This window comes from Staphylococcus simiae (assembly GCF_002902085.1).
Classification (GTDB): Bacteria; Bacillota; Bacilli; order Staphylococcales; family Staphylococcaceae; genus Staphylococcus; species Staphylococcus simiae.
Window position 1 is genome coordinate 1 of record NZ_PPQR01000025.1, and the last position, 57,671, is coordinate 57,671.

Annotated in this window: 54 protein-coding genes and 1 riboswitch; of the genes, 39 read left to right on the top strand and 15 right to left on the bottom strand. The window is 31.7% G+C overall.

What is annotated here, in order from left to right:
- Positions 1-703: 703 nt before the first annotated feature.
- On the bottom strand, positions 704-1,561 hold the full coding sequence (folD, locus tag CD113_RS04135; protein ID WP_002462683.1) for a bifunctional methylenetetrahydrofolate dehydrogenase/methenyltetrahydrofolate cyclohydrolase FolD: 858 nt from the start codon (positions 1,559-1,561) through the stop codon (positions 704-706).
- Between the two features lie 201 nt (positions 1,562-1,762).
- On the opposite strand from folD, the gene purE reads away from it, so the two are divergent.
- The 11 genes from purE to purD are packed head-to-tail and all read left to right on the top strand — an operon-like array spanning position 1,763 to position 12,989.
- Positions 1,763-2,245: a 5-(carboxyamino)imidazole ribonucleotide mutase gene (gene purE / locus CD113_RS04140; protein WP_002462684.1), complete on the top strand. Its 483-nt coding sequence runs from the start codon at positions 1,763-1,765 to the stop codon at positions 2,243-2,245.
- The gene (purK, locus tag CD113_RS04145) at positions 2,232-3,356 is read left to right on the top strand and encodes a 5-(carboxyamino)imidazole ribonucleotide synthase (RefSeq protein WP_002462685.1); all 1,125 of its coding nucleotides are present in this window, start codon (positions 2,232-2,234) and stop codon (positions 3,354-3,356) included. Before purE ends, purK begins: the two co-directional genes overlap by 14 nt.
- A gap of 3 nt (positions 3,357-3,359) precedes the next feature.
- Entirely contained in the window at positions 3,360-4,064 is a 705-nt protein-coding gene (purC, locus tag CD113_RS04150; RefSeq protein WP_002462686.1) for a phosphoribosylaminoimidazolesuccinocarboxamide synthase, read from the top strand.
- Entirely contained in the window at positions 4,064-4,324 is a 261-nt protein-coding gene (purS, locus tag CD113_RS04155) for a phosphoribosylformylglycinamidine synthase subunit PurS (protein WP_002462687.1), read from the top strand. Before purC ends, purS begins: the two co-directional genes overlap by 1 nt.
- Position 4,325: 1 nt before the next feature.
- The gene (gene purQ, locus CD113_RS04160) at positions 4,326-4,997 is read left to right on the top strand and encodes a phosphoribosylformylglycinamidine synthase subunit PurQ (RefSeq protein WP_002462688.1); all 672 of its coding nucleotides are present in this window, start codon (positions 4,326-4,328) and stop codon (positions 4,995-4,997) included.
- A complete protein-coding gene (gene purL / locus CD113_RS04165; protein WP_002462689.1) occupies positions 4,990-7,179 on the top strand; it encodes a phosphoribosylformylglycinamidine synthase subunit PurL in 2,190 nt (729 codons plus the stop codon). Before purQ ends, purL begins: the two co-directional genes overlap by 8 nt.
- Positions 7,158-8,642, top strand: coding sequence for an amidophosphoribosyltransferase (gene purF / locus CD113_RS04170; RefSeq protein ID WP_002462690.1), 1,485 nt, complete (start codon positions 7,158-7,160; stop codon positions 8,640-8,642). Before purL ends, purF begins: the two co-directional genes overlap by 22 nt.
- Positions 8,635-9,663 (top strand): phosphoribosylformylglycinamidine cyclo-ligase, encoded by a 1,029-nt coding sequence (purM, locus tag CD113_RS04175; protein WP_002462691.1) that lies wholly within the window; start codon positions 8,635-8,637, stop codon positions 9,661-9,663. The genes purF and purM overlap by 8 nt, the downstream gene beginning before the upstream one ends.
- A gap of 2 nt (positions 9,664-9,665) precedes the next feature.
- The gene (purN, locus tag CD113_RS04180; protein ID WP_002462692.1) at positions 9,666-10,232 is read left to right on the top strand and encodes a phosphoribosylglycinamide formyltransferase; all 567 of its coding nucleotides are present in this window, start codon (positions 9,666-9,668) and stop codon (positions 10,230-10,232) included.
- 15 nt (positions 10,233-10,247) lie between these two features.
- On the top strand, positions 10,248-11,726 hold the full coding sequence (purH, locus tag CD113_RS04185; RefSeq protein ID WP_002462693.1) for a bifunctional phosphoribosylaminoimidazolecarboxamide formyltransferase/IMP cyclohydrolase: 1,479 nt from the start codon (positions 10,248-10,250) through the stop codon (positions 11,724-11,726).
- Positions 11,727-11,747: 21 nt separating this feature from the next.
- On the top strand, positions 11,748-12,989 hold the full coding sequence (purD, locus tag CD113_RS04190) for a phosphoribosylamine--glycine ligase (protein ID WP_002462694.1): 1,242 nt from the start codon (positions 11,748-11,750) through the stop codon (positions 12,987-12,989).
- Positions 12,990-13,146: 157 nt separating this feature from the next.
- Here purD and CD113_RS04195 read toward each other — a convergent pair whose 3' ends face one another.
- From CD113_RS04195 to graF, 4 genes are all read right to left on the bottom strand, one after another.
- The gene (locus tag CD113_RS04195; protein WP_002462695.1) at positions 13,147-13,953 is read right to left on the bottom strand and encodes an energy-coupling factor transporter transmembrane component T family protein; all 807 of its coding nucleotides are present in this window, start codon (positions 13,951-13,953) and stop codon (positions 13,147-13,149) included.
- Positions 13,946-15,349 carry an ABC transporter ATP-binding protein gene (locus CD113_RS04200; protein WP_002462696.1) on the bottom strand — a complete coding sequence of 468 codons (1,404 nt, stop codon included), beginning with the start codon at positions 15,347-15,349 and terminating at the stop codon, positions 13,946-13,948. The genes CD113_RS04195 and CD113_RS04200 overlap by 8 nt, the downstream gene beginning before the upstream one ends.
- Before the next feature lie 14 nt (positions 15,350-15,363).
- Positions 15,364-15,939: an ECF transporter S component gene (locus CD113_RS04205; protein ID WP_002462697.1), complete on the bottom strand. Its 576-nt coding sequence runs from the start codon at positions 15,937-15,939 to the stop codon at positions 15,364-15,366.
- 69 nt (positions 15,940-16,008) lie between these two features.
- A riboswitch (TPP riboswitch) is annotated at positions 16,009-16,109 on the bottom strand.
- 82 nt (positions 16,110-16,191) lie between these two features.
- Positions 16,192-16,326, bottom strand: a complete 135-nt coding sequence (graF, locus tag CD113_RS04210; RefSeq protein WP_002462698.1) for a glycopeptide resistance-associated protein GraF — start codon at positions 16,324-16,326, stop codon at positions 16,192-16,194.
- 297 nt (positions 16,327-16,623) lie between these two features.
- Between graF and auxA the strand changes: the two genes are divergently transcribed.
- The 5 genes from auxA (at position 16,624) to ptsP (ending at position 22,103) form a co-directional block, all read left to right on the top strand.
- On the top strand, positions 16,624-17,934 hold the full coding sequence (gene auxA / locus CD113_RS04215) for a lipoteichoic acid stability factor AuxA (protein WP_002462699.1): 1,311 nt from the start codon (positions 16,624-16,626) through the stop codon (positions 17,932-17,934).
- A 260-nt stretch (positions 17,935-18,194) separates the two neighbouring features.
- Positions 18,195-19,367: a class I SAM-dependent rRNA methyltransferase gene (locus CD113_RS04220; RefSeq protein WP_095092641.1), complete on the top strand. Its 1,173-nt coding sequence runs from the start codon at positions 18,195-18,197 to the stop codon at positions 19,365-19,367.
- Positions 19,368-19,420: 53 nt separating this feature from the next.
- The gene (locus CD113_RS04225) at positions 19,421-19,963 is read left to right on the top strand and encodes a DUF697 domain-containing protein (RefSeq protein WP_002465253.1); all 543 of its coding nucleotides are present in this window, start codon (positions 19,421-19,423) and stop codon (positions 19,961-19,963) included.
- 152 nt (positions 19,964-20,115) lie between these two features.
- Positions 20,116-20,382, top strand: coding sequence for a phosphocarrier protein HPr (locus tag CD113_RS04230; RefSeq protein WP_002465252.1), 267 nt, complete (start codon positions 20,116-20,118; stop codon positions 20,380-20,382).
- Between the two features lie 2 nt (positions 20,383-20,384).
- Positions 20,385-22,103: a phosphoenolpyruvate--protein phosphotransferase gene (gene ptsP, locus CD113_RS04235; RefSeq protein ID WP_002465251.1), complete on the top strand. Its 1,719-nt coding sequence runs from the start codon at positions 20,385-20,387 to the stop codon at positions 22,101-22,103.
- A 265-nt stretch (positions 22,104-22,368) separates the two neighbouring features.
- Here the strand turns inward: ptsP and CD113_RS04240 are convergent, their stop codons facing one another.
- A complete protein-coding gene (locus tag CD113_RS04240; protein ID WP_002465250.1) occupies positions 22,369-22,602 on the bottom strand; it encodes a glutaredoxin family protein in 234 nt (77 codons plus the stop codon).
- Between the two features lie 198 nt (positions 22,603-22,800).
- Between CD113_RS04240 and CD113_RS04245 the strand changes: the two genes are divergently transcribed.
- The 3 genes from CD113_RS04245 (at position 22,801) to CD113_RS04255 (ending at position 25,949) form a co-directional block, all read left to right on the top strand.
- Positions 22,801-24,156, top strand: coding sequence for a cytochrome ubiquinol oxidase subunit I (locus tag CD113_RS04245; RefSeq protein WP_002465249.1), 1,356 nt, complete (start codon positions 22,801-22,803; stop codon positions 24,154-24,156).
- Entirely contained in the window at positions 24,153-25,169 is a 1,017-nt protein-coding gene (locus CD113_RS04250) for a cytochrome d ubiquinol oxidase subunit II (protein ID WP_002465248.1), read from the top strand. Before CD113_RS04245 ends, CD113_RS04250 begins: the two co-directional genes overlap by 4 nt.
- A 117-nt stretch (positions 25,170-25,286) precedes the next feature.
- A complete protein-coding gene (locus CD113_RS04255) occupies positions 25,287-25,949 on the top strand; it encodes a potassium channel family protein (RefSeq protein WP_095092643.1) in 663 nt (220 codons plus the stop codon).
- An 82-nt stretch (positions 25,950-26,031) separates the two neighbouring features.
- On the opposite strand, the gene rnjA is transcribed toward CD113_RS04255, so the two are convergent.
- The 3 genes from rnjA to def all read right to left on the bottom strand — a co-directional run bounded on the left by rnjA (position 26,032) and on the right by def (position 28,980).
- The gene (gene rnjA / locus CD113_RS04260; protein ID WP_002465246.1) at positions 26,032-27,714 is read right to left on the bottom strand and encodes a ribonuclease J1; all 1,683 of its coding nucleotides are present in this window, start codon (positions 27,712-27,714) and stop codon (positions 26,032-26,034) included.
- The gene (locus tag CD113_RS04265; protein WP_002465245.1) at positions 27,714-27,932 is read right to left on the bottom strand and encodes a DNA-dependent RNA polymerase subunit epsilon; all 219 of its coding nucleotides are present in this window, start codon (positions 27,930-27,932) and stop codon (positions 27,714-27,716) included. The genes rnjA and CD113_RS04265 overlap by 1 nt, the downstream gene beginning before the upstream one ends.
- A 496-nt stretch (positions 27,933-28,428) precedes the next feature.
- Entirely contained in the window at positions 28,429-28,980 is a 552-nt protein-coding gene (def, locus tag CD113_RS04270; protein WP_002465244.1) for a peptide deformylase, read from the bottom strand.
- Between the two features lie 359 nt (positions 28,981-29,339).
- Here def and CD113_RS04275 point away from each other — a divergent pair, with 359 nt between their 5' ends.
- From CD113_RS04275 to CD113_RS04335, 13 genes are all read left to right on the top strand, one after another.
- Positions 29,340-29,966, top strand: a complete 627-nt coding sequence (locus CD113_RS04275; RefSeq protein ID WP_002465243.1) for a YkyA family protein — start codon at positions 29,340-29,342, stop codon at positions 29,964-29,966.
- Positions 29,967-30,139: 173 nt separating this feature from the next.
- On the top strand, positions 30,140-31,252 hold the full coding sequence (pdhA, locus tag CD113_RS04280; RefSeq protein ID WP_002465242.1) for a pyruvate dehydrogenase (acetyl-transferring) E1 component subunit alpha: 1,113 nt from the start codon (positions 30,140-30,142) through the stop codon (positions 31,250-31,252).
- 3 nt (positions 31,253-31,255) lie between these two features.
- Positions 31,256-32,233, top strand: coding sequence for an alpha-ketoacid dehydrogenase subunit beta (locus CD113_RS04285; protein WP_002465241.1), 978 nt, complete (start codon positions 31,256-31,258; stop codon positions 32,231-32,233).
- Positions 32,234-32,323: 90 nt separating this feature from the next.
- A complete protein-coding gene (locus CD113_RS04290) occupies positions 32,324-33,613 on the top strand; it encodes a dihydrolipoamide acetyltransferase family protein (RefSeq protein WP_002465240.1) in 1,290 nt (429 codons plus the stop codon).
- Positions 33,614-33,617: 4 nt separating this feature from the next.
- Positions 33,618-35,024 (top strand): dihydrolipoyl dehydrogenase, encoded by a 1,407-nt coding sequence (gene lpdA / locus CD113_RS04295; RefSeq protein WP_002465239.1) that lies wholly within the window; start codon positions 33,618-33,620, stop codon positions 35,022-35,024.
- 344 nt (positions 35,025-35,368) lie between these two features.
- Positions 35,369-35,644 (top strand): UPF0223 family protein, encoded by a 276-nt coding sequence (locus CD113_RS04300; protein ID WP_002465238.1) that lies wholly within the window; start codon positions 35,369-35,371, stop codon positions 35,642-35,644.
- Positions 35,645-35,784: 140 nt separating this feature from the next.
- Complete coding sequence (locus CD113_RS04305; protein WP_002465237.1) at positions 35,785-36,324, top strand: helix-turn-helix domain-containing protein; 540 nt, start codon at positions 35,785-35,787, stop codon at positions 36,322-36,324.
- 12 nt (positions 36,325-36,336) lie between these two features.
- On the top strand, positions 36,337-37,431 hold the full coding sequence (locus tag CD113_RS04310) for an ABC transporter ATP-binding protein (RefSeq protein ID WP_002465236.1): 1,095 nt from the start codon (positions 36,337-36,339) through the stop codon (positions 37,429-37,431).
- Complete coding sequence (locus CD113_RS04315) at positions 37,424-38,221, top strand: ABC transporter permease (protein WP_002465235.1); 798 nt, start codon at positions 37,424-37,426, stop codon at positions 38,219-38,221. Before CD113_RS04310 ends, CD113_RS04315 begins: the two co-directional genes overlap by 8 nt.
- A 5-nt stretch (positions 38,222-38,226) precedes the next feature.
- Complete coding sequence (locus CD113_RS04320) at positions 38,227-39,036, top strand: ABC transporter permease (protein WP_002465234.1); 810 nt, start codon at positions 38,227-38,229, stop codon at positions 39,034-39,036.
- A complete protein-coding gene (locus tag CD113_RS04325; protein WP_002465233.1) occupies positions 39,036-40,109 on the top strand; it encodes an ABC transporter substrate-binding protein in 1,074 nt (357 codons plus the stop codon). The genes CD113_RS04320 and CD113_RS04325 overlap by 1 nt, the downstream gene beginning before the upstream one ends.
- Before the next feature lie 73 nt (positions 40,110-40,182).
- Positions 40,183-41,229 (top strand): lipoteichoic acid stability factor AuxB, encoded by a 1,047-nt coding sequence (auxB, locus tag CD113_RS04330; RefSeq protein ID WP_002465232.1) that lies wholly within the window; start codon positions 40,183-40,185, stop codon positions 41,227-41,229.
- 434 nt (positions 41,230-41,663) lie between these two features.
- Complete coding sequence (locus CD113_RS04335; RefSeq protein ID WP_095092645.1) at positions 41,664-42,086, top strand: DUF4064 domain-containing protein; 423 nt, start codon at positions 41,664-41,666, stop codon at positions 42,084-42,086.
- Between the two features lie 222 nt (positions 42,087-42,308).
- Here CD113_RS04335 and CD113_RS04340 read toward each other — a convergent pair whose 3' ends face one another.
- Both CD113_RS04340 and CD113_RS04345 read right to left on the bottom strand, forming a co-directional pair.
- Positions 42,309-43,658 carry an Nramp family divalent metal transporter gene (locus tag CD113_RS04340; RefSeq protein ID WP_002462252.1) on the bottom strand — a complete coding sequence of 450 codons (1,350 nt, stop codon included), beginning with the start codon at positions 43,656-43,658 and terminating at the stop codon, positions 42,309-42,311.
- A 250-nt stretch (positions 43,659-43,908) separates the two neighbouring features.
- On the bottom strand, positions 43,909-44,523 hold the full coding sequence (locus tag CD113_RS04345) for a YktB family protein (RefSeq protein WP_002462250.1): 615 nt from the start codon (positions 44,521-44,523) through the stop codon (positions 43,909-43,911).
- A gap of 148 nt (positions 44,524-44,671) precedes the next feature.
- Between CD113_RS04345 and CD113_RS04350 the strand changes: the two genes are divergently transcribed.
- A complete protein-coding gene (locus tag CD113_RS04350) occupies positions 44,672-45,496 on the top strand; it encodes an inositol monophosphatase family protein (protein WP_095092647.1) in 825 nt (274 codons plus the stop codon).
- Between the two features lie 62 nt (positions 45,497-45,558).
- Here the strand turns inward: CD113_RS04350 and CD113_RS04355 are convergent, their stop codons facing one another.
- A complete protein-coding gene (locus CD113_RS04355; RefSeq protein WP_002462701.1) occupies positions 45,559-45,750 on the bottom strand; it encodes a DUF5325 family protein in 192 nt (63 codons plus the stop codon).
- A gap of 101 nt (positions 45,751-45,851) precedes the next feature.
- Between CD113_RS04355 and typA the strand changes: the two genes are divergently transcribed.
- Positions 45,852-47,699: a translational GTPase TypA gene (gene typA / locus CD113_RS04360; protein WP_002462702.1), complete on the top strand. Its 1,848-nt coding sequence runs from the start codon at positions 45,852-45,854 to the stop codon at positions 47,697-47,699.
- Between the two features lie 49 nt (positions 47,700-47,748).
- On the opposite strand, the gene CD113_RS04365 is transcribed toward typA, so the two are convergent.
- Positions 47,749-47,916: a DUF2197 domain-containing protein gene (locus CD113_RS04365; protein ID WP_002462703.1), complete on the bottom strand. Its 168-nt coding sequence runs from the start codon at positions 47,914-47,916 to the stop codon at positions 47,749-47,751.
- A gap of 1 nt (position 47,917) precedes the next feature.
- Positions 47,918-48,400 carry a hypothetical protein gene (locus tag CD113_RS04370; protein WP_002462704.1) on the bottom strand — a complete coding sequence of 161 codons (483 nt, stop codon included), beginning with the start codon at positions 48,398-48,400 and terminating at the stop codon, positions 47,918-47,920.
- 140 nt (positions 48,401-48,540) lie between these two features.
- On the opposite strand from CD113_RS04370, the gene CD113_RS04375 reads away from it, so the two are divergent.
- From CD113_RS04375 to CD113_RS04385, 3 genes are all read left to right on the top strand, one after another.
- Entirely contained in the window at positions 48,541-48,816 is a 276-nt protein-coding gene (locus CD113_RS04375) for a YlaN family protein (RefSeq protein ID WP_002462705.1), read from the top strand.
- A gap of 307 nt (positions 48,817-49,123) precedes the next feature.
- Positions 49,124-50,350 (top strand): cell division peptidoglycan polymerase FtsW, encoded by a 1,227-nt coding sequence (gene ftsW, locus CD113_RS04380; protein WP_002462706.1) that lies wholly within the window; start codon positions 49,124-49,126, stop codon positions 50,348-50,350.
- A gap of 699 nt (positions 50,351-51,049) precedes the next feature.
- A complete protein-coding gene (locus CD113_RS04385; protein WP_002462707.1) occupies positions 51,050-54,496 on the top strand; it encodes a pyruvate carboxylase in 3,447 nt (1,148 codons plus the stop codon).
- An 84-nt stretch (positions 54,497-54,580) separates the two neighbouring features.
- Here CD113_RS04385 and CD113_RS04390 read toward each other — a convergent pair whose 3' ends face one another.
- Positions 54,581-55,498, bottom strand: coding sequence for a COX15/CtaA family protein (locus CD113_RS04390; protein ID WP_002462708.1), 918 nt, complete (start codon positions 55,496-55,498; stop codon positions 54,581-54,583).
- 247 nt (positions 55,499-55,745) lie between these two features.
- Here CD113_RS04390 and cyoE point away from each other — a divergent pair, with 247 nt between their 5' ends.
- Together cyoE and CD113_RS04400 are read left to right on the top strand one after the other, a co-directional pair.
- Positions 55,746-56,657 (top strand): heme o synthase, encoded by a 912-nt coding sequence (cyoE, locus tag CD113_RS04395; protein ID WP_002462709.1) that lies wholly within the window; start codon positions 55,746-55,748, stop codon positions 56,655-56,657.
- 25 nt (positions 56,658-56,682) lie between these two features.
- Positions 56,683-57,144 (top strand): DUF420 domain-containing protein, encoded by a 462-nt coding sequence (locus CD113_RS04400; RefSeq protein ID WP_002462710.1) that lies wholly within the window; start codon positions 56,683-56,685, stop codon positions 57,142-57,144.
- The last annotated feature ends 527 nt before the right edge of the window (positions 57,145-57,671 follow it).

A 57,671-nucleotide genomic window follows, 5' to 3' on the forward strand; every position in this document is an offset into this window, starting at 1 on the left:
CTGTTAACATTACTATACCTTAACTTGTTTTATTCATGCATCATACTATAGTCCTAATGTTACCTTATTAAAAGTAAAATTTAAATATTTATTTTAATTATTTTCTGATAAAAATTAATAATTTGTAAATTATGTGACTTTTATTAAAATGCCAACATTTTAAAATGCACTATCATACGTTAAATATTGTTAGCTTTTATATTTAGTAATAATAATTAAATAAAGTAATGTTTAATCAATTAGTATAATGAAGATAGCTGTTTTGAACTTTAAAAATGACATTACTAATATAATTTTATGATAGAAAAGATGAATAAAGAGAAGGTGACGATATAAAAATATAATATTGAGGAAGTAGTTCATTTAAATCGTCATAGTGGGTGGGACTCGTCATCAAAAATTCATGTATAGATTTTATATTAATTTATAAGATGAGCATTTACGAATACATTTTATATAACATGTATTTCATAATCCCATCACAATATGATTAATTAGCTTTGTAAAAATTTTGATTTATCAACATTTTACAAAGCAGACAGTTAGTGCCAAATGCTTGAATTTAAGTGTGAAATATTTGTTCCAGACTTTAAGAGTTGTTGATTTATCTCAATGTAAAGATAAAAAAGCTCAATAACATTTATCAAACATTGCTAAACGTTATTGAGCTTTATCATTATTATCTTAATTTTGTTTTAACGTATTACTTAATACCACGACGCATTTTTTCTGCAAGTAAAGTATTATTAAGTACCATAGTAATTGTTAAAGGTCCAACACCTCCAGGAACAGGTGTAATTGCTCCTGCGATTTCTTTAACATCTTCATATTCTACATCGCCTTTTAATTTTCCGTTTTCATCTGGAGTATTACCGACATCGATAATAACAGCACCATCTTTAACGTCTTCTTTTGTAACAAGTCCTGGTTTACCAACGGCACTAACAATAATATCAGCATTTTTTAAATGAGATTTCATATCTACGGAACGAGAATGTAAAATTGTTACTGTTGCATTTTGCTGTAATAATAATTTAGATACTGGTTGACCAACAATATGACTTCTACCAATAACAACCGCATTTTTACCTGATAAATCTATATCAGCATGTTTTAATATTTCCATAATACCTAAAGGTGTACAAGGTACAAAAGTTTGTTCATCAATATATAATTTTCCAATATTAGTAGGATGGAAGCCATCTACATCTTTATCTGGATTAATTGTTTCTAGCACTTTCTGTTCACTAACCTGTTTTGGTAGGGGAACTTGTACTAATATGCCACTTACAGAATCATCATTATTTAATCGATGTAATTCATTTAACACTTCTTCTTCACTTGTATTTTCATCTAAATGTACAATTTCAGAAATCATACCTATTTTTTCAGCAGCTTTCTTTTTGGATCTCACATAACTTTGACTAGCCCCATCATTGCCAACAAGAATAACAGATAATTTTGGTGTATAGCCTTGTACTTTAAGTGCTTCAACTTGTTCTTGTAAACCTTGTCTGTATTCTTTGGCAATTTGTTTTCCGTCTAAAATTTTAGCAACCATAAAAATTTCTCCTCCTATTGTTTCATAACCTAACGTTACTAGTATTTGGTACAACTTTTTATAGCAAAAGACGTAAATTAAATCAAAAATTAAAATTAAAGTTCGATTTTTGATTGAAAAAGCATAAATTGCTTGTTATGCTATATCTATAATATACAACTAAAGTTAATCACAATTCAAACTTTTGAAAGGGTGTACAATGTGAAAGTAGCAGTCATTATGGGTAGTTCATCAGATTGGGATATCATGCAAGAAGCCTGTACCATGTTAGATTATTTCGCAATTCCGTACGAAAAAAAGGTTGTATCGGCTCATCGTACGCCACATTTGATGGTGCAATTCGCCAGTGAGGCAGTACAAAATAATATCGATGTGATTATAGCAGGTGCCGGTGGAGCAGCACATTTACCTGGTATGGTGGCATCAATGACGACGTTGCCAGTTATTGGCGTACCAATAGAATCTAAAAGCTTAAAAGGATTAGACTCTTTATTATCAATTGTTCAGATGCCAGGTGGTATACCGGTTGCAACAACAGCTATAGGTAAAGCAGGAGCTAAAAATGCTGGAATACTGGCAGCAAGAATACTAAGTATTAACGACCAATTATTAGCAGGAAAATTGGAAAATTACGAAAAAACTTTAATCCAAAAAGTGGAGGAAATGCAAAATGATCTTCAATAAACTTAGCTTTGGATCAACTATTGGAATCATTGGTGGTGGACAACTTGGAAAGATGATGGCTCAATCTGCACAAAAGATGGGCTATAAGGTTATCGTATTAGATCCAAGTGAAGACTGTCCATGCCGATATGTTGCACATCAATTCATTCATGCCAATTATGATGATGAACAAGCACTTAATCAACTAGGTGAACAATCAGATGTTATCACTTATGAGTTTGAAAATATTTCAGCAGAACAGTTACAACGATTAACTAAAAAATATCATATTCCTCAAGGGTATCAAGCGATTCAATTGTTGCAAGATAGACTCACTGAAAAACAAACATTATTACAAGCAGGTACCCAAATCGTTCCTTTTATAGAAGTAAAAGATTCAAAAGATATAGAAGAAGTCAAAACAAAACTAGGTTTTCCATTTATTGTTAAAACTCGGTTCGGTGGCTATGATGGCAAAGGCCAAATTTTAGTAAATGGTGAAGATCAATTAAATGATGTATATGAATTAATTGCTAAGCAAGAATGTGTTGCCGAAAAATATCTATCTATATCTAAAGAAGTTTCGCTTACTGTTTCAATTGGCAATCATCAACAAATTACTTATTTCCCATTACAAGAAAATGAACATCGCAATCAAATATTATTTAAAACCATTGTACCAGCTAGGACAGATAAAGAATTAGCAGCAAGGCATGAAGTGGATAAAATTATCAAAGCAATCCATTTTGTTGGCACATTCACAGTCGAATTTTTCATTGATAGTGAAGATAATTTGTATGTTAACGAAATAGCACCAAGACCACATAACTCAGGACACTATTCAATTGAAGCATGTGATTATTCGCAATTTGATACACACATTTTAGCTGTAACTGGACAATCGCTACCACATAAAGTAGACATACTTAAACCAGCAGTAATGATGAACTTGCTTGGTAAAGATTTAGACCTACTAGAACATGAGTTTGGAGACCATCCAGAATGGCATGTCCATATTTATGGTAAGTCAGAACGAAAAGCTAATCGTAAAATGGGGCATATGACAATTTTGACAGATGATGTTAATGAAACTGAGCAACTGATGTATGACAAGTTCAAAGGGAGAGACTAATTAATGACGCTATTATATGAAGGTAAAGCTAAAAGGATTTATGCTACAGACATTAATAATGAATTACTAGTGGAATATAAAGATGAAGTAACAGCAGGCAATGGTGCTAAAAAAGATGCTATGGCAGGTAAAGGACAATTAAATAATCAAATTACTTCTATAATATTTGTTTATTTAAAAGACAAAGGAATTAAAAGTCATTTTATTAAACAATTATCTAACACAGAACAATTAGTTGAAAAAGTTGAAATTATTCCATTAGAAGTAGTAGTTAGAAATATTGCATGTGGTTCAATAACTCAACGACTTGGTTTTACTAAAGGTGAGGAATTTAAACAACCTTTAGTTGAATTTTTCTATAAAAATGATGACTTAAACGACCCACTTATCACTGATGACCATATTAAATTATTAAATATTGCTAACGATCAAGAGATTCAAACTTTAAAAGCAATGGCTTTAAAGATTAATGATGTACTCATTAATTTAATGGCAGAAATGGAATTAAGACTTGTAGATTTTAAAATAGAATTTGGTAGAACTTCTGATGGTAGTATTTTATTAGCAGATGAAATTTCCCCAGACACATGCCGTATTTGGGATAAATATTCAGATACAAATTTTGATAAAGATGTATATAGAAATGATACAGGTTCTTTAATAGAAACATACCAAACTTTTTTAACTAAACTGGAGGATTTAAAATAATGAAAACAATTGAATTACATATCACATTACAACCACAAGTATTAGATACACAAGGGCAAGCATTAAATAGAGCAGTTCACGATCTAGGTTATTCTCAAGTAAATGATATTCGTGTCGGTAAAGTATTGTATATGACAGTTGATGAAGCAAGTGACGATAAAGTTCATAACATTATTACAACCTTAAGTGAAAAATTATTTGCGAATACAGTCATAGAAGAATATAGCTACAAAGTGATTGAAGATAAGGAGAATGCATAATATGAAATTTGCAGTTCTTGTTTTTCCGGGATCTAATTGTGACAGAGATATGTTAAATGCCGCACTAAAAACAGGTGTTGAAGCGGAATATGTGGATTATCGCGAAACATCATTACAAGGATTTGATGGTGTACTTATTCCAGGTGGCTTTTCATTTGGCGATTATTTAAGATCAGGAGCTATGGCGAGCGTAGCACCTATTATAAATGAAGTAAAACGTTTGGCAGCAGAAGGTAAACCAGTACTAGGTGTATGTAATGGTTTCCAAATTTTAACAGAGATTGGCCTATTACCAGGAGCGTTATTGCATAATGATTCTCATTTATTTATAAGTCGTAACGAAGAACTTGAAGTAGTTAATAATGACACTGCATTTACTAACTTATATGAACAAAACGAAAAAGTCGTTTACCCAATAGCACATGGAGAAGGACATTATTATTGCACTGAGGATATATATCATAGTCTTAAAGAAAATAATCAAATTATTCTTAAATATGTGAATAATCCGAATGGTTCATATGATGATATTGCTGGAATTGTGAATAAAGAAGGTAACGTCTGTGGAATGATGCCACATCCAGAACGTGCACTGGAAAAACTATTAGGTACCGATGATGGTATTAAATTATTTGAAGCCATGGTTAAAAGTTGGAGGGAACAACATGTCTAAATTTATTGAGCCAAGTGTTGAAGAGATTAAAGTTGAAAAGCTATATCAAGATATGGGATTAAGTGATGCTGAATATAATAAAGTTTGTGACATTCTTGGTAGAGAACCAAACTTTACAGAGGTTGGAATCTTCTCAGTTATGTGGAGTGAACATTGTTCATATAAACATTCAAAACCATTTTTAAAACAATTTCCAACAACTGGAGAACATGTATTAATGGGGCCTGGTGAAGGTGCTGGAGTAGTTGATATTGGAGATAATCAAGCTGTCGTGTTCAAAGTAGAATCACACAATCATCCTTCGGCAATTGAACCTTATCAAGGTGCAGCTACTGGCGTTGGCGGTATTATTAGAGATATTGTATCAATTGGTGCAAGACCTATTAACTTATTAAATAGTTTGAGATTTGGTGAATTAGATGTTAAACAAAACCAACGATTATTAAAAGGTGTTGTTAGTGGTATCGGAGGTTATGGTAACTGTATTGGTATTCCAACAACTGCTGGAGAAATTGAATTTGATGAACGTTATGATGGTAATCCATTAGTAAATGCAATGTGTGTCGGGGTAATTGATCACGATATGATTCAAAAAGGTACTGCTAAAGGTATAGGTAATTCCGTTATTTATGTAGGTTTAAAGACAGGCCGAGATGGTATCCATGGTGCAACTTTTGCCTCAGAAGAGTTAACTGAAGAGAGTGAAAGTAAACGACCATCAGTTCAGATTGGTGATCCTTTTGTTGGTAAGAAATTAATGGAAGCAACGCTTGAAGCAATTACATATGATGAATTGGTTGGAATTCAAGATATGGGTGCAGCAGGATTAACTTCATCATCATCTGAAATGGCAGCGAAAGGTGGTAGCGGTTTAATTTTACGTTTAGATCAAGTACCTACAAGAGAGCCAGGTATCTCTCCTTATGAAATGATGCTGTCAGAAACTCAAGAAAGAATGTTATTAGTAGTAGAAAAAGGAACAGAGCAAAAGTTTCTAGATTTATTTGATAAACATGAATTAGATAGTGCAGTAATAGGAGAAGTAACTGATACTAATCGTTTTGTTTTAACATATGATGACGAAGTTTATGCTGATATACCAGTTGAACCACTAGCTGATGAAGCACCTGTTTATGTTTTAGAAGGCCACCAAAAAGAATATAATACGTCTAAAAATGATTACAGCGAAGTTGATGTTAAAGATGTGTTCTTTAAATTATTACAACATCCAACAATCGCATCTAAACATCATTTATACGATCAATATGATCAACAAGTAGGTGCTAACACAATAATTAAGCCAGGATTACAATCATCTGTTGTTAGAGTGGAAGGAACTAATAAAGCTATTGCTTCAACAATTGATGGAGAAGCTAGATATGTTTTTAATAATCCATATGAAGGTGGCAAGATGGTTGTCGCTGAAGCATACAGAAATTTAATTGCTGTAGGTGCAACACCACTTGCAATGACAGATTGCTTGAATTACGGTTCACCTGAAAAGAAAGAAATATATCAACAATTAATCGATTCAACTAAAGGTATGTCAGAAGCTTGTGAAATCTTAAAAACACCAGTGGTATCAGGAAATGTATCTCTGTATAACGAAACAAAAGGGACATCAATATTCCCAACACCAGTTGTTGGAATGGTGGGATTAATTGAAGACATTTCATTCTTGGAAGACTTTGAACCACAAGTAGGCGATAAAGTATATGTCGTAGGTGATACTCGAAATGATTTTGGTGGAAGTCAATTAGAAAAATTACTTTACCATAAAGTGAATCATGAATTTGAAGCACTTGATTTAAGTGATGAAGTTGCACGCGGAGAAGCAGTCAAAAACGCAATAAGACAAGGTCAAGCATCTCATGTTCAAACAGTTGGAAAAGGTGGATTATTAATATCTCTTGCTAAAATTAGCGCTCATTATGGTATTGGCCTAAATGTCAACATTGACCTTTCAGATGCACAATTATTCAGTGAAACACAAGGGCGTTACATTGTAATCGTAAAAGGTGATCAATCGTTAAATATTGAACATGCACTTGAAATTGGTAAGCTTACAGATAGTGATCATTTTAAAGTGACAACACCTCATACAACGCTAAGTGAATCAGTGTCTGATATTAAAATGCTTTGGGAAGGAGCAATTACTAAATGCTTAACTACTCAGGATTAAACGAAGAATGTGGTGTGTTTGGTATATGGAACCATCCAGAAGCAGCACAGCTAACGTACATGGGGTTGCATAGTTTGCAACATCGTGGGCAAGAAGGTGCTGGTATAGTAGTTTCCGATCATAACACTTTAAAAGGTGAACGTGGATTAGGTTTATTAACTGAAGCGATTAAAGATCAGCAAATGGAACAATTAAAAGGTTATCAACATGCCATTGGACATGTACGTTATGCCACTTCAGGTAACAAAGGCATAGAAAATATTCAACCATTTTTATATCACTTTTATGATATGAGTGTTGGTATTTGTCACAATGGAAATTTAATTAATGCTCAATCATTACGTCGAAATTTAGAAAAGCAGGGGGCAATATTTCATTCATCTTCAGATACAGAAGTGATTATGCATTTAATTAGAAGAAGTAAAGCACCTACGTTTGAAGAAGCACTAAAAGAAAGTTTACGTATTGTTAAAGGTGGATTTACATTTGCAATTTTAACTAAAGATGCACTATATGGTGCAGTAGATCCTAATGCGATTAGACCACTAGTTGTTGGCAAAATGAAAGATAATACGTATATTATTGCCAGTGAAACATGCGCAATTGATGTTCTCGGTGCTGAGTATGTTCAAGATATTCATGCAGGAGAATATGTAGTAATTAATGACGAAGGGATTAGGGTTCAATCCTACACACATCATACAACGACTGCAATTTCAGCTATGGAATACATTTACTTTGCACGCCCGGATTCAACTATTGCTGGGAAAAATGTTCATGCTGTACGTAAGGCGTCTGGTAAAAAACTAGCTGAAGAGAGCCCTGTGGATGCTGATATGGTTATAGGCGTTCCAAATTCATCATTATCAGCAGCTAGTGGTTATGCCGAACAACTTGGCTTACCTTATGAAATGGGATTAGTGAAAAATCAATATGTTGCTCGAACATTTATCCAACCCACACAAGAATTACGAGAACAAGGTGTAAGAGTTAAGTTATCTGCAGTGAGAGATATAGTGGATGGTCAAAATATTATTTTAGTTGATGATTCAATTGTTAGAGGTACAACAATTAAAAGAATTGTCAAAATGTTAAAAGATTCTGGGGCGAATCAAGTACATGTCAGAATTGCATCTCCAGAATTTATGTTTCCAAGTTTTTATGGTATTGATGTATCAACAACTGCAGAATTAATTTCTGCTAGTAAATCACCAGAAGAAATCAAGGATTATATTGGCGCAGATTCTTTAGCTTATTTAAGTATTGATGGTCTTATTGAATCTATAGGACTTGATTATGATGCACCATATAATGGTTTATGTGTAGAAAGTTTTACAGGTGATTATCCTGCAGGATTGTACGATTATGAAAATAATTACAAAAAGCATTTAAGTGAACGACAACAGCAATATATTGCTAATAATAAACATTATTTCGATAGCGAGGGAAATTTAAATGTCTAAAGCATATGAACAATCAGGTGTAAATATACATGCAGGATACGAAGCGGTTGAAAGAATGTCAAGCCATGTTAAACGTACTATGAGAAAAGAAGTTATTGGTGGATTAGGGGGATTTGGTGCAACTTTTGATTTATCACAATTAAATATGACTGCGCCCGTTTTAGTATCAGGCACAGATGGTGTAGGTACTAAACTGAAACTAGCAATTGATAATGATAAACATGACACAATTGGAATTGATGCAGTGGCGATGTGTGTCAATGATATTTTAACTACGGGTGCAGAACCACTGTACTTTTTAGATTATATTGCAACGCATAAAGTTGTTCCAGAAATTATAGAACAAATTGTTAAGGGTGTAAGTGATGGCTGCGAACAAACTAATACTGCCTTAATCGGTGGTGAAACTGCAGAAATGGGCGACATGTATCATGAAGGGGAATATGACGTTGCTGGATTTGCAGTGGGCGCCGTGGAGAAAGATCAATATATTGATGGTTCTAAAGTTAAAGTTGGACAAGCAATTATCGGTTTAGCATCTAGTGGGATACATTCAAATGGTTTCAGTTTAGTTAGAAAGATAATTAAAGACTCCAATATAGATTTGAATTCTGATTTTGAAGGCAGATCATTTTTAGATGTAATACTTGAACCTACAAGATTATATGTTAAGCCAATATTAGCTTTGACAAAACAAGTAGATATTAAAGCTATGACACATATTACTGGTGGTGGATTTTATGAAAATATACCTAGAGCATTACCAGAAACTGTCACAGCTGAAATTGATGTAACAAGTTTTCCAACACCTAAAATATTTGAATGGTTACAACAACAAGGCAATATAGAAACGAATGAAATGTATAACGTGTTTAATATGGGGATTGGTTATACAGTTATTGTTGAGCAACAAGATGTTGATCACACACTAAATATTTTAAAAGAACAAGGTATTGATGCCTATCACATTGGGCAAGTTATTGCTCAAGATAACGAATCTATACGCTTAATGGGGGTCTAACAATGGTTAAGATTGCCATATTCGCTTCAGGTTCGGGAAGTAATTTTGAAAATATTGTTGAGCACGTAGAACAAGGAAAATTAAAGGATATAACGATTACTGCATTATATGTAGATAAGGCTAATGCTTATGCTATTCATAGAGCAGAAAAACATCACATACCGGTACATATTAATGAGCCTAAAGATTTCGAGTCAAAAGTTCATTATGAACATAAACTTGTTGATTTATTACAACAAGAGCAAGTTGAATGGATTATTCTAGCTGGTTACATGAGACTAATCGGTGACACGTTACTCAATGCCTATGAAGGTAAAATTTTGAATATTCATCCTTCGCTATTGCCGAAATATAAGGGGATTGACGCAATAGGCCAAGCATTTAATAGTGGAGATAAATTTACAGGTTCAACAGTTCATTATGTTGATAGTGGTATGGATACGGGAGAAATTATTGCACAACAACAATGTGATATTAGTACGGACGATACGATAGAAACCTTAGAGGACAAAGTTAAGCAACTAGAATATAACTTATACCCAAATGTTATAGCTAAAATTGTAAAATAGAGGAGTTTTAAAGTAATGAAAAAAGCTATTTTAAGTGTATCAAATAAAGCAGGAATTGTTGAATTTGCTAAATCTTTAATTTCCTTAGATTATGAACTTTATTCAACTGGTGGTACTAAACGTGTTTTAGATGAAGCTAACATAGAAGTACATTCTGTGTCAGAGCTTACACATTTTCCAGAAATAATGGATGGTCGAGTTAAGACACTACATCCTGCTGTACATGGAGGAATATTAGCTGATCGTAATAAACCTCAACATTTAGAACAATTAAATGAACAACAGATAGACTTAATTGATATGGTTGTAGTTAATTTATATCCATTTCAACAAACAGTAGCCAATCCAGATGTTACAACAGAAGATGCCATTGAAAATATAGATATTGGCGGACCTACGATGTTACGAGCAGCTGCGAAAAACTATAAACATGTGACAACAATAGTGCATCCAGCTGATTATAATGAAGTGATTAAGCGTCTACAAAATGACAGTTTAAATGAAGAATTTAGACAGTCATTAATGGTTAAAGTATTTGAACATACGGCAGAATATGATGCAGCCATTGTACGTTTCTTCAAAGGGGATAAAGAAACGTTAAGATATGGTGAAAATCCTCAACAGTCAGCATATTTTGTAAGAACAACAGATGCCAAACATACCATTGCCGGCGCTAAACAATTACATGGTAAACAATTAAGCTATAACAATATTAAAGATGCCGATGCTGCGCTATCATTAGTTAAAAAATTTGAAACACCAGCAGCAGTAGCAGTTAAACATATGAATCCTTGTGGTGTAGGAATTGGTGACAATATAGAACAGGCTTTTCAACATGCTTATGAGGCTGATAATCAATCTATTTTTGGAGGAATTGTGGCTCTAAATAGACCGGTTAATGTTGAGCTTGCACAGCAGCTACATAGTATATTCTTAGAAGTAGTGATTGCACCACAATTTTCAACAGAGGCTTTGAATATTTTAACTCAAAAGAAAAATATACGATTATTAGCAATTGACATGACTCTAGATAATAATGAAGAAGAATTTGTTTCGGTATCTGGTGGTTATTTGGTTCAAGATAAAGATAATGGCTTAGTAACTAAAGAAGATATGACTGTTGTTACTGATAAGCAACCGACGAAAGCGCAATGGGAAGCAATGTTGTTAGGATGGAAAGTGGTACCATCAGTAAAAAGTAATGCCATTATTTTGAGTAATAATAAGCAAACTGTGGGTATTGGAGCTGGACAAATGAATCGAGTTGGCGCAGCAAAAATAGCTTTAGAACGAGCAATTGAAATTAATGATGATGTTGTCTTAGTTTCTGACGGCTTTTTCCCAATGGGAGATACGGTTGAACTGGCTGCACAACATGGTATTAAAGCGATTATTCAGCCTGGCGGTTCAATTAAAGATCAAGAATCCATTGATATGGCTAATAAATATGGAATTACGATGGTAATGACTGGTATGCGTCATTTCAAGCATTAATTAAAAAGGGGATTTAATATGATGAAAGTACTTGTAATTGGAGCTGGTGGTCGTGAACATGCACTAGCATATAAATTAAATGAATCTAAAATAGTTGAACAAGTTTATGTCATACCTGGTAATGCTGCAATGGAACCTGTTGCTGAAATTCATACAGAAATAGCTGAATCAGACCATAATCGTATCATACAATTTGTCTTAGAACATAAAATTGACTGGGTAGTTATAGGTCCTGAACAACCACTCATTGATGGTTTAACTGACAAACTACAAAACAAAGGTATCAAAGTCTTTGGACCTAATCAACAAGCAGCACAAATTGAAGGCTCAAAATTATTTGCTAAAAAGTTAATGGAAAAATATAATATTCCAACTGCAGATTATAAAGAAGTTCAAAATAAAGCTGATGCTAAAAGTTATGTTAAAACTTGTGAATTACCTGTTGTCATTAAGAAAGACGGCCTAGCAGCAGGTAAAGGTGTTATTATCGCTGATACTCGTGAAGCGGCTTTAAGTGCCATTGAACAGATGTACGGTCCTGATGAAGAAGGAATGATTGTCTTTGAAAGCTTTTTAGAAGGAGAAGAATTTTCATTAATGACATTTGTTAATGGTGACTATGCAGTACCATTTGATTGCATTGCTCAAGATCATAAACGTGCTTATGACAATGATGAGGGGCCTAACACTGGTGGCATGGGTGCATATTGTCCTGTATCACATATCAGTGAGGATGTACTTAAGCGTACAAATAAAGAGATAGCTCAACCAATTGCTAAAGCGATGTTTGATGAAGGATATCAGTTCTTCGGTTTACTATACATTGGTGCTATTCTAACAACTGATGGTCCTAAAGTCATTGAATTTAATGCCCGTTTTGGAGATCCAGAAGCACAAGTATTATTAAGTCGTATGAATAGTGATTTAATGCAACATATCATTGATTTAGAACACAAAGCGCCAATTCAATTTGAATGGAAACCACAGACTTATGTTGGCGTTATGTTGGCATCAAAAGGTTATCCAGATGCTTATGAAAAGGGACATGAAGTAACGGGTTTTGAATTGAATGACAACTTCTTTGTTAGTGGTTTAACAACTGAAAATAGTAAATTCGTTACTTCTGGCGGTAGAGTAATTTTAGCTATGGGTAATGGCAATACCGTTGAAGAAGCACAACAACAAGCCTATAAAAATGCAGAAAAAATTAATAGTGATAATTTATTTTATCGACATGACATCGCTAATAAAGCTTTAAAATAATTAGTAAATAGCCACACCGTGTTAATTCTCAATAGAGAAATTGACATGGTGTGGCTATTAATTTTTGTTTGCTGAACGGTAATTTTATGTTTTTAAGCGAGCTAATAATTTAGCAGAGGATTAACGAACTATACGACCTACGAACTCATTATTGTGATTAGCCTATTCGTCCCAATCTAACATCTCCGATATTTGTAATAGGAATATATTGAGCAGCAACATAGGCTAGTAAAATAATACCTGTAGTTAGTGCAATAAAAAGAATATCTTTATATGAAAATGGGGCATAATAATAGTAAGTACGTGGACCATCTTCAAATCCTTTTGACTCCATTGCGACTGATAATTGATGTGCTTTTCTAATATTTTGACTTAATAAAGGTATGATAAGATGCTTTATTCTTTTGAATCCTCTGTAATTAGAGCGATCAATCATTTGATAGCGAATGCTTAATGAACGACGTAATTGAATTAATGAACTTACCATAATTGGTACCATTCTGATAGCAGCCATAAAGGCATAAGCTATTTTAGGTTTGACTTTTAGGTGTTGCATTAAACTATAAAAGATCATCACAACTTGTGATGTTAAAGCAATTAAAATGCCATAAAAAGATATCGTCATTGTTCTCAGTGCGACATGTAATCCTCGAATCAAACTTTCAGTCGTAATGTTAATAAAACCAATATGCAATAATGTATGACTTCCTTTACCATATAAAATCATAAATAAAGACGATAGAATGGCAAACGCCATACTTAGTGTAATAAATAGCATAGTAATCTTATATTGGGTTCCATTAAATAATAGTAAATAGATTAACATCAACATTGTGATGTATAACATAAAATCAAAATGATGTACAAAAATAACGAAGAAAAATAATACAATACCTAAGAATAGTTTAGTTATAATATTTACATCATCAATAAAATGATACTGTTTTTTCCATTGCTCAAACATGACATTCACCCTCGCTGTCTATTAAATGACCATTGTCGATAGTTAATTGTCGAGTAGAATAACGTGCAATGATATTCTGATCATGTGTTACCATTACGATAGTTTGACCCTTATTCACACGTTGTTGAAAAAGTTTAATTAGTTGAAATGTATTATGACTATCTAAGCCAAAAGTTGGTTCGTCAAGAAAGATGATGTCTGCATTAGAGCTTAAAGCAGTTGCGACACTGAGACGTCTTTTTTGTCCCATAGATAATTCAAAAGGGTGTTGATTTGCGACACTTTCTAACTTTAATAGCTGCAACAATTGTGTCGTTTTGTCATTACTTTCTTCAGCATTTAAATGATTGTGTTGGATATTTATTTCTTCATAAACTGAATTTGTTATAAATTGTAATTCTGGATTCTGATAGACTAGAAACATATGTTGTGCTGCGTCTTTAATAGATTGAAGTGTATGGTTTTTGAACGTCATTTTACCTTTGTATTTAATTAAATGCATGATTGATTCTAATAAAGACGTTTTACCGCTACCATTTTGACCAGTAATTGCGATCCATTCATGTGTATAGATTGGTAGTTGCTCGACTTGAAATAATGCTTTTTTACCTCTTATTACTTGTCCATCACTAAAATTAAACAGTTTAGTCTTATGCGTTGGTGTCTTTAATATGTTAGTAGGTGCATCATTCCATGCATTTGGATGCCATACACCAAATTGTGAAAGCAAATGTTCATAATGCTGTAAAATATTGTGTGGTTGATCATCAGCAATAATACTGCCATCATAATCCATTAATAACGCACGATCAACGACATCCCAGATATAATCCACTTTATGCTCAACGATAATAACCGTCTGGTCTTGCCATAAGTCAATTAATTTTTGCCATAATTCTTGAGTAGCTTGATCATCTAACATAGCAGTCGGTTCATCTAAGAACAAAGTTTCAGCTTGTTGTAAGATTGTTTCTGCGATAGCTAATTTTTGTTTCATACCACCACTTAAGTCTTTAATATATGTGTGAGGCGTGACATCCAAATTAACCATAGATAATGCACGTTCTATTTGTTCAGTCATTTCATATCGTGGTACTTGCTTATTTTCCAGAACAAAAGCTAGTTCTTCATATACTTTAGGCATACAAAATTGGTTATCAGGATCTTGAAAAATAATGCCATTAGATGAAGTGATATGTAATTCATCATATTTTAATGGTAATTCAACTAAATTTGGAACAATGCCGCTTAAAACATTTAACAAAGTACTTTTACCTGAGCCAGAAGGTCCTAATAGTAATAATTTTTCTTTGTCTTTAATTGTAAGATTTAAATCGTCAAAAATTTTCTTTTGACCATTAGGATATTTTAATCGTAAATTACTAACTTTTAACACTTCAAGAACTCCTCTTATAAGTTGTCATAATCTTGTTTAGATGCTGGTCTAAATAATTTTGTAACGCCAGTTTGGTCTAAAGCCTTTACTATTAAATAAGATAATAGTCCAGCTACGAAAATACCACTTAATAATCTAAATATGATAAATAAAATTAAATTCCAGCCTGCAACTTCATTTAAGTAACCATAATAGTAATCAATTGGGAATGCTGCTAGGGCAGTACAAAATCCTGCTAACATCGCAACCATAACTGAACGTGATTTATATTTAAAAATGAAAAAGATCAGTTCACAAGCAAGACCTTGTATGAGTGCATATATAATAGTAGGAATATCAAATCGACCCATAACAATTGTTTCTCCAGCACCAGCTGCAAATTCTGCTAATAAAGCAATGCCGGGTTTAGGAATAATTAAATAACATACAATAGCTGCCATAAACCATACACCATTGGTCAATTGTTCAATATGTAATCCAGCGACTTGAATGCCATTGTAAACAAACCACCATAAGTTATAAATAATTGCAAATACTACTGAAATCATAACCGTGACTAAAATTTCAGATAGTTTTAAACCTTTTGACATAATCATTTCCTCCTAAAAAAACGCACAACCATCCATAGGAAAGTTGTGCGTGACAATATATGCGTATTATATATTATGGTAACACTTTCCTACGCTAGTTTCAGCTAGATCAGGTTCGAAGGGTTTGAGGAATAGCCTCATCTCAGTTAAAAACACCCCTAGTGCGTTCTATTATTTATTTAACTCTACTGTAAGTTGTTTGTTAAACAATGTCAATACACTAAATAGTATATTATTGATTAAAAATATTAATTAATTTAAAGTATCTTGAATATCTTGTTTTGTTTGATCCATGTCATCTGTTTTATTCTCTTTTTGTTCTTTTAAATCTTGTTCTACTTCTTTAGCTTTTTCTGCTGCTTTTTTTGCTTGTTCTTCTTTTGACATAATAAGTACCTCCAATAGTATATAAATTGTTTACATTTTAATTTTACCCAGTTATGCTATTTATAAACTTTTTAGACCTTGGGACAAAACATTTCACATTTCAATTCAACATTTGGCAGTAACTGTTTGGATTGTAAAATGTTGATAAACCAATATTTTACAAATTTAGTCAATCTAGCAGGGGTGGGATTACGACATGAATTTTATATAAAATTTATGTTTGTTTACTCTCATTTATACATTTATTTAAAGACAACAACAGTAGATTAATATATAATAATTTTTGAGGTGAACATAATGTCTTTTCTTAGGAAACACGCCGAAATTATATTTAGCTATTTAATCGGTATCGTTTCACTCTTCACTGGTCTCATTATTTTAATAAACTTACCTTTAATTAAACAGTTAAATGGTGATAAGAAAGTAAACACACACGTACATAATGTATGGGAATTTTTAAATGCATTTTTTAGTGAAATTATAAAAGTAATGAGTCGCTTTATAGGGAATTTCCCTATAGTTAGTGCAATTGTGATAATTATATTCGGCATAGTAGTTATGTTAATCGGACATACTTTATTTAGAACAATCAAGTATGACTATGACATATCCATATTCTTTTTAATTATTGGAATAATGTACTTTATTATTACTTTAATTTTAATGACGCAAGTATACGGCGTATTTGCTTTAGTTTTCTTAATTCCTTTTACTATCCATATAGGTTACATTGTTTATAAAGATGAACTTAATAGCAATAATATAAAGAGCCATTATATGTGGATTATAGTAAGTTATGGAATAAGTTATTTAATTACTCAAATTGCTTTGTACGGTAGAATTGATGCTAATGAAATTGAATCTATAGATATTCTTAGTGTTAATACTTTCTTTATTATTATGTGGTTACTAGGTCAGATGGCAATATGGAACTTCTTATTCTTACGTCGTGCGTTACCATTGACGAAACAAGAATTAGGTGAAGAAGAGCCAGAATTATCTAGAACAAGTAAAGGTAATGTGACAAATCAAACGAAAATTCATTTGAAACAACTCCAAGATAAGACAACAGAATATGCTCGTAAGACAAGAAGAAGTGTCGATTTAGATAAAATCAGAGCTAAACGTGATAAGTTTAAACAAAAAGTTAAAAACATTGTAGATATTCAAGAGGATGATATTCCAAACTGGATGAGAAAACCTAAATGGGTTAAACCGTTATATGTTCAATTAATTTGTGGAGTAGTTTTATTCTTATTCACATTTTTAGAATTTAATAATAGAAATTCATTGTTCTTGTCTGGTGACTGGGAATTATCTCAAACACAATATGTCATTGAATGGGTAACGTTATTACTGTTAATTTTTATCATTATTGCATATATTGCTACAACGTTAACATACAATTTAAAAGGTAAACTATATTATCTACAATTATTCATGGGTAGTATTTTATTCTTTAAATTGTTAACTGAATTTATTAATATTATGATTCATGGATTATTGTTATCTGTCTTTATTACACCAACATTATTTATTATGTTATTAGCGATAATCATTTCTTACTCTTTACAATTAAGAGAGAAACCTGAAAACACGAAATATTAATTTAATTGGTACTATTACTCAATGTATTAAATTGGGAATAGTACCTTTTTGTTTTTTAGTTAAAAACTAATGAATAATTTTGGAATAAAAAGTAAATCGTAGTTATGTCATATCAATTATTTCAGTAGTTTGTTAAAATCGACTATGAATCGTTAAAAGTTTGTCAATTATAATGCGGATGATAATACAAAGAGTAAGTTAAAATTAGCGCATACTATATGATGAAACAATATTAAGAGAATAAGAAAGGTTGTTATCGAATGAAATTAGCAACATTAAATAAAGGTAAAGAAACAAAATATTTAAATGGTTACCCATTAATAGAAGAAGACGATATTTATAAGCATGATCATTTAAAAGAAGGAGACTTATTCCATTTAATCACAGAAAGAGAACAATATATTGCTACTGCTTATGTTGGAAGACAGCATAAAGGTTTAGGATGGGTATTATCTTATGATAAACAAGATCAAGTTGATATTAAATTTTTCGAAAAATTATTTAAAGATGCTTTAGAGGAAAGACAATATTATTACAATATAGATGGTACGAATGCTTTTAGGTTATTTAATGCTGAAGGTGATGGTGTAGGTGGTTTGACAATTGACAACTATAATGGCCACTTTTTAATCCAATGGTATTCAAAAGGTATTTATAAATTTAAATACATGATACTTGAAGCGATTAGAGCCGTTTTCATTTTTGATTCTATTTATGAAAAAATTAGATTTAAAGATAGTGAATATAGTGGAGGATTTGTTGAAGGACTTGCGCCAGATTTTCCAATTGTTATTGAAGAGAACTTCACATTTTATAATGTTGATTTAGAAGATGGTTTAATGACTGGTATCTTTTTAGATCAAAAAGAAGTAAGAAAAAAGTTAAGAGATCAATACTCTGATGGTAAAAATGTTTTAAATTTATTTAGTTATACTGGAGCATTTTCAGTTATTGCAGCACAAAATGCACGTTCAACAACGAGTGTTGATTTAGCAAATAGATCTCGTGGCTTAACAGAGGAAAATTTTGGGTTAAATGGTATCGACCCGAAAACGCAGTATATCTTTGTTATGGATACTTTTGACTTCTTTAAATATGCTGCACGACATCATCATTCATATGACACAATTGTCATTGATCCACCAAGTTTTGCTCGCAGTAAGAAACGCACATTTTCAGTACAAAAAGATTATGACAAGTTGATCAATGGTGCACTAAGTATATTATCTTTTAAAGGAACTTTATTGCTTTGTACCAATTCAAGTGTTTTACCGTTGAAACAATTTAAAAATACGATTAAAAATACATTAGAAGATGCTGGTGTTGAATATCAAATATCTGAAGTTATGGGACTACCAAAAGACTTCAAAACAAACCCACATTACAAACCTTCAAAATATTTAAAGGCTGTTTTTGTCGATGTTAAGCTTTAAAAGTCTATAATTGGGGTATAACATCTTACTGATAAAAGAAAGGTGATTAGAAAATGGGCTTTAAAAATTCAATAGCAACTAATTTCACTAATAAATTAGGTAATTCAGTTTTAAATATAGAAGAAATTAACGAAAAAAATAGTATGCCAGTAACGTCAGAAGAATTACAGCAACGTCGTGACAGAGCAGAAGCACTAGTAAAGAAAAAATCTCTACTGTCATCTGGAATGAGTATTGTACCCATACCAGGTTTAGATTTTGGTGTAGATTTAAAATTGATGAAAGATATTATAGAAGATGTAAATAAAATTTATGGTTTAGATCATAAACAAGTTAATAAGTTAAGTGATGATGTTAAAGAAAGAATTATGTCGGCAGCAGCGATTCAAGGCAGTCAATTTATAGGTAAAAGAATTTCAAGTGCTATATTGAAAGTTGTCATTAGAGATGTTGCTAAACGTACTGCAGCTAAACAAACGAAGTGGTTTCCAATTGTAGGACAAGCTGTTTCAGCTTCAATTAGTTATTATTTTATGAACAAAATTGGAAAAGATCACATTCAAAAGTGCGAAAATGTTATTAAAAATGTCATGTAGGTGCTATAATAGCTTTGCGATTTATAAATTTTATTGAAACCGGTTTTAAACGAATTGAATTTGAGACTTGGTTTTGGTAAAGTTAAATTATAAAATAAGTTAGTATTGTAATAATATTGAAGATTCTAACTATACGAAGGAGAAATGTAATTATGGAACAAAATTCATATGTAATTATTGACGAAACTGGTATTCACGCTAGACCAGCAACAATGTTAGTTCAAACAGCTTCAAAATTTGATTCAGATATTCAATTAGAGTATAACGGTAAAAAAGTTAACTTAAAATCAATCATGGGTGTTATGAGTCTTGGTGTAGGTAAAGACGCTGAAATTACAATTTACGCTGACGGAAGTGATGAAGCTGACGCAATTCAAGCAATCAGTGACGTCTTATCAAAAGAAGGATTGACTAAATAATTATGTCTAAATTAATTAAAGGTATTGCTGCATCAGATGGTGTTGCAATTGCTAAAGCTTATTTATTAGTTGAGCCAGACTTAACTTTTGATAAAAATGAAAAAGTCACTGATGTAGAAAGTGAAGTTGCTAAATTTAATAATGCGATTGATGCTTCTAAAGTTGAGTTAACTAAGATTAGAAATAATGCAGAGGTTCAACTAGGTGCTGATAAAGCTGCTATATTTGATGCACATTTATTAGTTTTAGATGACCCTGAATTAATTCAACCAATCCAAGATAAAATTAAAAATGAAAATGTTAATGCAGCATCTGCATTGACAGATGTGACTACACAATTTGTAACAATATTCGAATCAATGGATAACGAATATATGAAAGAACGTGCCGCAGATATTCGTGACGTTTCTAAACGTGTGTTAGCGCATATCTTAGGTGTTGAGCTTCCAAATCCAAGTATGATTGATGAAAGCGTTGTTATTGTAGGTAATGATTTAACACCTTCTGATACTGCACAATTAAACAAAGAATTCGTACAAGGATTTGCTACAAACATTGGTGGTAGAACAAGTCACTCAGCAATTATGAGTCGTTCTTTAGAAATTCCTGCAATTGTAGGCACTAAATCAATTACTCATGAAGTACAACAAGGTGATATGATTATCGTTGATGGATTAGAAGGTGATGTCATCATCAATCCAACAGAAGACGAATTAATCGCTTACCAAGATAAACGTGAACGTTTCTTTGCAGATAAAAAAGAATTACAAAAATTGCGTGATGCTGATACAGTGACTGTTGACGGTGTTCATGCTGAACTTGCAGCAAATATTGGTACGCCTAATGACTTACCAGGTGTTATTGAAAATGGTGCACAAGGTATTGGTTTATATAGAACTGAGTTCTTATATATGGGTAGAGACCAAATGCCAACTGAAGAGGAACAATTTGAAGCCTATAAAGAAGTACTTGAAGCAATGAACGGTAAACGTGTTGTTGTGCGTACTTTGGATATAGGTGGAGATAAAGAATTATCTTATTTAAATTTACCAGAAGAAATGAATCCATTCTTAGGTTATAGAGCGATTCGTTTATGTCTTGCACAACAAGATATCTTTAGACCACAATTACGTGCGTTATTACGTGCTTCAGTTTATGGTAAATTAAATATTATGTTCCCAATGGTTGCAACAATTAATGAATTCCGCCAAGCTAAAGCAATATTATTAGAAGAAAAAGAAAACCTTAAAAATGAAGGTTATGATGTTTCTGATGATATTGAATTAGGTATTATGGTTGAAATTCCATCAACAGCTGCATTAGCAGATGTTTTTGCTAAAGAAGTGGATTTCTTTAGTATTGGTACTAATGATTTAATTCAATATACTATGGCAGCTGACCGTATGTCAGAACGTGTTTCTTATTTATACCAACCATACAATCCGTCAATATTACGCTTAGTTAAGCAAGTTATTGAAGCTTCACATAAAGAAGGAAAATGGACTGGTATGTGTGGTGAAATGGCTGGAGATTCAACAGCTATCCCATTATTACTTGGTTTAGGATTAGATGAGTTCTCTATGAGTGCAACATCAATCTTAAAAGCAAGAAGACAAATTAATAATTTAAGTAAAAATGAAATGACTGAACTTGCAGATCGCGCAATTAACTGTGCTACTCAAGAAGAAGTTATTGAATTAGTTAATAATTATGCTAAGTAATTATTTTAAAGACGCTCTAGATTGCTAGGGCGTCTTTTTTGTATATATTGTATTATTTTGTGGTTATCTTACTATGGTTTTCAATCAAATTAAGGTTCTCCATCAAATTTGATTGAAACATAGTTTTTTAATCTATGTACACCATCTTGCATATTGTAGTGGAAAATCTGTCAACAGAATTTTTTGTGTAATGTACAACTGACTATAAACACTTTTATTTCCATTTAGAAAATTGTCTCATTGTGGTGCTAGTTATTATTGCATGTTAATTGTCTATCTTTAATATACTATTTATTTCATCTAAATCTACTTGATACATGGGTTTACCTTTTAATAAGATGAAAGGTGTTGAAAATGCATCATAATCCATCATTTCAAGGCGATATTGATTATTGCTAATATTTCTTTCTTCGTATTCAACATTGTGTTCTGTTAGGTAGTTTTTCACAAAAGTACATGGTGGGCAGTCATTTTGCGTATAAATAATAACGTCATCCAAATTTCATCTCTCCTTTAATTTATCTCTATTTATTGTAATACAATTTAACTTTTAACAAAAATTAAATATGGCTAAAATGTGAAATCAGTTAAAATTATATTCAATTTCATAGCACTTAATATTTTAAACTCTTAGTTATAACTATTATAATTAACTTCATTGTGTTGCCAAAATAAATAGAAATAGGTGATTTAATTAATGGATACCGTTGAAATAAGTAGATTTTTAACCGGCATGACATTAGCAGTACACATTATTTTTGCGACGATAGGTGTCGGTATGCCTTTAATGTTTGCAATAGCAGAATTTTTAGGTATTCGCAAAAATGATTTATCATATATTGCATTAGCTAAAAGATGGTCCAAAGCATATACCATCACAGTAGCAGTAGGTGTTGTAACAGGTACAATTATCGGGTTACAACTATCATTAGTTTGGCCAACATTTATGGAAATGGGTGGTCATGTAATAGCTTTACCATTATTTATGGAAACATTTGCTTTTTTCTTTGAAGCAATTTTCTTAAGTATTTATTTATATACCTGGGACAGATTTAAAGGTAAATGGACTCACTTTATTATAAGTATACCAGTTATTATCGGTGGTTCATTTTCAGCATTTTTCATTACTTCAGTGAACTCATTTATGAATACACCTGCCGGTTTTGAAATGGAAAAAGGCAAAATGGTTAATGTCCAACCGTTTGAGGCAATGTTTAATCCATCATTTATAGTACGATCATTCCATGTTATTACAACTGCAGGCATGACGATGGCATTTGTACTAGCTTCTGTAGCAGCTTTCAAACTACTACGTAATAAAGTGCCAGAAGATAGAAGTTATCATAGTAAAGCACTGAAAATGACGATGATTATTGGCTTTCTATCAACGTTGTTATCGATGTTAGCCGGTGATTTATCTGCTAAGTTCTTACACCAAGTACAACCAGAGAAATTAGCAGCATATGAATGGCATTTTGATACGTCTTCTCATGCAAATTTAGTGTTATTTGGTGTGCTAAATGAAAAAACACAAGAAGTAAGTGGAGCAATTGAAATACCAGGTGTATTGAGTTTCTTAGCTGATAATAGTTTTAAAACGACAGTTAAAGGATTAAATGAATTTCCTAAGAATGACTTACCACCAATGATTGTGCATTATTTCTTCGATTTAATGGTAAGTATGGGCATTTTATGCTTTGTTATATCAGGACTGTATGTTCTAACACTAATTTTTAAAAAATTACGTAAGTACACAACACATAAATGGATGCTTTACGGTATTTTACTTACAGGCCCAGCATCGATGTTAGCTATTGAATTTGGTTGGTTCCTAACAGAAATGGGAAGACAACCTTGGATAGTTAGAGGTTATATGCGCGTAGCACAAGCAGCTACACAAGCTGGTGGAATTACGCTTGTGACAATATTGTTTGGTATTCTATACTTTATTTTAATGTTTACAAGTGCATATGTACTTATTAGAATGTTTAAAAACAAGCCGGCTCATAAAGACATTAATCAATTAATAACTTCTAAAGGAGGGGTAAAATGATATATGCATATATAGGTATAACAGTACTATGGTTATTTTTATTTTGTTATGTCATTATTGCCTCTATTGATTTTGGCGCAGGCTTCTTTGCATTACATTCTAAAATAACAGGTAATGACAAAAAAACGAATCATTTGATTTCACGTTACTTAAACCCCGTTTGGGAAGTAACAAATGTATTCTTTGTATTTTTCTTTGTTGGATTTGTAGGCTTTTTCCCTGAATCAGTTAAGTATTTAGGAACAGTTTTACTTGTGCCAGGTTCCATTGCACTTATAATGATTTCATTACGTAATAGTTTTTATGCATTTGAAAATTATGGGCAAGACACTAAACTGTCTTGGATGGTTATGTACGGAGTTACTGGTTTATTGATTCCAGCGTCATTAGCAACTGCGTTAACAATTACAGAAGGTGGTTATATTTCAGAAAATCATGGGCACGTTGATTTAGAGTGGTTGCAGCTCTTTTTAAGTCCATTTGCATGGTCGGTCGTATTTCTGGCTATTATTTCTGTATTGTATATTTCTTCTGGATTTTTAACATTTTACGCTCATAAAGCTGAAGATAAACCAGCTTATGAATTAACAAGAATGTGGCATATCTTCTGGGGACTTCCAATGATAATTATTTCATTATTTGTTTTCCTGTCCTTAAGAATACAAAATTCAGAACATTTTTATACCGCAATTTTTGATTATTGGTGGATGTTTGGTTTAAGTTTTATCTTTTTCTGTGTAGCATTATTGTTAACAATCTTAAAAAGAAATCATGGTGTAGCATTTGTTATGGTCATTTTACAAATGTTGCTGGCATTTTTCGGATATGGTATGAGTAAATTACCTTATTTACTGTACCCATTTGTTAAAATTACCGATGCTCATGTGAACCCTGAAATGGGATGGGCATTAGTTATTGCATTTATTTTAGGTTTACTTTTATTAGTACCATCGTTAATATTATTATTAAGACTATTTGTTTTCGATAAAGATTACGTAGAAGGAAAGAAATAGCAGTAATTTACCCCAACTGTAATTGAACGCTTATAGTGTCAATCGATAGTTGGGGTTGTTATTGTATTGATTATCCTAACTATTAACAATCAATTTTATTAATGATGGAGGATATGTATGGGTAAAGAGTATGTAGTAATAGGTTTAGGTCGTTTTGGTGGAAGTATTGTAAGGGAATTAAATGCATTAGATATGGATGTCATGGCGATAGATTATGATGAAAATAGAGTGAATGAATATAGTGATATTGCAACACATGCGGTGGTGGCAGATACCACAGACGAAGCAGTGATGAAAAGTTTAGGCATTAGAAATTTTGATCATGTCATTGTTGCTATAGGTGAAAATATACAATCTAGTACTTTAACAACATTGATATTAAAAGAACTAGGTGTAAAAAAAGTTACCGCAAAAGCACAAAATGATTATCATGCTAAAATATTAAATAAAATAGGTGCAGATACTGTAGTACATCCAGAGCGTGATATGGGTCGTAGAATTGCACATAATGTTGCCAGTGCGAGCGTACTTGATTATTTAGAATTAGCAGATGAACATTCAATCGTTGAATTAAAGGCTACTGAAAAAATGGCAGGACAGTCAATTATTGAATTAGATATTAGAGCGCAATATGGCATAAATATTATTGCTATAAAAAGAGGTAAAGATTTTATTATCTCACCTAATCCTAACTTGAATTTAGAAATAGGGGATATACTAATAATGATCGGACATGATAACGATTTAAGTCGTTTTGAAAAAAATATTGCTACAAAATAAAGATTTAATACAAATATTAAGTCTAAGTACATAAGAATCAAAAATAAGCACTCACCATAAATTATATGATGAGTGCTTATTTTTATTTGTCTTCATTTACTTTCATTATAACTGGTAGAATCATTGGTTTTCTAGCAGTTTTCTCGAATAAATAAGGTTGTAAAGTTTCGATGATGGAAGACTTAATTTGATGCCATTGAATATTTTTGTTTTGATTTAACTTAGCAATAACTTCAGTTTTAATTTTACGTTGAGCATCGTATATGAGTTGACCAGATTCTCTCATGTAAACAAAACCGCGAGAAATAATATCTGGACCAGATAATAATTTATTAGTCTTGAAATCGATACTAACTACAACTATAACAAGTCCTTCTTCTGATAAAAGTTTACGATCTCTGATAACTACATTACCAATATCTCCGATGCCACTACCATCAACTAAGACGTTGCCAGATGGAATACGTCCAGCTTTACGTGCAGAATTATGAGTTAAAGCTAATACATCGCCAATATCAAAAATAAAGACGTTATCTTCGTCAACACCACATTGTACACCAGTTTCACCATGTGCTTTCAGCATACGGTATTCACCATGTATTGGTAAGAAGTATTTAGGTTTAATTAATCTAAGCATTAATTGTTGATCACCTTGAGAACCGTGACCAGATGTATGAATATTAGAAATCTTACTATGAATAACATCTGCACCAGCTTTATATAAAGCATTAATTGTTCTATTTATGCTCTTAGTATTACCAGGTATTGGTGATGAACTAAACACTACCGTATCTTCAGGTATAATTTTAATTTGTTTGTGTGTACCGTTAGCAATTCTTGATAATGCAGCCATAGGCTCACCTTGAGAACCAGTACAAAGAATTAATAATTCATGTTTAGGTACTGTGTTAATTTTATTGGGTTCAATAAAAGTTTCAGGCGGTGCTTTAATATAACCAAGTTCCATACCGATTTTAATATTGTTTTCCATTGAACGACCAAATGTTACAATTTTACGGTTATGTTTGACTGCTGCTTCAACAGCTTGTTGTACTCTATATATATTAGAAGCAAATGTTGCAAAAATGATACGACCTTTACAGTTACGGAATATTTTATCAACATTTTGTCCTACTTCACGTTCGCTTAAAGTAAAGTCTGGTACTAAAGCATTTGTAGAATCAGAAAGTAAACAAAGCACACCTTCTTCTCCTAATTGAGCCATTTTAGCTATATTTGCAGGCTCACCAACTGGCGTAAAATCAAATTTGAAGTCACCAGTATGAACAATTTTACCTTCAGGTGTATCAACTATAACACCATAAGCTTCAGGAATACTGTGCGTTGTTAAATAGAATGAAATATTAAAGTATTTAGATTTAATTTCACTATCTTCATTGATTTCATGTAACTCAGCAGTTCTTAATAAATGATGTTCTTCTAATTTATTTCTAATTAAACCTAGAGCTAAAGGTCCGCCATAGATAGGGACATTAATTTGTTTTAATAGGAAGGGCACTCCACCTATATGATCTTCATGGCCATGCGTGATTACTAATGCCACGATTTTGTCTTGGTTTTGTTCAAGATAAGTATAATCAGGAATGACATAGTCAATACCTAACAAATTGTCATCAGGGAATTTAATACCTGCATCAATGATCACAATTTCATCTTTATATTCGATAGCGTAGGTATTTTTACCAACTTCTCCTAAACCACCAAGAGCATATACACCTACTTCATTTTGATGTAGTTGCTTCATTATTCAGCAATCTCCACATTAAAATGATCTGAGTTTTCTTTTTCGTAATCTAAATGTGTGCCCTCTAATTTAGTTATAAATTCAATATTGTAATTACGATCTTTTAGGTAACGTCTTACTTGTTCTTCTGTTTGTGCTTCAACATAAATTGATTGAGTGTTTTCACGTACAATTACTTCATCTCTATTATGTTGATAAAAAACTTTAAATACTGCCATGTTAAAAATTCCTCCTAAGAATATCTGTTTATTTATAGTTAATCCTAGTAAATATGGATGTACCTTTAAATTTTGTGTTATAACGTTTAGTTGTTTGAAAATCTTTAATTTAAAAAGTAATCGTCATTTCACTTCATGTTACTAGGGTAATCTTGTCGTTCAAATTTGAAAATTAGACAAAATATCTAAAATTTCAGTTACATATTATTTTACATGATGAACCACAATAAATAAAGCAGTTTATCTTATTGATAGACTAGGATTAGAGAATTTGATCAACATTAAATTGTCTAGTAATTTTTATTTTTAACAGTAAAAATAATTAAGGTTAGTATTACATTGAAATGAAAGGCGAGCATCTACGAAAGTAGTATTGGAAAATTTACTTTATCTTTTCTCTCATAATTAGATAGGGGTTTTAGAGTACTAAAAAAGCTTGGAGCGTTAATAATTAACTCCAAGCTAACAATTTCTACTGATGAATAACTAATTATATTTACACTTCGACAGCATCTGGATGTGGTTGTAATGGGTGATCTTTATCAATATGATCATAAAACATAACACCATTTAAATGGTCGATTTCATGTTGAAAGACAATCGCAGGATATCCTTTTAAACGAAGGTTGATATCATTGCCATCGATGTCTTTAGCTTTAATGGTAACTCTATGATGACGATGTACTAATCCAGGAATATTTTCATCAACACTTAAACAACCTTCTCCTGTAGGTAAATATGCTTCTTGAATACTATGACTCATTATTTTAGGATTCACTAACATATAGTCATAGGATTTGCCATTACCATCATCAGGAAGATAAACAGCAATCATTCTTTTGGCAACATTGATTTGTGGTGCAGCTAAGCCTACACCTGATCGAAGACCGTAGCGTTTTGAGATTTCATCATCTTGACTATTAATCAAAAACTCTCTCATTGCTTTTAAAGTTTCTTTATCTTCATTAGAGAGAGGTAACTTTACTTCATTGGCTTTTTCACGAAGTGTTGGATGTCCGTCTCTAATAATATCTTTCATAGTTAACAAACTAAACACCTTCCTTTTCATCATTTTATTAATCTGTGATCTTATGATCACTCATTTTTATAGTTTTTAAGTTTTGTGTTATATTAACTACTTAAATGCTTTGTGACCATCATATAATATTCTAAGGTCCAACTATTTTAATTGTATCGTCTTTAGAATTAGCGTATGCTTGAACCACATTTGATACATTAAATAAATATTAATCTAACTTAAAAAGTATAGTACAGAGAATAGAAGTGTCAATAGTTATGTTTTAAGTTGGCTTTAGTTAATAATGATTGCATGTTATTTAATTCAAAATTGATTTTTATCATTAAATTATTTATGATTAATTTTATATAGTAAGTGGAGGTACCAAAATGAAATTTGGAAAAATATTAGGAGCAGTTCTTGCATCAAGTATATTACTTGCAGGATGTACAACAGATAAGAAAGAAATTAAAGCATACTCAGATCAAGTTCAAAAAGCATTTGATGATGAGAAACCTATTAATTCTATTAGTAAGAAAATAAATTCTTTAGAAGAGAAAAAGAAAAAATTATCTTCTAAGGTTAATAGTCAAGATCCACAAGTTAGAGAAAAAACAGCAACAGAATTAGTAGATAATGCAGATAAACGTTTAAAAGAGTTTAAAAAAGAAGAAGATAAAATAGATGAATCTCAAAAAGATTTTAAAAAAGCTGAAAAATATATCAGCAATATTAAAAACGATACTAAGAAAAAAGAAGTTGAAGAATTAGATAATGCTTTGAAAGATAAATATAAAGCACATGAAGCATATGCATCAGCTTATAAAAACGGTATTAAAGCTGAAAAAGCATTATTTACTTATCTTAATCAAGACAATGCAACGCAATCTGGTGTAGATGAGAAATCTAAAGATGTTGAAAAGGCATTCAAAAAAATGAACGAGAAATTTAATAAGTATGCTAAAGCAATGAACAAAGTTACTAAAGAAAAGCAAGATGTAGATCAATTGAAATAATAAATCAGACTGATACAGATATGGTGAAACAACTAATACAGTTGCTCATATCTGTATCTTTTATATTGAAACAGAACTTTCTCAAATAGTTTAACAGTATTAATCTTTTATGATACAATTAATAAGGATAAAATGAATTTCTATACAATTATGGGAAAGGTATGGTGAATTGAATGGCTCCTAAGTTACAAGCCCAATTCGATGCAGTAAAAGTTTTAAATGATACTCAATCGAAATTTGAAATGGTTCAAATTTTGGATGAGAATGGTAACGTCGTAAATGAAGACTTAGTACCTGATCTAACAGATGAGCAATTAGTTGAATTAATGGAAAGAATGGTTTGGACACGTATTCTAGACCAACGATCTATTTCATTAAACAGACAAGGACGTTTAGGTTTCTATGCACCAACTGCTGGTCAAGAAGCATCTCAACTTGCGTCTCAATACGCATTAGAAAAAGAAGATTATATTTTACCTGGATACAGAGATGTACCACAAATTATTTGGCATGGTTTACCATTAACAGAAGCATTCTTATTCTCAAGAGGTCACTTCAAAGGAAATCAATTCCCTGAAGGCGTTAATGCATTAAGCCCACAAATCATTATTGGTGCACAATATATCCAAACAGCTGGTATTGCATTTGCACTTAAAAAACGTGGTAAAAAAGCAGTAGCTATCACTTATACTGGTGACGGTGGTTCTTCACAAGGTGATTTCTATGAAGGTATCAACTTTGCATCAGCATACAAAGCACCTGCAATTTTCGTAATTCAAAATAACAACTATGCTATTTCTACACCAAGAAGTAAACAAACTGCAGCTGAAACATTGGCTCAAAAAGCAATTGCTGTAGGTATTCCTGGTATTCAAGTTGATGGTATGGATGCACTAGCTGTATATCAAGCTACTAAAGAAGCACGTGATCGCGCAGTAGCTGGTGAAGGTCCAACAGTTATTGAAACAATGACATATCGTTATGGTCCGCATACAATGGCTGGAGACGATCCTACTCGTTACAGAACTTCAGATGAAGATGCTGAATGGGAGAAAAAAGACCCATTAGTACGTTTCCGTAAGTTCCTTGAAAACAAAGGTTTATGGAATGAAGAAAAAGAAAATGAAGTTATCGAACGTGCTAAAGCTGATATTAAAGCAGCTATTAAAGAGGCAGATAACACTGAAAAACAAACTGTTACTTCTCTAATGGAAATTATGTATGAAGATATGCCTCAAAATTTAGCAGAACAATATGAAATTTATAAAGAGAAGGAGTCGAAGTAAGCCATGGCACAAATGACAATGGTTCAAGCGATTAATGATGCGCTTAAAACTGAACTTAAAAATGACCAAGATGTATTAGTTTTTGGTGAAGACGTTGGTGTTAACGGCGGTGTTTTCCGTGTTACTGAAGGATTACAAAAAGAATTTGGTGAAGATAGAGTATTTGATACACCATTAGCTGAATCAGGTATCGGTGGTTTAGCATTAGGTTTAGCAGTTGAAGGATTCCGTCCAGTAATGGAAGTTCAATTCTTAGGCTTCGTGTTCGAAGTATTTGATGCAATTGCTGGTCAAATCGCACGTACTCGTTTCCGTTCTGGTGGTACAAAAACTGCACCAGTAACTATACGTAGTCCATTTGGTGGTGGCGTTCATACACCTGAGTTACACGCTGATAACTTAGAAGGTATCTTAGCTCAATCACCTGGTCTTAAAGTTGTTATTCCTTCTGGTCCATATGACGCTAAAGGTTTATTGATTTCTTCAATTAGAAGTAATGATCCAGTTGTATACTTAGAACATATGAAATTATATCGTTCATTCCGTGAAGAAGTTCCTGAAGAAGAATATACAATTGATATTGGTAAAGCTAGTGTTAAAAAAGAAGGTAACGATATTTCATTAATTACTTATGGTGCAATGGTTCAAGAATCAATGAAAGCTGCAGAAGAACTTGAAAAAGAAGGATATTCAGTAGAAGTTATCGATTTACGTACTGTACAACCAATCGATATCGAAACTTTAGTTGCTTCTGTTGAAAAAACTGGCCGTGCTGTAGTAATCCAAGAAGCACAACGTCAAGCTGGTGTTGGAGCACAAGTAGTAGCAGAATTAAGTGAACGTGTCATCTTATCATTAGATGCACCAATCGGAAGAGTGGCTGCAGCTGATACAGTTTATCCATTCACTCAAGCTGAAAATGTTTGGTTACCAAATAAAAATGACATCGTAGAAAAAGCTAAAGAAACTTTAGAATTTTAATATAATAACTAAAAAACGTTAACGAATGTTAAATCGTATTTAACTAAACGTAAAAATGATTAATTTACGAAATCTTAGGAGGGCAAAAACGTGGCATTTGAATTTAGATTACCCGATATCGGGGAAGGTATCCACGAAGGTGAAATTGTAAAATGGTTTGTTAAAGCTGGAGATACTATCGAAGAAGATGATGTGTTAGCAGAAGTTCAAAATGACAAATCAGTTGTAGAAATTCCTTCACCAGTTTCAGGTACTGTTGAAGAAGTATTAGTTGAAGAAGGAACTGTAGCAGTAGTAGGAGATATTATTGTGAAAATTGACGCTCCTGATGCTGAAGAAATGCAATTTAAAGGACATGACTCAGACGATTCAGCTAAAGAAGAAGTAACACAAGAGGAAGCGCCAGCACAAGCAACTCAAGAAGCTAGTCAAACTGAAGAAGTTGATGAAAGTAAAACAGTTAAAGCAATGCCTTCTGTACGTAAATATGCACGTGAAAAAGGTGTTAACATTAAAGCTGTTTCAGGTTCAGGTAAAAATGGTCGTATTACAAAAGAAGATGTAGATGCATACTTAAATGGTGGTGCACCAGCAGCTTCTAATGAATCTGTGGCTTCAAGTAATGAATCTGCAACTGAAACAACATCAGCACCAGCAGCTGTGTCAACAGAGGGTGAATTCCCAGAAACAACTGAAAAAATCCCTGCAATGCGTAAAGCAATCGCTAAAGCAATGGTTAACTCTAAACATACGGCTCCTCACGTAACATTAATGGATGAAATTGATGTTCAAGAACTTTGGGATCACCGTAAGAAATTCAAAGAAATTGCTGCTGAACAAGGTACTAAACTAACATTCTTACCTTACGTTGTAAAAGCACTTGTTTCTGCATTGAAAAAATATCCAGCACTTAATACTTCATTCAACGAAGAATCTGGTGAAATCGTGCATAAACATTACTGGAATATCGGTATTGCAGCTGATACTGAAAGAGGTTTATTAGTACCAGTTGTTAAACATGCAGACCGTAAATCTATGTTCCAAATTTCAGATGAAATTAATGAATTAGCTGTTAAAGCTCGTGATGGTAAATTAACTGCTGATGAAATGAAAGGTGCTACATGCACAATCAGTAATATCGGTTCAGCTGGTGGACAATGGTTCACTCCAGTTATCAATCACCCAGAAGTAGCAATCTTAGGAATCGGCCGTATTGCTCAAAAACCAATCGTTAAAGATGGTGAAATCGTTGCAGCACCAGTATTATCATTGTCTCTAAGTTTCGACCACAGACAAATTGATGGTGCAACAGGTCAAAACGCAATGAATCACATTAAACGTTTATTAAATAATCCAGAATTATTATTAATGGAGGGGTAAAAACATGGTAGTTGGAGATTTCCCAATTGAAACAGATACTATTGTAATCGGAGCAGGTCCTGGTGGATATGTAGCAGCAATTCGTGCAGCACAATTAGGACAAAAAGTAACAATCGTTGAGAAAGGTAATTTAGGTGGTGTATGCTTAAACGTTGGTTGTATTCCTTCAAAAGCATTACTACATGCATCTCATCGTTTCGTTGAAGCACAACATTCAGAAAACTTAGGTGTTATTGCTGAAAGTGTTTCTTTAAAATTTGACAAAGTTCAAGAATTCAAATCATCTGTAGTTAATAAATTAACTGGTGGTGTTGAAGGGTTACTTAAAGGTAACAAAGTTGACATCGTTAAAGGTGAAGCTTACTTTGTTGACAGCAACAGCTTAAGAGTTATGGATGAAAAAAGTGCTCAGACTTATAACTTCAAAAACGCAATTATTGCAACAGGTTCAAGACCAATTGAAATTCCTAATTTCAAATTTGGTCAACGCGTCATTGATTCAACTGGTGCTTTAAATTTACAAGAAGTTCCTGGTAAACTTGTTGTAGTTGGTGGCGGTTATATCGGATCAGAACTTGGTACTGCTTTTGCTAACTTTGGTTCAGAAGTTACTATTTTAGAAGGTGCTAAAGATATTTTAGGTGGTTTCGAAAAACAAATGACTCAACCTGTTAAAAAAGGCATGAAAGAAAAAGGCGTTGAAATCGTTACTGAAGCAATGGCTAAATCAGCTGAAGAAACAGATAACGGTGTTAAAGTAACTTATGAAGCTAAAGGTGAAGAACATACAATTGAAGCTGACTATGTATTAGTTACAGTTGGACGTCGTCCAAATACTGATGAACTAGGATTAGAAGAACTAGGTCTTAAATTTGCTGATCGCGGTTTATTAGAAGTAGATAAACAAAGCCGTACATCAATTAGTAATATTTACGCTATTGGTGACATCGTTCCAGGTTTACCACTTGCTCATAAAGCAAGTTATGAAGCAAAAGTTGCTGCTGAAGCAATTGATGGTCAAGCTGCTGAAGTTGATTACATTGGTATGCCAGCGGTATGTTTCACTGAACCAGAATTAGCTACTGTTGGTTATTCTGAAGCGCAAGCTAAAGAAGAAGGCTTAGCTATTAAAGCTTCTAAATTCCCATACGCAGCTAATGGTCGTGCTTTATCATTAGACGATACTAATGGTTTCGTTAAGTTAATCACTCTAAAAGAAGATAATACATTAATCGGAGCTCAAGTCGTTGGTACTGGTGCATCTGATATGATTTCTGAATTAGGATTAGCTATTGAAGCTGGTATGAATGCTGAAGATATCGCTTTAACTGTACATGCTCACCCAACATTAGGTGAAATGTCAATGGAAGCTGCTGAAAAAGCAATTGGATATCCAATTCACACTATGTAATTAGCTTTTCATTAATATAATATTGATGGTTTTAGAGTTGCAGTTATTACTGCAACTCTTTTTTTAGCATGTTATAATACAAAATTGAAGTGTTTATATATGTAATTTATATATATGGTTTCGTAGAAAGATGTTAATTTCCATATAAATTAGGTTCTTTATTTTTTATGACTGATAAATAAAAGGTGGATAATTATGTATTAGTCCAATTCGGAAGAAAATTTAAATTTAAAACACGTGTTACTGACTATTGAAAGTTATTGATTCAATAAAACATCAACATATCATTTTATGACAAACCAAAAATTCAGTATAGAATATATAACATTAAAGAGGTGATTATAATGGAATATCAATATCCAATAGATTTAGATTGGTCAAATGATGAAATGATGACAGTTATTAATTTTTTCAATAAAGTTGAGCAATATTATGAAGCACAAGTTAAAGGACATGAATTTATGGATGCTTATAAGCAATTTAAAAAGATAGTACCTGGTAAAGCACAGGAAAAACAAATATTTAATGAATTTGAACAAGCGAGTGGTTATAGTAGTTATCATGCTGTACAAGATGTTAAAAACCATCCAGAACAAATGATGTTTAAAAAGAAAGCATAAAGTGTAAATGATGATGGTAAATTTTAATTAATTAAATAAAAACTATTGCTAATAAAGCTATAGTTTGGTAACTTTATCAAGTGTTAAACAAAAAGTTTGATAAAAGTAAACCTTACTATAGCTTTTTTGGTGGTGAATAAATGAAAATTGGTAATAAAATTAAAAATTTAAGACGTATAAAAAATTTAACTCAAGAAGAGTTAGCCGAAAGAACAGATTTATCAAAAGGATATATTTCACAAATAGAAAGCGAACACGCTTCTCCTAGTATGGAGAGCTTTTTAAATATAATCGAAGTACTTGGTACCACACCAAGTGAATTCTTTAAAGAAGAGGAAAGACAAAAAATTCTTTATAAAAAATGTGATCAAGTTACGTATGATGAATATGATGAAGGTTATATTTTAAAATGGTTAGTATCAAAATCGAATGAATATGATATGGAACCACTTATATTAACCATACGACCTGGTTGTTCATATAAAAGTTTTAATCCTTCTAATTCAGATACATTTATATATTGTTTACAGGGTGAGATTACTTTAAACATTGGTGATCAAGTATTTAAGGCACATGAAGAAGATGTCTTATATTTCAAAGCATTAGATAAACATCGCTTATCTAATGAATCAACTGAGGAAACTCAAATATTAATTGTAGCGACAGCTTCATATTTGTAAGGAGGATCTTAAATGGAGCCATTATTATCATTTAAATCTGTTAGTAAAAGTTATGATGATTTAAATATTTTAGATGAAATTGATATAGATATAGAATCGGGCCATTTTTATACACTTTTAGGTCCTTCAGGTTGTGGAAAAACAACTATTTTAAAGTTAATTGCAGGTTTTGAATATCCTGATAGTGGGGAAGTCATTTATCAAAATAAAGCTATCGGAAAATTACCACCTAATAAACGAAAAGTAAATACTGTATTCCAAGATTATGCACTTTTTCCACATTTAAATGTTTATGACAATATAGCATTTGGATTGAAACTCAAAAAATTACCAACAAAAGAAATCGATAAAAAGGTTACAGAAGCATTAAAATTAGTTAAATTATCTGGCTATGAAAAGCGTAGCATCAATGGCATGAGTGGTGGTCAAAAACAACGTGTTGCCATTGCACGCGCAATTGTCAATGAACCTGAGATTTTATTGCTAGACGAGTCATTATCAGCATTAGATTTAAAATTACGTACTGAAATGCAATATGAATTAAGAGAACTGCAATCTCGACTTGGTATCACTTTCATTTTTGTAACGCATGATCAAGAAGAAGCACTTGCGCTTAGTGATTATATCTTTGTTATGAAGGATGGTAAAGTTCAACAATTTGGTACACCTACTGATATCTATGATGAACCAGTAAATCGTTTTGTTGCTGACTTTATCGGTGAGTCTAATATCGTCGAAGGTCATATGGTCAAAGATTATGTTGTTAATATCTATGGTCAAGATTTTGAATGTGTTGATATGGGAATACCAACCAATAAAAAAGTAGAAGTAGTCATTAGACCAGAAGATATATCATTAATTGAAGCATCAAAAGGTTTATTTAAAGCTACAGTTGACTCTATGTTATTTAGAGGCGTGCATTATGAAATTTGCTGCATAGACAACAAAGGTTACGAATGGGTGATTCAAACTACTAAAAAGGCTGAAGTTGGAAGTGAAGTAGGTTTATACTTCGATCCTGAAGCGATTCACATCATGGTACCCGGTGAAACAGAAGAAGAATTCGACAAACGTATTGAAAGTTATGAGGAAGTCGATCATGCGTAATACTAATAAATTATTATTAATTCCTTATTTATTATGGATGATTTTGTTTATTATTATTCCTGTTATGCTATTAGTCTATTTTTCATTTATTGATGTTAATGGACATTTTAGTTTTACGAATTACCAGCAAATTTTTACTCTCAAATATTTGAAAATGTTTGCCTACTCAATCTTGTATGCAGCATCAATCACTATCATCACTTTGGTCATAAGTTATCCAGCAGCATATTATATTACACGTTCAAAATTTCAAAATATTTTATTGATGATTATGATTATTCCGACATGGATTAATTTATTATTAAAAACATATGCTTTTATTGGTTTATTAAGTCACGATGGTATTATTAATCAAGTATTTACTGCTGTCCACTTACCAGCATTTAATATGTTATTTACAACTGGCGCGTTTTTAGTAGTAGCAAGTTATATTTATATTCCATTTATGATTTTACCAATATTTAATAGTATGAAAGCAATTCCTAGTAATTTATTACAAGCTTCGAGTGACTTAGGTGCTAGCCCATTTTATACTTTTAGAAAAGTAATTATGCCATTAACTAAAGAAGGCATCATGACAGGTATACAAGTTACATTTATACCATCTTTATCATTATTTATGATTACTAGATTAATTGCAGGTAATAAAGTGATTAATATTGGTACATCTATAGAAGAACAATTTTTAACAATTCAAAATTACGGCATGGGTTCAACAATTGCTATTATTTTAATTGTCTTTATGGCATTTGTTTTAATTGTCACTAGAACATCTAACAGAAAGGGGTAAAACAGATGAAATGGTATGGAAAATTATACATTGGATTTCTTATTGCAATTTTATATGTGCCAATATTCTTTTTAATGTTTTACTCCTTTAATTCTGCTGGTAATATGATACATTTTGAACATTTTACTTTAGAACATTATCAATCTTTATTTCAAAACGACCATTTAATGTCTGTAATATTTAATACTGTTGCTGTAGCATTGTTAGCAGCCTCAATTTCAACTATCATTGGTACATTTGGAGCTATAGCTATTTATTATTTAAGAAATGTAAAATTTAAAATAAGTTTATTGACTTTAAATAATGTTTTAATGGTATCATCTGATGTTGTGATTGGCGCATCATTTCTAATTATGTTTACTGCCATAGGGCATTTTACAGGGCTTGGTTTAGGTTTTTCAACAGTATTAGCATCGCACATCGCATTTTGTATTCCGATTGTTGTGATTATTGTCTTGCCACAATTATATGAGATGAATAGTAATATGATTGATGCAGCTAGAGATTTAGGGGCAACAGAAGCACAATTATTATCAAATGTAATCATACCTAATATTTTACCGTCAATTATCGGGGGATTCTTTATGGCCTTAACGTACTCATTAGATGACTTTACTGTAAGTTTCTTTGTTACTGGTAATGGGTTTAGTGTGTTATCTGTTGAAGTTTATGCAATGGCACGTAAAGGTATAAGTATGGAAATTAATGCTATATCCACTATATTATTTGCAGTCATCGTTATTGGTATTGTTGGTTATTATGTAATTCAATATTTACTCAACAATAAAAAACGTTTGAAACGAGGTGTAAAATAATGAAAAGATTTTTACAACTCATTATAGGTGCTCTTATAGCAGGAATCTTGTGTTTAACGATTAGTCATTGGTTTAAATCCAAAGAACAAGTACATACTAACCAGAAAATTTACGTCTACAACTGGGGAGAATACATTGATCCTGCTTTAATTAAAAAATTCGAGAAAGAAACAGGTATACAAGTTATCTATGAAACATTTGATTCAAATGAAGCAATGGAAGCTAAAATTAGGAATGGTGGAACACATTATGATGTAGCATTTCCAAGTGAATATACTGTTCAAAAATTAAAACGCTCTAATTTATTATTACCGATTGATCATAAAAAAGTGCCAAATATTAAAAATATGGATCCTGATTACATGAATATGTCATATGATCCACATAATAAATATTCTTTACCATACTTTTTTGGCACGGTAGGTATTTTATATAATAAAGAGAAATACCCGCATGACAAGTTTGACAGTTGGCAATCATTATATAATCCTAAATTTAAAAATGATATTTTGTTAGTTGATGGAGCTAGAGAAATAATGGGAATGAGTTTAAACAAACTTGGGTATAGTTTAAATGATAGTAATCCACAGCATATTAAAGCAGCAGAAAAAGATTTAAATCATCTTGTACCTCAAGTTAGAGGGGTTGTAGGTGATGAAATTACAATGATGATGGAACAAAATGAAGGTGACATCGCTGTAGTATGGAGTGGCGTTGCTGCACCTCTTGTGCAACATAGCAATAAATACAATTATGTCATTCCTAAAGAAGGTTCGAATTTGTGGTTTGATAACATGGTCATCCCTAAAACAGCTCAAAATAAAGAGGGTGCCTATAAGTTTATGAATTTTTTACTAGATGCTCAAAATAGTAAACAAAACACAGAATGGGTAGGATATGCAACTCCCAACAAAGCTGGCAGAGCGTTATTACCTAAAGAAATAAAAGATGATCACAGATTTTATCCAACAAAAAAAGAACAGCAAAGACTTGAAGTATATAAAGATTTAGGGCAACATGTATTAAGTGAGTACAACGAAAGCTTTTTAAACTTTAAAATGTCCTTGAAATAAAATGATTATCAGTAGTTATTTTTCTATTTATTAGTTATAATTACGGGATAAGTACTATAAGGAGTTGTAACGGATGTCTGGAGAGCAATATACTCAAATTAAACGTCCAGTAAGCCGACTAACTGAAAAAGTATTAGGTTGGTTAAGTTGGGTAATGCTATTGGTATTAACAATTATTACGATGTTTATCGCTTTAGTTTCTTTTAGTAATAATACATCAATAGCTAACTTAGAAAATGCATTAAACAATAATGAAATCGCACAGCAATTATTAGCAAATAATGGCTATAATACAACTCAATTTGTCATTTGGTTACAAAATGGTGTATGGGCTATTATTGTTTTCTTTATCGTATGTTTATTAATATCATTCTTAGCATTAATTTCAATGAATATACGTATTTTATCTGGTTTCTTATTCTTGATATCTGCAATCATTACTATACCATTAGTGTTATTAATCGTAACTTTGATTATTCCAATTTTATTTTTCATCATAGCAATTATGATGTTTGTTAGAAAAGATAAAATTGAAATCATTCCTCAAGCATATTATGAACCATATGGACAACCTTATTATGATGAACGTGACAATGATTTTGTAGCACATGGCTATGAACAAAGCCCATATCATAATCAACAGCCAGAGTACCAATCAACAACTCATAATTATGAAGAAGCTAATCAAGTTTACGAAGATGACATAAATAAATATGATCAATTTCCTAAGCGTGCAGTTGAAAGCGAGTATGCTACTGAACAGACATCATCTGAAGAACCATCAGTATTATCAAGACAAGCTAAATATAATCAGAAGAGTAACGAAGAATTAGGAATTGATGATAGTCAAGGTTATTATGATGAACCACAAATTGATCCAAGAGAGTTAAAAGCTCAACGAAAACAAGAAAAAGCAGAAATAAAAGCTAAGAAAAAAGAAAAGCGTAAAGCTTATAATCAACGCATGAAAGAACGACGAAAAAATCAACCTAGTGCTGTTAGTCAACGACGTATGAATTTTGAAGAACGTCGTCAAATATTCAATCATGATATAGATCATCAACAAGATAATCATGTTGACAGTAATGATAAAAAGACTGACGACCAACATAACAATTAATAATTTATTAAGAGAAATAGTGGCTAAGTGATTTAATGCTACTGTTTCTCTTTTTTATTTTGGACTCTAAAATAAAGGCTCATTGTCAAATTCGGTTGATAAGATAATTTAACTATTTTACATCGACTGAGTTTGATAATGACCTAAATAATAACTTTTTAATATTTGGAAATAACGTAAATTTCGGAATTATTATGTAAAATATAATACAGATAAACTACTAATTTAATTGTTACAATAAAGTTAAACACTTTAAGACCATTAGAATGATTGCTTCAGTTATTCATATGCTATATAAACTTCTAAGATTATTAAACGCGGATCATCAATAAATTTTCATTTAAATTTTATTATTATGTTAAGATGATTAATAAAGAAGTATTATTTTTCATCTATAGTAAATTTGTTAAAGTTAAATAAAAGGAGCCATTTAAATGAATAGAAAAACAGAAAAAATAATCACATGGATAGCGAATAGTTTAAGTTTGCTGTATTTTTTGATAATGCTAATTTCATTTATTGTCCTACAAAATAATCAAGCAACTGAAAATAGTATTCTTACAAAAGAACTGAGTCAAACCCAAAATAGTATGTCACCATCCATATTAGTTGCTACTATCGGTATCTATGCTTTTTTAATATTATTTGCATCCATTTATGGTTGTTTTAGTGTTGTCTGTTTTAAAGAACGTAAAGTATTAGCAATGATATTATTAGCAATTGCAGCAATTATTGGCTTAGTATCTTTTAACTTGGTTGCAGCAGTACTATGGTTAGTAGTATTATTTATGTTAGCTTTCAAACAAGATAAAACAACGGCGCAATCGGTTAATGACAAATATATTTATACAAAATAAAGATGATAAAGCATAACAATTACTATATATTATAATTTAAACTATGATTAATTTATTAATTAAAATACAAGAAAACCAACCGAGCTAATATAATATCGGTTGGTTTTCTTTGCTTAAATAATATTAAATTTTGACTAGTAAAGTTTTATAATTCGTCTCTCTATGTTTTAGGACTGATTAATAAAAAGTGAATAATTAGATATCAGTCCAATTTGGAGAGACCTATAATTCTTGGAACGTTTGAATGATTAAATAAACGTTTAAAATACTTAATATAATGATTAAAGTCCAAGAAATAATATTGACCCATGTTTTATTTATAAATGGTCCCATCAAAGTTTTGTTACTTGTAGCTAATTGTAAAGGTATTAAAGAAAATGGTAATGCAATACTTAAAAACACTTGAGAAAATACAAGTAATTGTTCAATTTTTTCAGCGTTACCTTTAAAAATAATCAAACATACAATAACTGGAATTACTGCAATTGCACGTGTAATTAATCTTCTTAACCAGTTTGGAATGTGTAGATTTATAAAACCTTCCATAACAATTTGACCAGATAAAGTACCAGTGATGGTAGAATTTTGACCAGAGGCTAATAAAGCTACTGCAAATAAAGTACTCATTATAGCACCCATAGTTGCACCTAACACAGGTTCAGTTTTTAAAGCGTGATATAAGTCGTAAAAACCACCTAAGTCACCAGTTTTAGATCCAAAAAATAATGAGGCACCTAAAACTAATAACAAACAATTTACAACAAAGGCAATTGACAATTGAATATTTGAATCAATTGTAGCAAATTTTATTGCTTGAGCTTTTTCTTTATTACTATGTCTAGAATAAGTTCTAGATTGTACAATGGAAGAATGTAAATATAAGTTGTGTGGCATGATTGTCGCACCAATAATTCCTAAAGCAATGTACAATATACCATTATTAGTTACAATTTCTTTATGAGGTATAAAACCATTTAATACTTCAGTTAACTGTGGTGAAGAAATATAAACTTCAAATATAAAAATGAATAGTACAGTAAAGATTAAAGTACCAACAATAGCTTCGATTTTACGGAAGCCGTACTTCATAATAAATAGTAATAAGAATACATCAAATACAGTAATTAAAGCACCTACAATAAGTGGTATATTGAAAAGTAAATTTAACGCGATCGCACTACCAATAACTTCGGCAATATCAGTAGCAATAATTGCTAATTCTGCAATAATCCAAAATATAACTGCAACAGGTTTAGATAGATAATGGCGTGTCATTTGTGCTAAATCAAAACCAGTTGCAATCCCCAATCTAACCGTCATACTTTGTAGTAACATGGCAGATAAACTAGATATAAGAATAACAAAGAGTAAGGTATAGCCGTATTGAGCACCACCAGACATTGATGTAATCCAATTACCAGGATCCATATAACCTACAGCCACCAATAGTCCTGGACCTAAAAATGATAAAAACTTTTGTTTATTAGAACTCTGATAATCGAATTCAACAGTATTGTTTATTTCATCTAAACTTAGTTGTTCTTTTTTGTTTGAATTTTTATTGTTTTTCATTATGACTCACCTCGAATACTTATGAAAATATATTAACCTAATAAAATATTTAGGTCAACCTAAACTTTTTGAGGTGTAATAAAGAGGAGTGGGATAGAAATAATTATTTCAATACAAATTATTTCTATCCCACTCCGGCAAGACTGACTAGATTTGTAAAACGTTGATAAGTCAACTTTTTGCAAACCAGACAGTTACTGTCAAATGCTTAATTTTAAGTGTAAAATGCTTTTTCCTAGCCTTAACAAAATTAAGCAGTATAAAATTTTAAAAAGTGATTAAATGTGTCATCTAAGAATGTTAGAAAGGCTTTATCACTTTTTAAATGTTCATCTTGGGGAGTGATATAACGTGCAACAAAAAATTCACCTTTTTTAACATTAATAGCACGTTGTATCGCTTCATTTAATTGTTCGTCTGATAAATCTTTAATCAATGGCTTATCCGGTTTCATATGATCTAAACAAATACTATAATCCTCTGGTAATCGTTTAATATCGTTAAAATGTTTTTCGAAAATTTTGGCTTGTTGTGCCTTGTCTTTTGCTTCATGCATAATACCGAACATTACAAATAGATGGTCTCTGAACAAACCAATTTGAAAGTGTGGTAACATTTTATATCCACGTTTATTAGGAGCGAAAGCAACCCATGTATCTTTAGGAGGATTAACACTTCTACGTGCATGTTTGGCAACATGAGGATAAAATGTTTCTCCTGTTTGGCTTGTGAAAAAATCGCTATAATATTCGCCAAGTTGATTTAATTGAGGTCTAATATATTCATTTAATGCTTCCATTCTAGCATCAAGACCTTCAACATCAAAGGCTTTAAAATCTTTAGGTGAAAATGTATATTTTGTCATAATTTACCTCCAAGTCAATGTTTAAAAATATTGTAGCATATGATAATAACTATAGAAGATTAATACGCTTAATTTTTTATGAAATAATTCAAATATGTTAATTTTTAAAAAACTTGATGTATAATATGTATGAATAGGAGATGATATCATGGCATTATACGAATTCGCTCATGGCTTAATATTGGAAGCGGGTATTAAAATAAGACAATTAATGGAGCAAGATCTAACTATCGACACAAAATCAAATCCCAATGATTTAGTTACAAATGTAGATAAAGCTACTGAAGTCTTTATAAATGATATGATTAAGCATACTTATCCAGACCACCAAGTGATAGGTGAAGAAGGGCATGGCCATGATATTAATAGTTATAAAGGTGTAGTATGGGTTGTTGATCCAATCGATGGAACATTGAATTTTGTTCATCAGCAACAAAACTTTGCAATTTCTATTGGTATATTTGTTGATGGACAAGCATATGCTGGTTTCGTTTATGATGTTGTGAAAGATGAGTTGTACCATGCTAAAGCTGGTGAAGGTGCTTATTGCCAACATCAAAAATTAAAAAAATTAGAAAATACAGCTCTTAAAACAAGCATTATCGGTATTAATCCTAATTGGTTAACTAAACCAGTTATAGGACCAATATTTAAAGATATTGTTAATGATTCACGAAGTGCTAGAGCATATGGGAGTGCTGCTCTTGAAATTGTTGCAGTTGCAACTGGTCAATTAGCAGCTTATATCACACCTAGATTACAACCATGGGATTTTGCAGGAGGGATTATTATCTTGCAAGAAGTGCAGGGTACAGCATCTAATCTTTTAGGTGAACCATTATTAATTAATTTGCCTAACTCAGTGCTAATTGCTAATTCCAAAGTTCACCAAGAAATATTAAATGATTATCTACAACCACACTATACTACACTAAAATCATTACATGAACGTCGTTTTAACAATAAAAAATAACTTTTAAAAGGGTACTGACACTATTTTAAAATAGCATCAGTACCCTTTTAACATAAAATGTTTTATAGCCAATCGTTTTTACGATATTTCTTTTTCAAAGAAAATCCAGCTCCAAATGTTGCAACAAGTAATACAAATGTTAAAATCATCATTGGGACATTGGCTGCACCAAGAGCAAAACTAAATAGTAATAAAAAAGTCACACCTAATATAGAAAATAGCCAAAAAATCTTTTTAGATTTTTTTTGTTCCATCCTATCCCCACCTTTTGCTTATCATTTCTCAATTATATGATATAATAAAAAAGTTGTAATTAAAAGTGGGATTTTACTTAAGAAAGAAGGAAATTAATTTTATGACTAATAAAAGAGAAGACGTACGTAATATAGCAATTATTGCGCACGTTGACCATGGTAAAACAACTCTAGTAGATGAGTTGTTAAAACAATCTGGTATATTTAGAGAGAACGAACATGTAGACGAAAGAGCAATGGACTCTAACGATATAGAAAGAGAACGTGGTATTACTATTCTTGCCAAAAATACTGCGGTTGAATATAAAGGAACACGTATTAATATTTTAGATACGCCAGGACATGCTGACTTCGGTGGTGAAGTAGAACGTATTATGAAAATGGTAGATGGTGTTGTTCTAGTCGTTGATGCTTATGAAGGTACAATGCCACAAACGCGTTTTGTACTTAAAAAAGCTTTAGAACAAAATTTAAAACCTGTGGTAGTCGTAAATAAAATAGATAAACCATCTGCACGTCCTGAAGGCGTCGTTGATGAAGTGTTAGACTTATTTATCGAACTAGAAGCTAATGATGAACAATTAGAATTCCCAGTAGTTTATGCGTCAGCTGTTAATGGTACTGCGAGCTTAGATGCAGATAAACAAGATGAAAATATGCAATCTTTATATGAAACAATTATTGATTATGTACCTGCACCTGTTGATAATAGTGATGAACCATTACAATTTCAAGTTGCTTTATTAGACTATAATGACTATGTTGGTCGTATTGGTATTGGTCGTGTCTTCAGAGGTAAAATGCGTGTTGGTGATAACGTATCATTAATTAAATTAGATGGTTCTGTTAAGAACTTCCGTGTTACAAAAATGTTTGGTTACTTCGGTCTTAAACGTTTGGAAATTGAAGAAGCGCAAGCAGGCGATTTAATTGCAGTATCAGGAATGGAAGATATCAACGTTGGTGAAACAGTTACACCACATGACCATCAGGAAGCATTACCAGTGTTACGTATTGATGAGCCGACGTTAGAAATGACATTTAAAGTTAATAATTCACCTTTTGCAGGTCGTGAAGGTGATTTTGTTACTGCACGTCAAATTCAAGAACGTTTAGATCAACAATTAGAAACAGATGTTTCATTAAAAGTTAAACCAACTGATTCACCAGATACATGGATCGTAGCTGGTCGTGGTGAATTACATTTATCAATTTTAATTGAAAATATGCGTCGTGAAGGATTTGAATTACAAGTTTCTAAACCACAAGTTATTTTGAAAGAAATTGATGGTGTAATGTGTGAACCATTTGAACGTGTTCAATGTGAAGTTCCTCAAGAGAATTCAGGAGCAGTTATCGAATCATTAGGTGCACGTAAAGGTGAAATGGTTGATATGACTACAACTGACAATGGTTTAACACGTTTAATCTTTATGGTACCAGCACGTGGTATGATTGGTTACACGACTGAATTTATGTCTATGACAAGAGGATATGGTATTATTAACCATACATTTGAAGAATTTAGACCACGTATTAAGGCTCAAATCGGTGGACGTCGTAACGGTGCTTTAATTTCAATGGATCAAGGTTCAGCTAGTACTTATGCGATACTTGGTTTAGAAGATAGAGGGGTAAACTTCATGGAACCAGGTACTGAAGTATATGAAGGTATGATTGTTGGTGAACATAATCGTGAAAATGATTTAACTGTTAATATCACAAAAACAAAACACCAAACAAATGTTCGTTCTGCTACAAAAGACCAAACTCAAACAATGAATCGCCCTCGTATTTTAACTTTAGAAGAAGCATTACAATTTATTAATGATGATGAACTTGTAGAAGTTACACCGCAAAGTATTCGTTTAAGAAAAACGATCTTAAATAAGAGTGTTCGTGAAAAAGAAGCAAAACGTATTAAACAAATGCTACAAGATAACGAATAAGATAATTAAAAACTGAGCTAATCTATTAACGTAGGTTAGCTCAGTTTTTTTAATCTATGTGATTGTGTTGTCGACGTTGCTTAGGTGTGTCTAGACGACTCTTACAATCATCACACATAAAAGTTCTTATTGGATTATTTTTAAGACGTTTAGCTTCAACAGTTTGTTCATCTATGTATACTTTAGTATCACAAATGATACATTGAACTTGTCTCAACTTAAATCACCTCAATTTGAGTGACGTATTTAAATTGATTTGAATAACCGTCCTCTTGGTTATAAATAAAACTATCAACAGCATTGTCGCTATATAAACGTTTGCCGTCTTTAGCAAATTGGAAAAATAAATATGGTAGCAAATCAATTGGAATATCAATATGCTCTTTGTCATTAGATAGACGAATAACTTTAGCATCAATATGTGGTTCAGAATGTGTAAAAAATGGTGCCATATTGATAACAAATGAATCTTCTAACACAGAACGTTTTCTATATTTAATTTCTGAGTTTAGCGTTGGTGGATTAGTTTGACCTTCTAAAATCGCTCGATTCCATTCATGATTATTATCGAAATCAACTGGCTTAGAACCGTCAAAAACACCCTTTTCAAGGTCTTCGATGCGAACTTTTCTATCATCAAATATCCATGTTGTACTATCTAAAGTGATAGGGAACTTTACAGCTCCTTTTATTTGTATCATTGTCCCACTCCCTATAATATAATCTATGGTTATTTTAACATAAAATAGTCATGTCTCATTTTAAATCTACTTGCTTTTTAATATTTAGTAAGATAGAATTTTAGTAAGATAAGAGATAATGATTAGAGGGGGAGCGTGTCATGACGAAACAATCTACTATGAATAATGTAGCATTAGATCAATTAACAAATGATGCAAATGAAATTTTACAATTAATTAAGGTTCAAATGGACAATTTAACTTTACCTTCATGCCCTTTGTATGAAGAAGTTTTAGATACACAAATGTTTGGTCTTCAAAAAGAAGTTGATTTTGCAGTGAAATTAGGCTTAGTTGATAGAGAAGATGGTAAAAAAATTATGTTACGTCTTGAAAAAGAACTTTCAAAATTACACGAAGCATTTACAAACGTTTAATGTCTTTTATAATAAATTATTTTTAATAACGACGACATACATATTACGGGATATTAACAATTATTGTCGTTGAAATAATATTACTAGTTAAAAAGTGACTGCGATATCATATATTGATGATATAACAGTCACTTTTGTTAGGTTAAGATATATTTTTACAACATGATATAAATAAAAATATGCCTAAATTTATCATATTATATTTGTGATAACAGTAGGTAAATGTATATAATTAATAGCAGAGATTTTTTACATATTTTAAAAATAACAACATTATCATACAAATTGTAGAATTGGATGACTTTTTATGAAGAATTTAAGAGGAATTTTAAGGTATATTGGTAAAACATCAAAATTTATCGATTACCCATTGTTAGTTACATATATTGTTTTATGCTTAATAGGTTTAGTCATGGTATATAGTGCGAGTATGGTACCAGCAACGAAAGGTACATTAACTGGCGGTGTCGAAGTAGCAGGAACATACTTTTATAATCGACAACTAGCCTATGTCATTATCAGCTTTATGATTGTCTTTTTTATGGCATTTTTAATGAACGTCAAGTTATTAAGTAATGTTAATGTTCAGAAATGGATGATGTTAGGCATCATTGCATTGTTATTGGCGACTTTAATAGTAGGTAAAGACATCAATGGTTCTAAAAGTTGGATTAATTTAGGCTTTATGAACTTGCAAGCATCAGAACTATTAAAAATTGCTATTATTTTATACTTACCATTTATGATTAATAAGAAAATGCCTAGAGTTCAAAATAATTTCAACTTAATACTTAGACCGTTTCTATTAATTATGATGTGTACTTTCTTAGTACTCTTACAAAAAGACGTAGGTCAAACGTTACTAATTTTAATTATTTTATTTTCTATTATTTTGTATTCAGGAATAGGCGTCTCTAAAGTATTAAGATATGGCATTCCAACAATTTTAGCGTTTTTAGTAGTATTTATTATTGCGTTACTAGGTGGATTCTTACCAACGTATTTAACAGCTCGTTTTAGTATTTTAACAAACCCATTCCAGTATGAATCTGGTACAGGTTATCATATCTCTAACTCTTTATTAGCTATTGGTAATGGTGGAATCTTTGGTAGAGGATTAGGCAACAGTATTTTAAAATTAGGTTATTTGCCTGAACCTCATACTGATTTTATTTTCGCAGTTATTTGTGAAGAATTAGGTTTAATTGGTGGCTTATTAGTGATATGTTTAGAATTCTTTATTGTTTATCGAGCATTTCAATTTGCGACTAAAACAACTTCATATTTTTATAAATTAGTTTGTGTAGGTATAGCTGCATATATCGGTAGCCAAACGTTCGTTAATTTAGGTGGTATATCAGCAACAATACCATTGACAGGTGTACCATTACCATTTATTAGTTATGGTGGTTCATCAATTATTAGTTTAAGTATCGCCTTAGGACTATTACTCATTGTTGGTAAACAAATTAAAATTGATCAACATAGAAAGAAACAACAAAAGAAAATAGATATCAAGCGACGATATAATTAATAACTACATCATATTAAGAAATAACTCCTTTCAAAGTAAACTTTGTGACATGACTACTTTGAAGGGAGTTAGTTTATATTAGTTGAATTAAAGTGATTGTGGTATACATATGTTGTTAATCAATCTTATAATACTCTTATCACAATATATAAGTTTAATGTCATGATTAAAGGAACTCACTTAAATTATGGTTCTCTCCCAAATAAGGCTGATACATAATTATTTTTTTAAGCCTCGCACCCCAACTTGCACGTTATAGTAAAAATTCTATTTATAGAATTTTTCTATGTTGGGGCCCGGTCCCTCAGGAGTCTCAGCTTCAAAATAATTTATATTTTAAATTATTCACTTTTTATTTACCAGTCCTAAAAAATAGAGAACCTTAATTATTTATTAACATTAATTCTTTATTTTGCTAACAACATTACTGTTACTTAATATATTACTATGATTTAATAACTAAATATTATTACTAAAATAAATGCAGATACTAGAAAAGTTTAAACACTGATGATAAGATTAAGTTATTGTTATTGATAACTTTATGTGATTTTTATGGTATTTTTTTAATTTCAATTTATCATTCAATTAGCTTAATTGATAAATTTAGTATATCTATAGCAAAATTTTGAACATTAGGATAAAATTTTATTATCTAATTAGTTAGAAAATTCTAATAGTTTAAGGAGTGTATCGCTATTGAAACATATAAAAAAGTTACTTGTTGCTAACCGTGGAGAAATTGCAATTCGAATTTTTAGAGCAGCAGCAGAGTTAGACATTAGTACGGTTGCAATTTATTCAAACGAAGATAAAAGTTCATTACACAGATATAAAGCTGATGAATCTTATTTAGTAGGCAGTGATTTAGGACCAGCTGAAAGTTATTTAAATATTGAACGTATTATAGATGTAGCAAAACGAGCTCATGTTGATGCGATTCATCCTGGCTATGGTTTTTTAAGTGAGAATGAACAGTTTGCACGTCGATGTCAAGAAGAGGGAATAAAATTTATAGGACCACACCTAGAACATTTAGATATGTTTGGAGATAAAGTCAAAGCACGTACTACTGCAATTAAAGCGAATTTACCGGTTATACCTGGCACAGATGGACCAATTAGTTCATATGAATTAGCCAAAGAATTTGCTGAAGAAGCGGGATATCCATTAATGATTAAAGCTACTAGCGGTGGTGGCGGTAAAGGTATGAGAATTGTACGCCAAGCTAGCGAATTAGAAGATGCTTTCCATCGTGCTAAATCTGAAGCTGAAAAGTCATTTGGTAACAGTGAAGTATATATAGAAAGATACATTGATAACCCTAAACATATTGAAGTTCAAGTTATTGGTGATGAATTCGGTAACATTGTACATTTATATGAACGTGATTGCTCCGTACAACGTAGACATCAAAAAGTTGTGGAAGTGGCACCTTCTGTTGGTTTAACAGAAGATTTAAGACAACGTATTTGTAATGCTGCACTACAATTAATGGAAAATATTAAATATGTTAATGCGGGAACGGTTGAATTTTTAGTTTCTGGTAATGAATTCTTCTTCATTGAAGTAAACCCAAGAGTTCAAGTTGAGCATACGATTACAGAAATGATAACAGGTATTGATATAGTAAAAACACAAATTTTAGTGGCTGATGGTGCAAGTTTATTTGGAGATATGATAAACATGCCGCAACAACAAGATATTCAAACGTTAGGTTATGCTATCCAGTGTCGTATTACTACAGAAGATCCTCTAAATGATTTTATGCCAGATACAGGAACAATTATTGCTTATCGATCTAGTGGTGGATTTGGTGTACGTTTGGATGCAGGTGATGGTTTCCAAGGTGCTGAAATATCACCGTACTATGATTCATTGCTAGTTAAATTATCTACCCATGCGATTTCATTTAAACAAGCCGAAGAAAAAATGGTACGTTCATTAAGAGAAATGAGAATTCGTGGGGTTAAAACAAATATCCCATTTTTAATTAATGTTATGAAAAATAACAAATTCACAAGTGGAGATTATACAACTAAATTTATTGAAGAGACACCGGAACTATTTGACATCAAGCCAACATTAGATAGAGGTACTAAAACTTTAGAGTATATCGGAAATGTTACAATTAATGGTTTTCCAAATGTTCAACAACGACCTAAACCCGAGTACGAGTCAACAAGAATTCCTAAAGTATCCCATAATAGAATTGCTTCTCTGTCAGGTACTAAGCAATTATTAGATCAAGTAGGGCCTAAAGGTGTTGCAGATTGGGTCAAACAACAAGATGATGTCTTGATTACAGATACAACATTTAGAGATGCACATCAATCCTTATTAGCAACCAGAGTAAGAACTAAAGATATGATGAATATTGCTTCAGAAACTGCCGAAGTTTTTAGAGATGGTTTTTCACTTGAAATGTGGGGTGGTGCGACATTTGATGTTGCTTATAACTTCCTTAAAGAAAATCCATGGGAACGTTTAGAACGCTTACGTAAAGCAGTACCAAATGTATTGTTCCAAATGTTGCTAAGAGCGTCCAATGCTGTTGGTTACAAAAATTATCCAGATAATGTGATTCATAAATTTGTTGCAGAAAGTGCCAAAGCAGGCATTGACGTCTTTAGAATATTTGATTCATTAAATTGGGTCGATCAAATGAAAGTAGCAAATGAAGCGGTACAACATGCAGGAAAAATTTCTGAAGGAGCTATTTGTTATACAGGTGATATTTTAAACCCAGAGCGTTCTAACGTTTATACATTAGAATACTATGTGAAATTAGCCAAAGAATTAGAAAGAGAAGGTTTCCATATTTTAGCAATCAAAGATATGGCAGGACTATTGAAGCCTAAAGCAGCCTATGAATTAATAGGAGAATTAAAAGAAGCTGTCGATTTACCAATTCATTTGCATACACATGATACGAGTGGTAATGGCTTATTAACTTACAAACAAGCGATAGATGCTGGTGTCGATATTATTGATACTGCAGTAGCTTCAATGAGTGGTTTGACTAGTCAACCTAGTGCGAACTCTTTATATTATGCATTAAATGGCTTCTCACGTAACTTGAGAACAGATATTGATGGATTAGAAACGTTGAGTCAGTATTGGTCAACTGTACGTTCATATTATTCTGATTTTGAAAGTGATATTAAATCTCCTAATACATCAATTTATCAACATGAAATGCCAGGTGGACAATATTCTAATTTAAGTCAACAAGCGAAAAGTTTAGGACTTGGAGAACGCTTTGATGAAGTTAAAGATATGTATCGTCGGGTTAATTTCTTATTTGGTGATCTCGTAAAAGTGACGCCATCATCTAAAGTTGTAGGAGATATGGCATTATATATGGTTCAAAACGATTTAGATGAACAATCTGTTATTTCTAATGGTTATAAATTAGATTTTCCTGAGTCAGTAGTATCATTTTTTAAAGGTGAAATTGGACAACCTGTTAATGGTTTTAATAAAGAACTGCAAGATGTAATTTTAAAAGGGCAAAGTGCTTTAACTGAAAGACCAGGTGAATATTTGGAACCTGTTAATTTTGATGAAGTCAGAAATCAATTGGCACAACAACAAGATGACGTTACTGAACAAGATGTTATTAGTTATGTATTATATCCAAAAGTATACGAACAATATGTTCAAACCAAAGAGCAATATGGAGATTTATCATTACTCGATACACCAACATTCTTCTTTGGTATGAGAAATGGTGAAACAGTTGAAATTGAAATTGATACTGGTAAGCGTTTAATAATTAAATTAGAAACAATTAGCGAGCCTGATGAAAATGGTAATAGAACAATTTACTATGCTATGAATGGTCAAGCACGTAGAATTTATATTAAAGATGACAATGTGAAAACTAACGCACATGTTAAGCCGAAAGCTGATAAGTCAAATCCAAATCACATAGGAGCTCAAATGCCTGGATCAGTAACTGAGGTAAAAGTTGCTGTGGGTGATGAAGTTAAAGCTAATCAACCATTGTTAATTACCGAAGCGATGAAAATGGAAACAACGGTTCAAGCACCATTTGATGGTGTCATTAAACAAATAACTGTGGTTAATGGTGATACTATTGCTACTGGAGATTTACTTATTGAAATAGAAACACAACAATAATGAAACATCACAAATATTGTATATAAACAAGCACCCTAACAATGACTTAAGTCAGTCATTGTTAGGGTGTTTATTGTAATGTTATTAATTTTTAGCTTTTAAAGCACGTTTAGTACGTAATATTAACATAATAAAGTATGCCATCATACCAAATAAATAAGTTATAAACAGGGCATGGAATAAAGCAACTATTAAGTTTACGCCAGTCATGATTGATAGGGCACCTGTAACAGCTTGTAGTATAACTAAAATAAATGCCGCTGTATAACCATATCTAACGGTACGATTATTTGGATAATTTTTAATAGCGTGAATGTAAGTAATTAAAATAATCGTAAAGACAATTAAAGCCATAGCTCTATGAGTTAATTGAACCCAGTCTTGTTCAGTATGCGGTAATAAATCACTAAACGGTAGTGGAAATCCACCATAAGCCAAACTAGCGTGCGCATGTCTAACTAACGCACCTGTATAAACGCCACAATATGTTATGATTGCCATAATCCAAGTTAAGCGACGTAGTGGTTTTTTGATAATTAGTACATCAGCTTCATATTTTTGATCCACTGAGAAAATAATTAAAGTAATTAAGAATACTGATGAAAAACTAATTAAAGAAATACCAAAATGAAGCGCAAGAACGTAACTATTTTGTTGCCAAATTACAGCTGCAGCTCCTACCAATGCTTGAATTAATAAAAAGCCAACACTAATGATAGATAATGGTTTAATTTCTTTTATATATCCTATATTTTTCCAAGCAGTTATAACTAGCCAAAGTACAATAATTAATGATAAGCCCGATACAGCCCTGTGACTTAATTCAATTATTGTAGAAATAGGCATGAAGTCTGGAACTAGCGCACCATGGCATAATGGCCAAGATGATCCACAACCATCTTCTGAGCCAGTTTTGGTAACTAAAGCTCCACCTAGTTGCACGAACGTCATCATTAATGTTGCTAGGACGCCAAGCCATTTTAAATTCTTTTTGCTAAACACTTTTATACACCCCACAATAAAAAAACGCATCTAAAAATATGACATACATATTTTCACACGGATGCATCATTTTTAATATTTATTTTCTAACACATACAGTATAACAATTATTTAAGACATAATTGTGTCACAAAATTGACATTTTATAATGTCGTAAAGATGTCACAATTTAATTTTATTAAACCTGTTAATTTTATGCAAATTGATATATCATATTATTATATGGATAAATTTAAGGAGGGGGAAAATGAGTAAAGAGCACACTTTGTCACAAGATGAAAGCAGAGTAAACTTCAAAGAATTACAACAAATTATTAAAATGGGACTTGTTCAAGGTAACTTGATTCCAGCATTTGCAGGTGCATGGCTTGCGGTTGTAATGACAGGTCATTCCTTCCTATCATCGATACCTCAAATTATACTGATGCTTATAGGCTCTACATTAATTATGGGTGGTGCTTGTGCATTAAATAATTATTATGATCAAGATATTGATCAAATTATGCCAAGTAAGCAAAATAGACCTACAGTTAATGATAGAATTTCAAATAAAAATTTATTGTTATTGAGTTTCGGAATGATGTTAGTAGGTGAAATTAATTTATTCCTATTAAATATTCCAACAGGTGTATTAGGCCTTGCAGGCATAGTAGGATATGTCTCTTTTTATTCTATTTGGTCTAAGAGACATACAACTTGGAACACTGTTGTAGGTAGTTTCCCTGGAGCTGTACCACCATTAATTGGTTGGGTTGCTATTGAAGGATCTATGAGTATAGAAGCAATTGCTTTGTTTTTAGTTATATTTTGTTGGCAACCTATTCATTTTTATGCTTTAGCAATTAAACGTAAAGATGAATATTCATTAGCCAATATTCCAATGTTACCATCCGTTAAAGGATTTAAACGTACGCGTGTCAGTATGTTTATATGGTTAATTATTTTATTACCATTACCACTTATGTTATCTAGCTTAGGAATAACATTTGTAGTGTTAGCTACATTATTAAATCTTGGATGGCTTGCATTAGGTTTAACAACTTTCAAAAAAGATTCAATTCAAGAGAAATGGGCAACAAAAATGTTTATATATTCACTAAATTATTTAGTAGTATTTTTCGTTTTAGTTGTTATCGTTTCACTAATTAATATGATTTAGATTAAATTAGGTTAGGATGAAAAATATGGGCGTTCCAATTTTACCAACAATTAGTACTTCATGTATCGTAATAAGTGCCATTTTAATTGCGATTGGTTGGAGATTGATTTGGAAAGGCGATATCGAAAAGCATAAAAAAGTGATGTTAGCAGCTGCAGTATTTGCTACAACTTTTTTTGTTATTTATATGAGTAGAACTATTTTTATAGGTAATACTGCTTTTGGTGGACCTGAAAGTATAAAAAAATATTATACGTTTTTCTTAATTTTCCATATTAATTTAGCGACTTTAGGCGGAATATTAGGTATTATACAAATTGTTACTGCATTTAAAGATAAATTTAATATTCACCGTAAAGTTGGACCATTTGCTTCAATCATTTGGTTTTTAACAGCTATTACTGGTGTAACAGTTTATACATTATTATTTGTGCTATATCCAGGTGGAGAAACGACATCATTACTAAAAGCAACATTTGGTCATTAATTTAATAATTGAATGAGATAAGAAACTGGTAGAACATAATGTGTTTTATCAGTTTTTTTAATTGCATGGTTATATAAAGTATTGGTTGCGCTTGGCAGTAACTGTTTATAGGTAGTGAGACAGAAATAATTATTTCAAAACAAATTATTTCGTAGATGCCCGTCTTGCACATTAATGTAAAATCCACACATGAATTTTTGATGACGGGTCCCTTGCCCAACTATGCCCGTCTTGCACATAAAAGAAAAAATTTTAGTTATAAAATTTTTCTATGACGGGTCCCTTCATTGTCTGAAAAAACTGACTAACCAGTTTTTTTTGTGTTGGGTCCCTTCCACCCCGGCAAAACTGACTAGGTTTGTAACACGTTGATAAATCAACATTTTACAAATTAGACAGTTACTGCCAAATGCTTGATATTAAGTATAAATGTTTTATGTCCCAGGCTCTACTAGTCGCTATTGACGTGATGGGTGATAGCAGTTATAGAAAAATTTCAAGGCTAACAATTGTCTATAAGTGCAACT

What these genes read in the sequence shown, in the direction of transcription:
- purL (WP_002462689.1), top strand. Translation starts at nt 4,990, where the DNA reads ATGTCTAAATTTATTGAGCCAAGTGTTGAAGAGATTAAAGTTGAAAAG.
- CD113_RS04340 (WP_002462252.1), bottom strand. Translation starts at nt 43,658, where the DNA reads ATGAAAAACAATAAAAATTCAAACAAAAAAGAACAACTAAGTTTAGAT.
- purN (WP_002462692.1), top strand. Translation starts at nt 9,666, where the DNA reads ATGGTTAAGATTGCCATATTCGCTTCAGGTTCGGGAAGTAATTTTGAA.
- ptsP (WP_002465251.1), top strand. Translation starts at nt 20,385, where the DNA reads ATGTCTAAATTAATTAAAGGTATTGCTGCATCAGATGGTGTTGCAATT.
- purQ (WP_002462688.1), top strand. Translation starts at nt 4,326, where the DNA reads ATGAAATTTGCAGTTCTTGTTTTTCCGGGATCTAATTGTGACAGAGAT.
- purF (WP_002462690.1), top strand. Translation starts at nt 7,158, where the DNA reads ATGCTTAACTACTCAGGATTAAACGAAGAATGTGGTGTGTTTGGTATA.
- CD113_RS04300 (WP_002465238.1), top strand. Translation starts at nt 35,369, where the DNA reads ATGGAATATCAATATCCAATAGATTTAGATTGGTCAAATGATGAAATG.
- purH (WP_002462693.1), top strand. Translation starts at nt 10,248, where the DNA reads ATGAAAAAAGCTATTTTAAGTGTATCAAATAAAGCAGGAATTGTTGAA.
- CD113_RS04220 (WP_095092641.1), top strand. Translation starts at nt 18,195, where the DNA reads ATGAAATTAGCAACATTAAATAAAGGTAAAGAAACAAAATATTTAAAT.
- CD113_RS04195 (WP_002462695.1), bottom strand. Translation starts at nt 13,953, where the DNA reads ATGTTTGAGCAATGGAAAAAACAGTATCATTTTATTGATGATGTAAAT.
- CD113_RS04350 (WP_095092647.1), top strand. Translation starts at nt 44,672, where the DNA reads ATGGCATTATACGAATTCGCTCATGGCTTAATATTGGAAGCGGGTATT.
- purK (WP_002462685.1), top strand. Translation starts at nt 2,232, where the DNA reads ATGATCTTCAATAAACTTAGCTTTGGATCAACTATTGGAATCATTGGT.
- CD113_RS04345 (WP_002462250.1), bottom strand. Translation starts at nt 44,523, where the DNA reads ATGACAAAATATACATTTTCACCTAAAGATTTTAAAGCCTTTGATGTT.
- CD113_RS04245 (WP_002465249.1), top strand. Translation starts at nt 22,801, where the DNA reads ATGGATACCGTTGAAATAAGTAGATTTTTAACCGGCATGACATTAGCA.
- auxB (WP_002465232.1), top strand. Translation starts at nt 40,183, where the DNA reads ATGTCTGGAGAGCAATATACTCAAATTAAACGTCCAGTAAGCCGACTA.
- purD (WP_002462694.1), top strand. Translation starts at nt 11,748, where the DNA reads ATGAAAGTACTTGTAATTGGAGCTGGTGGTCGTGAACATGCACTAGCA.
- CD113_RS04285 (WP_002465241.1), top strand. Translation starts at nt 31,256, where the DNA reads ATGGCACAAATGACAATGGTTCAAGCGATTAATGATGCGCTTAAAACT.
- rnjA (WP_002465246.1), bottom strand. Translation starts at nt 27,714, where the DNA reads ATGAAGCAACTACATCAAAATGAAGTAGGTGTATATGCTCTTGGTGGT.
- CD113_RS04370 (WP_002462704.1), bottom strand. Translation starts at nt 48,400, where the DNA reads ATGATACAAATAAAAGGAGCTGTAAAGTTCCCTATCACTTTAGATAGT.
- CD113_RS04375 (WP_002462705.1), top strand. Translation starts at nt 48,541, where the DNA reads ATGACGAAACAATCTACTATGAATAATGTAGCATTAGATCAATTAACA.
- CD113_RS04305 (WP_002465237.1), top strand. Translation starts at nt 35,785, where the DNA reads ATGAAAATTGGTAATAAAATTAAAAATTTAAGACGTATAAAAAATTTA.
- CD113_RS04205 (WP_002462697.1), bottom strand. Translation starts at nt 15,939, where the DNA reads ATGTCAAAAGGTTTAAAACTATCTGAAATTTTAGTCACGGTTATGATT.
- CD113_RS04230 (WP_002465252.1), top strand. Translation starts at nt 20,116, where the DNA reads ATGGAACAAAATTCATATGTAATTATTGACGAAACTGGTATTCACGCT.
- CD113_RS04335 (WP_095092645.1), top strand. Translation starts at nt 41,664, where the DNA reads ATGAATAGAAAAACAGAAAAAATAATCACATGGATAGCGAATAGTTTA.
- purM (WP_002462691.1), top strand. Translation starts at nt 8,635, where the DNA reads ATGTCTAAAGCATATGAACAATCAGGTGTAAATATACATGCAGGATAC.
- typA (WP_002462702.1), top strand. Translation starts at nt 45,852, where the DNA reads ATGACTAATAAAAGAGAAGACGTACGTAATATAGCAATTATTGCGCAC.
- auxA (WP_002462699.1), top strand. Translation starts at nt 16,624, where the DNA reads ATGTCTTTTCTTAGGAAACACGCCGAAATTATATTTAGCTATTTAATC.
- CD113_RS04310 (WP_002465236.1), top strand. Translation starts at nt 36,337, where the DNA reads ATGGAGCCATTATTATCATTTAAATCTGTTAGTAAAAGTTATGATGAT.
- CD113_RS04315 (WP_002465235.1), top strand. Translation starts at nt 37,424, where the DNA reads ATGCGTAATACTAATAAATTATTATTAATTCCTTATTTATTATGGATG.
- graF (WP_002462698.1), bottom strand. Translation starts at nt 16,326, where the DNA reads ATGTCAAAAGAAGAACAAGCAAAAAAAGCAGCAGAAAAAGCTAAAGAA.
- CD113_RS04250 (WP_002465248.1), top strand. Translation starts at nt 24,153, where the DNA reads ATGATATATGCATATATAGGTATAACAGTACTATGGTTATTTTTATTT.
- CD113_RS04275 (WP_002465243.1), top strand. Translation starts at nt 29,340, where the DNA reads ATGAAATTTGGAAAAATATTAGGAGCAGTTCTTGCATCAAGTATATTA.
- purC (WP_002462686.1), top strand. Translation starts at nt 3,360, where the DNA reads ATGACGCTATTATATGAAGGTAAAGCTAAAAGGATTTATGCTACAGAC.
- ftsW (WP_002462706.1), top strand. Translation starts at nt 49,124, where the DNA reads ATGAAGAATTTAAGAGGAATTTTAAGGTATATTGGTAAAACATCAAAA.
- CD113_RS04265 (WP_002465245.1), bottom strand. Translation starts at nt 27,932, where the DNA reads ATGGCAGTATTTAAAGTTTTTTATCAACATAATAGAGATGAAGTAATT.
- CD113_RS04225 (WP_002465253.1), top strand. Translation starts at nt 19,421, where the DNA reads ATGGGCTTTAAAAATTCAATAGCAACTAATTTCACTAATAAATTAGGT.
- folD (WP_002462683.1), bottom strand. Translation starts at nt 1,561, where the DNA reads ATGGTTGCTAAAATTTTAGACGGAAAACAAATTGCCAAAGAATACAGA.
- lpdA (WP_002465239.1), top strand. Translation starts at nt 33,618, where the DNA reads ATGGTAGTTGGAGATTTCCCAATTGAAACAGATACTATTGTAATCGGA.
- CD113_RS04400 (WP_002462710.1), top strand. Translation starts at nt 56,683, where the DNA reads ATGGGCGTTCCAATTTTACCAACAATTAGTACTTCATGTATCGTAATA.
- pdhA (WP_002465242.1), top strand. Translation starts at nt 30,140, where the DNA reads ATGGCTCCTAAGTTACAAGCCCAATTCGATGCAGTAAAAGTTTTAAAT.
- CD113_RS04320 (WP_002465234.1), top strand. Translation starts at nt 38,227, where the DNA reads ATGAAATGGTATGGAAAATTATACATTGGATTTCTTATTGCAATTTTA.
- cyoE (WP_002462709.1), top strand. Translation starts at nt 55,746, where the DNA reads ATGAGTAAAGAGCACACTTTGTCACAAGATGAAAGCAGAGTAAACTTC.
- CD113_RS04355 (WP_002462701.1), bottom strand. Translation starts at nt 45,750, where the DNA reads ATGGAACAAAAAAAATCTAAAAAGATTTTTTGGCTATTTTCTATATTA.
- CD113_RS04255 (WP_095092643.1), top strand. Translation starts at nt 25,287, where the DNA reads ATGGGTAAAGAGTATGTAGTAATAGGTTTAGGTCGTTTTGGTGGAAGT.
- CD113_RS04325 (WP_002465233.1), top strand. Translation starts at nt 39,036, where the DNA reads ATGAAAAGATTTTTACAACTCATTATAGGTGCTCTTATAGCAGGAATC.
- purS (WP_002462687.1), top strand. Translation starts at nt 4,064, where the DNA reads ATGAAAACAATTGAATTACATATCACATTACAACCACAAGTATTAGAT.